At 72.7% G+C, this 57,671-nt stretch carries 46 protein-coding genes, 1 pseudogene and 1 riboswitch (1 of these 48 cut by a window edge); of the genes and pseudogenes, 33 read left to right on the top strand and 14 right to left on the bottom strand.

The genetic code is table 11. The annotated features are described in order from the left end of the window. Positions 1-77 precede the first annotated feature (77 nt). Positions 78-908, top strand: coding sequence for a MerR family transcriptional regulator (locus LCH29_RS26295; RefSeq protein ID WP_446464188.1), 831 nt, complete (start codon positions 78-80; stop codon positions 906-908). Positions 909-962: 54 nt separating this feature from the next. On the opposite strand, the gene LCH29_RS26290 is transcribed toward LCH29_RS26295, so the two are convergent. Both LCH29_RS26290 and LCH29_RS26285 read right to left on the bottom strand, forming a co-directional pair. Continuing rightward, positions 963-2,084, bottom strand: coding sequence for an ABC transporter substrate-binding protein (locus LCH29_RS26290; protein ID WP_446464187.1), 1,122 nt, complete (start codon positions 2,082-2,084; stop codon positions 963-965). Between the two features lie 31 nt (positions 2,085-2,115). Then, on the bottom strand, positions 2,116-2,733 hold the full coding sequence (locus tag LCH29_RS26285) for a CGNR zinc finger domain-containing protein (RefSeq protein WP_446464186.1): 618 nt from the start codon (positions 2,731-2,733) through the stop codon (positions 2,116-2,118). A 78-nt stretch (positions 2,734-2,811) separates the two neighbouring features. On the opposite strand from LCH29_RS26285, the gene LCH29_RS26280 reads away from it, so the two are divergent. Continuing rightward, the gene (locus tag LCH29_RS26280) at positions 2,812-4,110 is read left to right on the top strand and encodes an MFS transporter (RefSeq protein ID WP_446464185.1); all 1,299 of its coding nucleotides are present in this window, start codon (positions 2,812-2,814) and stop codon (positions 4,108-4,110) included. A gap of 26 nt (positions 4,111-4,136) precedes the next feature. Continuing rightward, complete coding sequence (locus LCH29_RS26275) at positions 4,137-5,060, top strand: alpha/beta fold hydrolase (RefSeq protein WP_446464184.1); 924 nt, start codon at positions 4,137-4,139, stop codon at positions 5,058-5,060. On the opposite strand, the gene LCH29_RS26270 is transcribed toward LCH29_RS26275, so the two are convergent. Beyond that, positions 4,997-5,362, bottom strand: coding sequence for a hypothetical protein (locus tag LCH29_RS26270; protein ID WP_446464183.1), 366 nt, complete (start codon positions 5,360-5,362; stop codon positions 4,997-4,999). The two genes, LCH29_RS26275 and LCH29_RS26270, sit on opposite strands and share 64 nt — an antisense overlap. A 65-nt stretch (positions 5,363-5,427) precedes the next feature. Between LCH29_RS26270 and LCH29_RS26265 the strand changes: the two genes are divergently transcribed. After that, positions 5,428-5,673, top strand: a complete 246-nt coding sequence (locus LCH29_RS26265) for a hypothetical protein (RefSeq protein ID WP_446464182.1) — start codon at positions 5,428-5,430, stop codon at positions 5,671-5,673. 51 nt (positions 5,674-5,724) lie between these two features. Here LCH29_RS26265 and LCH29_RS26260 read toward each other — a convergent pair whose 3' ends face one another. After that, complete coding sequence (locus LCH29_RS26260) at positions 5,725-6,792, bottom strand: NlpC/P60 family protein (protein WP_446464181.1); 1,068 nt, start codon at positions 6,790-6,792, stop codon at positions 5,725-5,727. Positions 6,793-7,023: 231 nt separating this feature from the next. Between LCH29_RS26260 and LCH29_RS26255 the strand changes: the two genes are divergently transcribed. Together LCH29_RS26255 and LCH29_RS26250 are read left to right on the top strand one after the other, a co-directional pair. Beyond that, positions 7,024-7,377 (top strand): hypothetical protein, encoded by a 354-nt coding sequence (locus LCH29_RS26255; protein ID WP_446464180.1) that lies wholly within the window; start codon positions 7,024-7,026, stop codon positions 7,375-7,377. A gap of 143 nt (positions 7,378-7,520) precedes the next feature. Continuing rightward, on the top strand, positions 7,521-8,246 hold the full coding sequence (locus tag LCH29_RS26250) for a L,D-transpeptidase family protein (protein ID WP_446464179.1): 726 nt from the start codon (positions 7,521-7,523) through the stop codon (positions 8,244-8,246). A 64-nt stretch (positions 8,247-8,310) separates the two neighbouring features. Here the strand turns inward: LCH29_RS26250 and LCH29_RS26245 are convergent, their stop codons facing one another. Then, a complete protein-coding gene (locus tag LCH29_RS26245; RefSeq protein ID WP_446464178.1) occupies positions 8,311-9,492 on the bottom strand; it encodes an NlpC/P60 family protein in 1,182 nt (393 codons plus the stop codon). Positions 9,493-9,500: 8 nt separating this feature from the next. Then, positions 9,501-9,723, bottom strand: a riboswitch (cyclic di-AMP (ydaO/yuaA leader). Positions 9,724-9,891: 168 nt separating this feature from the next. Here LCH29_RS26245 and pcrA point away from each other — a divergent pair. After that, complete coding sequence (gene pcrA, locus LCH29_RS26240) at positions 9,892-12,390, top strand: DNA helicase PcrA (RefSeq protein WP_446464177.1); 2,499 nt, start codon at positions 9,892-9,894, stop codon at positions 12,388-12,390. A gap of 33 nt (positions 12,391-12,423) precedes the next feature. Here the strand turns inward: pcrA and LCH29_RS26235 are convergent, their stop codons facing one another. Further along, on the bottom strand, positions 12,424-14,154 hold the full coding sequence (locus LCH29_RS26235) for a M23 family metallopeptidase (protein ID WP_446464176.1): 1,731 nt from the start codon (positions 14,152-14,154) through the stop codon (positions 12,424-12,426). A 188-nt stretch (positions 14,155-14,342) separates the two neighbouring features. Beyond that, positions 14,343-15,137, bottom strand: coding sequence for a lipase family alpha/beta hydrolase (locus tag LCH29_RS26230; protein WP_446464175.1), 795 nt, complete (start codon positions 15,135-15,137; stop codon positions 14,343-14,345). A 297-nt stretch (positions 15,138-15,434) separates the two neighbouring features. On the opposite strand from LCH29_RS26230, the gene LCH29_RS26225 reads away from it, so the two are divergent. Next, a complete protein-coding gene (locus tag LCH29_RS26225) occupies positions 15,435-15,845 on the top strand; it encodes a cobalamin B12-binding domain-containing protein (protein ID WP_063734934.1) in 411 nt (136 codons plus the stop codon). A 61-nt stretch (positions 15,846-15,906) separates the two neighbouring features. Here the strand turns inward: LCH29_RS26225 and LCH29_RS26220 are convergent, their stop codons facing one another. Both LCH29_RS26220 and LCH29_RS26215 read right to left on the bottom strand, forming a co-directional pair. Beyond that, positions 15,907-17,553 (bottom strand): DUF5691 domain-containing protein, encoded by a 1,647-nt coding sequence (locus LCH29_RS26220; RefSeq protein ID WP_446464174.1) that lies wholly within the window; start codon positions 17,551-17,553, stop codon positions 15,907-15,909. Beyond that, positions 17,550-19,031 carry an SWIM zinc finger family protein gene (locus LCH29_RS26215; RefSeq protein ID WP_446464173.1) on the bottom strand — a complete coding sequence of 494 codons (1,482 nt, stop codon included), beginning with the start codon at positions 19,029-19,031 and terminating at the stop codon, positions 17,550-17,552. Before LCH29_RS26215 ends, LCH29_RS26220 begins: the two co-directional genes overlap by 4 nt. 159 nt (positions 19,032-19,190) lie before the next feature. On the opposite strand from LCH29_RS26215, the gene LCH29_RS26210 reads away from it, so the two are divergent. The 7 genes from LCH29_RS26210 to LCH29_RS26180 all read left to right on the top strand — a co-directional run bounded on the left by LCH29_RS26210 (position 19,191) and on the right by LCH29_RS26180 (position 31,198). Then, positions 19,191-20,324 carry an ATP-binding protein gene (locus LCH29_RS26210; RefSeq protein ID WP_446464253.1) on the top strand — a complete coding sequence of 378 codons (1,134 nt, stop codon included), beginning with the start codon at positions 19,191-19,193 and terminating at the stop codon, positions 20,322-20,324. Positions 20,325-20,338: 14 nt separating this feature from the next. After that, entirely contained in the window at positions 20,339-22,852 is a 2,514-nt protein-coding gene (locus LCH29_RS26205) for a DUF5682 family protein (RefSeq protein ID WP_446464252.1), read from the top strand. Then, positions 22,849-24,081 carry a VWA domain-containing protein gene (locus LCH29_RS26200; protein WP_446464172.1) on the top strand — a complete coding sequence of 411 codons (1,233 nt, stop codon included), beginning with the start codon at positions 22,849-22,851 and terminating at the stop codon, positions 24,079-24,081. Before LCH29_RS26205 ends, LCH29_RS26200 begins: the two co-directional genes overlap by 4 nt. A 162-nt stretch (positions 24,082-24,243) precedes the next feature. Beyond that, on the top strand, positions 24,244-25,185 hold the full coding sequence (locus LCH29_RS26195; RefSeq protein WP_446464171.1) for a hypothetical protein: 942 nt from the start codon (positions 24,244-24,246) through the stop codon (positions 25,183-25,185). 1,941 nt (positions 25,186-27,126) lie between these two features. Then, positions 27,127-28,299 carry an ADP-forming succinate--CoA ligase subunit beta gene (gene sucC / locus LCH29_RS26190; RefSeq protein ID WP_446464170.1) on the top strand — a complete coding sequence of 391 codons (1,173 nt, stop codon included), beginning with the start codon at positions 27,127-27,129 and terminating at the stop codon, positions 28,297-28,299. 21 nt (positions 28,300-28,320) lie between these two features. Then, positions 28,321-29,205: a succinate--CoA ligase subunit alpha gene (gene sucD / locus LCH29_RS26185; RefSeq protein WP_123100670.1), complete on the top strand. Its 885-nt coding sequence runs from the start codon at positions 28,321-28,323 to the stop codon at positions 29,203-29,205. Positions 29,206-29,407: 202 nt separating this feature from the next. Beyond that, positions 29,408-31,198 carry a cell division protein PerM gene (locus LCH29_RS26180; RefSeq protein WP_446464169.1) on the top strand — a complete coding sequence of 597 codons (1,791 nt, stop codon included), beginning with the start codon at positions 29,408-29,410 and terminating at the stop codon, positions 31,196-31,198. A 59-nt stretch (positions 31,199-31,257) separates the two neighbouring features. On the opposite strand, the gene LCH29_RS26175 is transcribed toward LCH29_RS26180, so the two are convergent. Then, positions 31,258-32,202, bottom strand: coding sequence for a hypothetical protein (locus LCH29_RS26175; protein ID WP_446464168.1), 945 nt, complete (start codon positions 32,200-32,202; stop codon positions 31,258-31,260). A 352-nt stretch (positions 32,203-32,554) separates the two neighbouring features. Between LCH29_RS26175 and purN the strand changes: the two genes are divergently transcribed. The 15 genes from purN (at position 32,555) to LCH29_RS26100 (ending at position 51,142) form a co-directional block, all read left to right on the top strand. Beyond that, the gene (purN, locus tag LCH29_RS26170; protein ID WP_446464167.1) at positions 32,555-33,202 is read left to right on the top strand and encodes a phosphoribosylglycinamide formyltransferase; all 648 of its coding nucleotides are present in this window, start codon (positions 32,555-32,557) and stop codon (positions 33,200-33,202) included. Beyond that, a complete protein-coding gene (gene purH / locus LCH29_RS26165; protein WP_446464166.1) occupies positions 33,199-34,761 on the top strand; it encodes a bifunctional phosphoribosylaminoimidazolecarboxamide formyltransferase/IMP cyclohydrolase in 1,563 nt (520 codons plus the stop codon). Before purN ends, purH begins: the two co-directional genes overlap by 4 nt. A gap of 134 nt (positions 34,762-34,895) precedes the next feature. Beyond that, complete coding sequence (locus LCH29_RS26160; RefSeq protein WP_446464165.1) at positions 34,896-35,783, top strand: bifunctional methylenetetrahydrofolate dehydrogenase/methenyltetrahydrofolate cyclohydrolase; 888 nt, start codon at positions 34,896-34,898, stop codon at positions 35,781-35,783. Beyond that, on the top strand, positions 35,773-36,354 hold the full coding sequence (locus LCH29_RS26155) for a DUF3017 domain-containing protein (RefSeq protein ID WP_446464164.1): 582 nt from the start codon (positions 35,773-35,775) through the stop codon (positions 36,352-36,354). Before LCH29_RS26160 ends, LCH29_RS26155 begins: the two co-directional genes overlap by 11 nt. Before the next feature lie 424 nt (positions 36,355-36,778). Further along, positions 36,779-38,083 (top strand): helix-turn-helix domain-containing protein, encoded by a 1,305-nt coding sequence (locus tag LCH29_RS26150; RefSeq protein ID WP_446464163.1) that lies wholly within the window; start codon positions 36,779-36,781, stop codon positions 38,081-38,083. A 275-nt stretch (positions 38,084-38,358) separates the two neighbouring features. Beyond that, positions 38,359-39,348, top strand: coding sequence for a malate dehydrogenase (locus LCH29_RS26145; protein ID WP_009717128.1), 990 nt, complete (start codon positions 38,359-38,361; stop codon positions 39,346-39,348). 160 nt (positions 39,349-39,508) lie between these two features. Beyond that, positions 39,509-41,236: a hypothetical protein gene (locus LCH29_RS26140; RefSeq protein WP_446464162.1), complete on the top strand. Its 1,728-nt coding sequence runs from the start codon at positions 39,509-39,511 to the stop codon at positions 41,234-41,236. Beyond that, positions 41,223-41,642 carry a hypothetical protein gene (locus LCH29_RS26135; protein WP_446464161.1) on the top strand — a complete coding sequence of 140 codons (420 nt, stop codon included), beginning with the start codon at positions 41,223-41,225 and terminating at the stop codon, positions 41,640-41,642. The genes LCH29_RS26140 and LCH29_RS26135 overlap by 14 nt, the downstream gene beginning before the upstream one ends. A gap of 1 nt (position 41,643) precedes the next feature. Then, positions 41,644-42,435 carry a hypothetical protein gene (locus tag LCH29_RS26130; protein ID WP_446464160.1) on the top strand — a complete coding sequence of 264 codons (792 nt, stop codon included), beginning with the start codon at positions 41,644-41,646 and terminating at the stop codon, positions 42,433-42,435. 144 nt (positions 42,436-42,579) lie between these two features. Then, entirely contained in the window at positions 42,580-43,386 is an 807-nt protein-coding gene (locus tag LCH29_RS26125) for a serine/arginine repetitive matrix protein 2 (protein ID WP_446464159.1), read from the top strand. A 306-nt stretch (positions 43,387-43,692) separates the two neighbouring features. Next, a complete protein-coding gene (locus LCH29_RS26120; RefSeq protein WP_446464158.1) occupies positions 43,693-45,195 on the top strand; it encodes an aldehyde dehydrogenase family protein in 1,503 nt (500 codons plus the stop codon). A gap of 201 nt (positions 45,196-45,396) precedes the next feature. Continuing rightward, the gene (locus LCH29_RS26115) at positions 45,397-46,983 is read left to right on the top strand and encodes a GMC family oxidoreductase (protein ID WP_446464157.1); all 1,587 of its coding nucleotides are present in this window, start codon (positions 45,397-45,399) and stop codon (positions 46,981-46,983) included. Beyond that, entirely contained in the window at positions 46,983-48,083 is a 1,101-nt protein-coding gene (locus LCH29_RS26110; protein ID WP_446464156.1) for a quaternary amine ABC transporter ATP-binding protein, read from the top strand. Before LCH29_RS26115 ends, LCH29_RS26110 begins: the two co-directional genes overlap by 1 nt. Positions 48,084-48,129: 46 nt before the next feature. Then, entirely contained in the window at positions 48,130-50,151 is a 2,022-nt protein-coding gene (locus tag LCH29_RS26105) for an ABC transporter permease (RefSeq protein WP_446464155.1), read from the top strand. 1 nt (position 50,152) lies between these two features. Continuing rightward, positions 50,153-51,142: an ABC transporter substrate-binding protein gene (locus LCH29_RS26100; RefSeq protein ID WP_446464154.1), complete on the top strand. Its 990-nt coding sequence runs from the start codon at positions 50,153-50,155 to the stop codon at positions 51,140-51,142. Positions 51,143-51,217: 75 nt separating this feature from the next. Here LCH29_RS26100 and LCH29_RS26095 read toward each other — a convergent pair whose 3' ends face one another. Further along, a complete protein-coding gene (locus tag LCH29_RS26095) occupies positions 51,218-52,003 on the bottom strand; it encodes an isocitrate lyase/PEP mutase family protein (protein ID WP_446464153.1) in 786 nt (261 codons plus the stop codon). A 15-nt stretch (positions 52,004-52,018) separates the two neighbouring features. Continuing rightward, a complete protein-coding gene (locus LCH29_RS26090; protein WP_123100332.1) occupies positions 52,019-52,501 on the bottom strand; it encodes a carboxymuconolactone decarboxylase family protein in 483 nt (160 codons plus the stop codon). A gap of 47 nt (positions 52,502-52,548) precedes the next feature. Between LCH29_RS26090 and pdxR the strand changes: the two genes are divergently transcribed. The 3 genes from pdxR (at position 52,549) to LCH29_RS26075 (ending at position 55,743) form a co-directional block, all read left to right on the top strand. Then, on the top strand, positions 52,549-54,102 hold the full coding sequence (gene pdxR / locus LCH29_RS26085) for a MocR-like pyridoxine biosynthesis transcription factor PdxR (RefSeq protein WP_446464152.1): 1,554 nt from the start codon (positions 52,549-52,551) through the stop codon (positions 54,100-54,102). A gap of 84 nt (positions 54,103-54,186) precedes the next feature. Then, positions 54,187-54,540, top strand: a complete 354-nt coding sequence (locus LCH29_RS26080) for a hypothetical protein (protein WP_446464151.1) — start codon at positions 54,187-54,189, stop codon at positions 54,538-54,540. Positions 54,541-54,555: 15 nt separating this feature from the next. Next, positions 54,556-55,743 (top strand): glutathionylspermidine synthase family protein, encoded by a 1,188-nt coding sequence (locus LCH29_RS26075; RefSeq protein WP_446464150.1) that lies wholly within the window; start codon positions 54,556-54,558, stop codon positions 55,741-55,743. 68 nt (positions 55,744-55,811) lie between these two features. On the opposite strand, the gene rocD is transcribed toward LCH29_RS26075, so the two are convergent. Beyond that, on the bottom strand, positions 55,812-57,038 hold the full coding sequence (gene rocD / locus LCH29_RS26070) for an ornithine--oxo-acid transaminase (RefSeq protein WP_446464149.1): 1,227 nt from the start codon (positions 57,036-57,038) through the stop codon (positions 55,812-55,814). 562 nt (positions 57,039-57,600) lie between these two features. After that, positions 57,601-57,671: pseudogene (locus tag LCH29_RS26065) on the bottom strand (RNA polymerase sigma factor); its annotated part runs 481 nt beyond the window's last position; the annotation flags it as partial.

Genomic DNA, 57,671 nt, shown 5'->3' with positions numbered 1-57,671 from the left:
ACCTTGCCCCTGAGGGTAAGGTCAAGCTCCACGGCGGTTGACCGTGACACCGTGTGAGGCTGTGGACTGAAGACATCATGTTCACCATCGGAGAATTCGCCCGGCACGGGCGGGTGTCGGTCCGGATGCTGCGCCACTACGACGCGACCGGACTGCTGCACCCCGCCCGGGTCGATCCCGCCACCGGCTACCGGTACTACACCGCCGCCCAGCTGGCCCGGCTCAACCGCATCATCGCCCTCAAAGACCTCGGCTTCACCCTTCAGCAGGTCCGGGAGATCCTGGAGGAGAAGGTCACCACCGAGGAACTGCGGACCATGCTGCGGGTGCGACGGGCCGACCTGGAGGCCGCGATGACGGCCGCGGCGGCCCGGCTGGTGCGGGTCGAGGCGAGGCTCCGGTCCATCGAGAGCGAGGGACAGATGTCCTCCAACGACGTAGCGGTGAAGAGCCTGCCGAGCGTGCGCATCGCCGAGCTGACCGGTGTGGCGTCGGGATTCGACGCCATCGGACCGGTCATCCAGCCGCTGTACGGGGAACTGCTGCCGCGCCTGGCGGCGGCGGGCATCGCGCCGACCGGGCCCGGTGTCGCGTACTACGAGGACGCGCCGGACGGCGGTGTCCTCGTCCACGCCGGGATCGAGGTCGCGGCCCCGGTGCAGGAGGTCGACGGGCTGCGGATCGTGGACCTGCCGCCGGTCGACCAGGCGGCGACGATCGTCCACCGGGGTTCGATGGAGACGGTCCTGCCGACCATCCAGACCCTGGGCCGCTGGATCGAGGGCAACGGCTACCGCTCGGCCGGATACCCGCGGGAGCTCTACCTGGAGTGCCCGGACAACCGGGACGAGTGGGTGACGGAACTCCAGGAGCCGATCACGGCTGCCGTGGTCTCTCAGCCGGTGTGACGTCTCGGTCGGTGTGACGTCTCGGTCGGTGTGAAGGTCTCGGGCCCCGGTGTCTCAGCCGGTGTGAAGGACCCGGAAGCGACGGGGTTCGGCCGGATCCCGGTCGACGACCTGGACGGGCGGCCCGGCCCACTGCCACACGCTGATGCCCGGCGTACGGGAGAACCGGATCCGCCCGCGGGTGCCGTCGACCGCGACGCTCGGCCATGACGCGGCGACGCGCGCCCGGTCCGCGTCGCCGTGGGCACGCAGCACCTCGGCGAGGACGGTGACCGTGTCGTAGCCCTCGTACGCGACGAAGGAGGGCGGCGCTTCGGCCGGCCGCGCGCGCAGGGCCTTCTCGACGCGTTCGCCGAGTGGGGTGAGGCGCTCGGGCAGATAGCGCAGGAACGGGACCGCGGCGCCGTCGTCGCCCAGCAGCGCCGTCCATTCGGCGAACTCCGGCTGCCCGGCCGGAGCGCCGATCAAGACCTCGGCGAGGCGCTGGTCGCGGCGGACGGCCGTGACGATCGGCACGGCCGGCTCCGGGTGGCCGACCAGGAGAAGGAGGGCCGTCGCGCGCTGGGCGGCGAGCGCGTCGCACACGTCCGCGGGGGTGAGCGCGCTCATGTCGAGTTCGATGACGGTGCTGCCGCGCGGCGCGAGGTAGTCCCGCAGAATGCGGGTCCCGGCTGCCCAGTAGACGCTCGGCTGGGCAGCCACGGCGATGCGGCGGTGGCCCGCGCCGAGGAGGAAGTCGGCGTAGGTCTGCCAGCCGCGGGACTGCGGCGGGGAGAGACGCGCGACCCAGTCCGTGGGCTGTTCGGTGAGCGCGTCGAGGACCGACGACGAGCAGAGGTACGGCAGGCCGAGGGCGTCTGCCCTGGTGGCAGCGGCGCGCGCGACGACGCTGTGATACTCGCCCGCCAGGGCGGCCACGCCCAGGTCGGCCAACTCATCCACGGCCGCGGCGGCCTTCTGCGGATCGGCCGCGGTGTCCCTGACCACCAGCTCCAGCGGCCGTCCGCCGATCCCACCGGCGCCGTTGACGTCGGATACGGCCAACTCCAGTCCGGCGAGCAGATGGTGGCCCGCCTCGATCCAGCCGGGCCGGGTGAGCGGAACGAGAGCGCCGATCTGGACGGATGAGCCGTCTTCGCGCCGTGGTGGGCGTACCTGGGTGACCATGCCGGTCATTGCATCCACGGCCATCGCCGACGGCAAGCGATTATCCGTTCGCCCTGGGGGTCTTGAGGTGGCTCTTGAGGTTGGCCTTCTTCACCTTGTTTCCGCAGGTCGCCATGGAGCACCAGCGCCGTCGCCGTCCGCGGCTGGTGTCCAGGAAGAGCCCTCCGCAGGTGTGCTGCTCACAGCGCTTGATCACGCCGTCGCCCTCGCCGTCCTTGTGGTGCGCGCCGAGCGTCGCCACGGCGTCGACGGCGACGACGGCCAGCGCCGCACGGGCGGGGTCGCTGTCCGGGAGCCGCCACCGGGCCCGCCCGCCGGTGAGGACGAGGCGCGCCCGGTGACGTGCGGTCCAGCGGTTGAGCAGGTCCTCGTCCGCCGGGTCCGGTACGTCGTCGGCGGCGACGGCGGTACCGGCCCGGTGGATGGCCTCGCGCAGTGCGTGGGCGTCGCGCAGGAGGGCGTCGGAGATCGGCATCTCCGCGCTGCCCAGCTCATTGGCGCCCAGCTCATTGGCGACGAGCCAGGCCCGGAGCCGGTCCGGGGTGGGGATCCGCTCCACCGTCGCGTCGCCGCGCCGTTCGCTGAGGGTTGCGACGAAGCGGAACGCCAGGATCTCGTTGCCGAGCCGGAAGCCTCCGGCGGTAGGTGAACCGGTCATGGTGGTTCATGGTAGGCGCTCCGCGGCCCGGAGGCCAATGTTTGACATCATCGAGGCGAACCATTTAAACAGGTTCGCATGAACCAGTTGAAACGGATCTCCGAGAGCGTCGTGGATCCCCCGGACCGAAGGTCTCAGGTTTCCTGCGGCAACCCGCCCGGCTCCGGGCGGCACCGGATGGGGTTCTGGGTCGTGGCGGTGGTGTTCGCCGTCACCACCGCGTTCTCGACCGTGCCGACGCCGCTGTATCCGCTCTACGAGGAGCGTGACGGCTTCGGTTCGTTCACCGTGACGGTGGTGTTCGCGGTGTACGCGGTAGGCGTGGCGGTCGGCCTGGTGGCCGCCGGTCACCTCTCTGATCGCACCGGTCGCCGCCCGGTCCTCGTCGGGGCGCTCCTGTGCCAGCTGGCCGCGGCGGCCCTCTTCCCCGTGTGGCCCGCTCTCCCCGGCCTTCTCCTCGGCCGGTTCGTCACCGGACTGGGCGTGGGCATGGCAACCCCGACGGCCACCGCGTACCTCCAGGACCTCCACATACGCTCACGGCCCACGGCCGGGCGGGCGGGCCGCTTCGCGGCGGTGTCGACGGCGGCGAACGTCGGCGGCCTCGGCGTGGGCCCGCTGGTCGCCGGGGTGCTCGCGGCGTACGCCCCGGCCCCGATCCATACGCCCTACGCCGTTTTCGCGGTGCTGCTCGTCGCCGGGGCCGTCGCCGTCACCGCCCTGCCGGAGACCGTGGACCGCCCCGCCCGCCCGGTGCCGTACCGCATGCAGCGGGTGCGTCCCCACGGTGGTGCCGGACCCTTCTGCCTGGCGGTGGCATGTGGGAACGCGGCCCTGGCGATCTTCGGGCTCTTCACGTCCCTGGCACCGGGGTTCGTCGCGACCACCTTGCACCAGACGTCGCCGGCCGTCGCGGGCACCGCCGTCTTCGCCGTCTTCGCCGCCGCGGTACTGGGCCAGAGCCTCACCGGCTCCCTACGGCCCGCGGCGCGCCGAGCCCTCGGCGTCGCCGCGGAAGCCGCCGGATGCGCCGCCGTCGCCGTAGGCATGGTGCGGGCGGACCCCGCCCTCTTCATCGCGGGAGGCGTCATCGCGGGGATCGGCGCGGGCACGCTCTTCAAGAGCGCGGTCGCGCTGATCACGGAGGCTGCGCCCGCCGACGTGCGCGCGGAGGCCCTGGCGACCTTCTTCCTCGCCGCCTACACGGGCCTCGTCCTCACCTCCCTCGGACTGGGCCTCGCCGCACAACTGACCAACCCGACGACAGCGACTCTGTGGTTCTCCGGCTTCCTCGCCGCACTCCTCACCGCGATCGCCCTCCTCGGCCGGACGGTCGGCTGGGCCGGTCGTCGGCCTTCACCGTCCCCGTCACCCTGATCCGACACATGCGCAAGGAGAACAACATGACCACCACAACCACCCGGCCGATCACCGGCTTCGGCACCGTGAGCGGTGTCCCCTGGCTCCCCGACAACTTCCCGGACGTCTTCGACAGCACCCTCGTCCGCGTCGGCGACGTCGCCCTGCACACCGTGCAGGGCGGCGCCGGGCGGCCGCTGCTCCTCGTCGGCGGCTGGCCGCAGAACTGGTACGTGTGGCGTCACGTCATGCCCCGCCTCGCGGAGCACTTCCGCGTCGTCGCTGTCGACCCGCGCGGCGTCGGACCGTCGGACAAGCCCCGCGACGGATACGACACCGGCACCGTGGCCGCCGAACTCGTCGCCCTGATGCGGACGCTCGGCCACGAGCGCTTCGCGATGGCCGGACACGACGTCGGTATGTGGATCGGCTACGCCCTCGCCGCCGACCACGCTGACGCGGTCGAACGCCTCGCCCTGCTCGACGCCACGATCCCCGGCCTCGCCCCCGACATCCCCGTCTTCGGCCCCGAGGCGCAGAACGACATGCTGTGGCACTTCGCCTTCAACCGGAAGCGCGGCCTCAACGAACAGCTCGTCCGCGGCCGCGAGCACCTCTACTACGGCGACCAGTTCCGTATGAAGGCCGCGCGGCCGCTGCCGGAGTCAGCCGTCGGCTTCTACGTCGAAACGCTGGCCCGCGACCCCGAGGCGCTGCGCGCCAGCTTCGAGTTCTACCGGGCGACGGACGACAACATCGCCCAGAACGAGCGGCGCAAGCAGCACCCGCTCCCCATGCCCGTCCTCAGCATCGCCGGAGCCCGTGGCCAGGGCGAACGCCTCGCCGCCCTGCTCGGTCCGGTGACCGAACGGCTTGAGAGCGTCGTGCTTCCGGAGTGCGGGCACTACGTCCCCGAGGAGAGCCCGGACGCGCTGCTCGATCGCCTGCTTCCCTTCTTCCGCGCCTGAGCCTGCTGGACCGCGCCCAGGGCCGGGAGCACGGCGATGGCCACAGCTTCCAGCAGGACGACCCCGCTCGCCACCAGGTAGGCGACGTGGTAGCCCACGAGCAGCCGCGCCGCTTCCCCGCCCTGGTCGGCGGCGGAGGTGACGGCGGAGGCCACGGCGACCAGGATGGCGGTGCCCAGACCGGCCCCGGCCTGCTGCGCCGTCACGTTCGACGCACCCGCGACGCCGTGCCGCCGCTGGGGAACGCCGTCGAGGGCCGCCGTGGTGAAGGCGGTGAAGGAGAACGCCTGCCCCACACTCATGATCACGAGTCCAGGGAAGAGACTCGTCCAGTAGCCCGGCGCCCGCGGCGAAGGTGAAGGCGAAGATGGAGCGCCAGCCGAGCAGTTCGGTCAACACGGCCCCGGCGACCAGACCGGCGCCGAAACTCACCGCGCCGACGGAGGCGTACACGCCCAGCGCCCGGCTCCGGGCCGGTCCGGGTCTGGACTACGAGGCGATGGCGCTGCCCGGACCGGGTGCCCTGTACCTGGTGACGTACACCGCCCCGGAGGGCAGCCCCGGCCAGGGCGCCCGCAACCTGCTGGAGGCGCTCGACCAGGGCGTGGGCTAGGGGGGTGTCCCAGATCCCCGGACCGCGGAGCCGGACGGCTACGCGGGGCGGCTACGCGGGGCGGGCCGCGCCCGCGAAGGGCATCTGGTCGATCGGGGCCACCCGGACCGGGGCCCCGGGGCGCGGGGCGTGGATCATCAGGCCATTGCCGATGTAGAGCCCGACATGGCTGACGCCGGAGTAGAAGAAGACCAGGTCACCGGGGGCCAGTTCGCCGCGCCCGATGCGGCGGCCCGCGTTGATCTGGGTGTAGGTGGTACGCGGCAGGGACACCCCGGCGGCGCGCCACGCGGCCTGGGTCAGGCCCGAACAGTCGTAGCCGTACGGCCCGGTCGCGCCCCAGACGTACGGCTTGCCGATCGCCTCGTACGCGAAGGAGATGGCCCGGGCCGCCCGGCCGCCCGTCCGGGCGGGGGCGCCGTGCCGGGGCGTCGACGCGGTACGGGCGTCAGCGGCGCCACGGGCGTCCTGGGCGGCGCGGAGGCGGTCGCGCTGGGCACGGGTCAGCTTGGCCAGCAGCGCGTCGGCCGCGGCCAGCTTGTCCTGGACCGCGTGTTTGTGGCGGGAGGCGGCGGCCTGCGCGGCGCGCAGCGTACGGAGGCGGTCGTCCGCCTTGCCCCGGACGCGGCGCAGCGACCGCTCCTCGCGGGTGATGCGCGCGATCGTCACCGCCTGGCGGTCGCCCGCGCGGTCGGCAAGCGAGGCGCGCTGGAGGTACTGGCCGGGGGAGGAGGACAGGGCCAGCTGAAGGGCGGGGGCGACCGTGCCGGAGCGGTACTGGGCGGTGGCGAAGGCGCCGAGGGCGTTGCGCGCCGTGTTGAGGCGGGCGGTGCGGCGGCTGGCCTCGTCGCGTAACCGGTGGAGGGACCGCTGCGCCTTCTCGGCCGCGGCCCGGGCGCCGTCGTACTTCTCGGTGGCCTCCTCCGCCTCCCGCTCGTACGCCGCGACCTTCGCCTTCACCTGGTCGGGCGTCAGACGGGGCTCGGCGTGCCCGATGCCCGGGAGGGCGGTCGCGGAGGCGACGCCCGCGAGGGCGAGGGTCGCGGCGGTGCGGAGGGTGGTGCCGGTGAGCGACGAGCGGTGCCGCTGCTTCGGCTTCGTGGGGGGCTGCGGCGCCACTGTGGCGGTTCACCTTTCGTGGGGGGTGTGCTTCTTGGAGGGGAAGCTAGGCCGGTCGGCGGCGCGGCGCGCTGAGATGACCGGAGGTGGACGGATTCGTCCCCCCGGTGGCGCCTGCTGATCACGGGGGCGGTGCGGGGTGGGCGGGATCGGGGCGGCTGTGACCGATGTGCCGATCGGGGTGTACCCGGGTGACTGGCGGTGATATGAGCGGCGCTAGTCTCCGGTGCCATGGACGTACTCATCAATGTGTTCGTCGGCCTGCACATCGTCGGCATCGCCGCCCTGCTGGGAGGCTTCCTCTCCCAGCTCACGGCGATACGCGGGGACGGCGCGCGGATGACGCCGGGGATGCTGCACGGCGCGCTGACCATGCTGGTCACGGGGGCGGCTCTGGTCGGGCTGAACCAGGCGGACGATCAGACGGTCAACAACATCAAGATCGGCGTCAAGCTGGCGCTGCTGATCGTGATCCTGGGCCTGGTGTACGTGAAGCGGGACGAGGAGAAGGTGGAGCCCGCGGTCTTCAGCGCGGTCGGCGCGCTGACGACGGTGAACATCTTCATCGCCGTGCTCTGGACCTGATCCGCTGACGCCCCATCCGTGCTCCGGCTGGGCCAACTCGGGGGCGGGAAGGGGCGGAATGGGGGAAATCGCACCTGTAAGCGCAACCCGACGCACTCTTCGACTGTCTTACCCGTCAAGGGCAAGCCCGGAGGGAGCGCGCAATGGGGGTAAAGGCAGGGTTCGGGGCGTGGCGGGCATGGCGCCGCCGTACGGCGGTCGCCTTGGGCATGGCGGGCATGGTGGTGCCGCTGTCCGTCGCGCTCGGTACGGCACCGGCGCAGGCGGCGACGGCGTGCACGGCGAGCACCGGTCCGTATCAGAGGCAGGTCGAGAAGTTCCTCGGCCGTCCCGTCGACGGTCGGCAGTCCTCGGGGGACTGCCGCGCGACGCAGAGATTCCAGATCAACCACGGCATCAGCCCGACCATCGGCTACGCGGGCCCCGTCACCTGGGGCGTCATGAAGCTGATCAACGCGCAGTACGCGGCGGGCCGTAACCCCAACGCGGCGCGCAAGTGCCCCACCAACAAGGGCCGTATCGCCTGCGTCGACCTCACCCGGCAGCTCAGCTGGGTGCAGGACGGTTCGCGGCTGGTGTTCGGGCCGGTGCCGGTGCGCACCGGGCGGGACAGGTACGAGACCCGCACCGGGCTGAAGCAGATCTACTGGCGGCACAAGAACCACTGGTCGACGATCTACCACGTGGCCATGCCGTACAGCCAGTTCTTCGACGGCGGCCAGGCGTTCCACTCCATCGCGGGAAGCGTATGGTCGCCGCCCGGCTCCCACGGCTGCGTCAACATGCGCTCCGGTGACGCGCAGAAGTACTGGAGCCTGTTGCGGAACGGCGACGACGTGTACGTGTACGGGCGCAAGCCGGGCACGTGATCCGGCCGGTGTTCACGGTGTGAGCGGCGGCTGCCCGATCGGGCATCGGGCAGCCGCACTGCGGCTACGCGGGCCGCACGCTCCCGTAGATCGGCATCTCGGTGATCGGCGCCTTCTTCACCACGTCCCCCGGCTTCGGCGCGTGGATCATCATCCCGTCGCCGATGTAGAGCCCGACGTGGCTGATGTCGTCGTAGAAGAAGACGAGATCACCGGGCTCGAGGTCGGAGGTCGAGACGCGCGTACCGGCCTTCACCTGGTCCCATGTGGTGCGCGGCAGGGAGACACCGGCGGCCTTCCACGCGGCTTGGGTGAGCCCCGAGCAGTCGTAGGAGTTGGGCCCGGTCGCGCCCCAGACGTACGGCTTGCCGAGCTGGGACTCCGCGAAGTCGATCGCCTTGGCCGCCTTGGTGCCGTTCGTGGCGGTGGACGAGCCGGATGAGCTGCTTCCGGAACCGGAAGAGGAACCGCCGCTCGACTGCTGATCCTGTTCCTGCTGCTTCTGCTGGGCCGCGGCCTCCCGCTGCTTCTCGGCCAGCTCGGCCGCCTTGCGCCGCGCCTCCTCGGCCTTCTTCTTCTCGATCGCCGCCAGCCGCGCCTTCTCCTTGGCGGTCAGGTTCGCCAGCAGCCGCCGGGCCTGCGCGAGCTTGTCCTGGACGGCCTTCTTCTTGGTCTTCAGCTCTCGCTGGGTCTCGGTCAGCGACTCCAGACTCTTGGCGGCCTCGCGGCGCTCCTTGGCGGCCTTCGCCGCCTGCGTCTGGAAGTCGTCGACGGCCCGCTTCTGCGAACCGGCCATCCGGTTCATCAGATGCGACTGGTCGAAGAGGTCCTGCGGGTCGTTGGAGAACAGCAGGCTCGCGGCGCTCGAGGTCATGCCGCCGTTGCGGTACTGGGCCGCGGCGTAGGTGCCGAGCGTGCGGCGGGCCTCGTTGAGCTTCTCCGTGTTCTCGGCGACGTCGTCCATCATCCGGTTGACCTTGGTGCGCTGCTGCTCGGAGCGCTCCTTGGCGGCGTTGTAGTGCTGGGTGGCGGTTTCCGCCTGGTGGTAGAGGGTGTCCACCTTCTCCTTGACCGCCTCGATCGACTGCGTGGTGCCGGGCTTGGGGTCGCCCGGCGCGGCGTTCGCGGTCTGGGAGAGGAGGGTGACGGAGGCGAGGGCGGCGGTGGTGAACCCGACGGCCGTACGGCGCCCGGTGGAGGAGGCGGCGGTGGGTATTCGGGTCCGCGGCTTGCGGTGCGACGCCAAGGGAGGCGACTCCTTCCGTGGACCGCCTACCGGGTTAGCTGTCGGGTTCGGGCGATACGGAAGGTTGCCCTACGGCCTCTGCGGACGGACGACATGTCGTACGCGTCGTACCGCCGCTCGGGCCGATTCACCCCGGTGTTGTCGGGCCCCTCCTCCCCGAAGGGGGGCGAGGAGGGCGGGTCCCCGGCTCCGGGCGCCTTGCGACACGGACGGACTCGGCGGAGGCTGCCCGGGCCGGCGCGGTTCGCCGACGGGTCTACGGGCCGCCTGAGGGAGGACGGTAGCCAACTCGTGGGGCTCCTGTGAAGGCTGGTGGTCGATATGCCCGAAACCGTTTCGTGACATCCATACGCAGTCCATGCGTAGGCTGTCAGTGCGGCGCCCTAAACTCGGTGAGCGATGAGCAGCCTCTTTGATGACAGCTTCCTGGCGAATCTCGGGCCTCCGGAGGAGGAGCCCCCGCCGCCCGAGGATTCCGCACACCCGGGTCACGCCGGCGGTTCGGACGGTTCAGGTGGCGAGGAGGTGCCGCACCACCTCTTCACGGGCGCATTCGACGCGCCGGTGCCCAGCGGGACCAGAGACGCGCATTACCGGAACGGCGCGGCCCGCCCCGCCGTCGACCCCGCTGCGCTGCTGGAGGGGCTGAATGAGCAGCAGCGGGCCGCCGTGGAGCACACCGGCTCGCCGCTGCTGATCGTCGCGGGGGCCGGGTCCGGCAAGACCCGGGTGCTCACCCACCGCATCGCGTATCTGCTCGGCACCCGCCATGTGCACCCCGGCCAGATCCTCGCCATCACCTTCACCAACAAGGCGGCGGGCGAGATGAAGGAGCGGGTCGAGGAGCTGGTCGGCCCGCGGGCGAACGCGATGTGGGTGATGACGTTCCACAGCGCGTGCGTGCGCATCCTGCGCCGCGAGTCGAAGAAGCTGGGCTTCACCTCATCGTTCTCGATCTACGACGCGGCCGACTCGAAGCGGCTGATGGCGCTGGTGTGCCGGGATCTCGATCTCGACCCGAAGAAGTTCCCGCCGAAGTCGTTCAGCGCCAAGATCTCCAACCTGAAGAACGAGCTGATCGACGAGGAGACCTTCGCCGGTCAGGCGGCGGACGGCTTCGAGAAGACGCTCGCCGAGGCGTACGCGATGTACCAGTCGCGGCTGCGCGAGGCCAACGCCCTCGACTTCGACGACATCATCATGACCACGGTCAACCTGCTCCAGGCGTTCCCGGACGTCGCGGAGCACTACCGCCGCCGCTTCCGGCACGTCCTGGTCGACGAGTACCAGGACACCAACCACGCTCAGTACACGCTGGTGCGCGAACTGGTGGGCACGGACACGGACGAGGTGGCGGCCGGTGAGCTGTGCGTCGTGGGCGACGCCGACCAGTCGATCTACGCGTTCCGGGGCGCCACGATCCGTAACATCCTCCAGTTCGAGGAGGACTACCCGGACGCGCGGACGATCCTGCTGGAGCAGAACTACCGCTCCACGCAGACGATCCTGAGCGCGGCCAACGCCGTCATCGAGCGGAACGAGAACCGCCGCCCGAAGAACCTGTGGACCGAGGCGGGCACCGGCGCCACCATCACCGGCTACGTCGCCGACACCGAGCACGACGAGGCCCAGTTCGTCGCCGACGAGATCGACCGGCTGACGGACGCGGGGGACGCCCGGGCCGGGGACGTCGCGGTGTTCTACCGCACCAACGCCCAGTCCCGTGTCTTCGAAGAGATCTTCATCCGGGTCGGGCTGCCGTACAAGGTCGTCGGCGGGGTCCGCTTCTACGAGCGCAAGGAGGTCCGCGACGTCCTCGCGTACCTGCGCGTGCTGGCCAACCCCGAGGACGCCGTCCCGCTGCGCCGCATCATGAACGTGCCCAAGCGCGGCATCGGCGACCGCGCCGAAGCGATGATCGACGCGCTCGCGTCGCGCGAGAAGATCACCTTCCCGCAGGCGCTGCGCCGCGTCGACGAGGCGTACGGCATGGCGGCCCGCTCGGCGAACGCGGTCAAGCGGTTCAACGCGCTCATGGAGGAGTTGCGGACCATCGTGGAGTCGGGCGCGGGCCCGGCGACCGTCCTGGAAGCCGTGCTGGAGCGCACCGGCTATCTGGCCGAGCTCCAGGCGTCCACCGATCCGCAGGACGAGACCCGCATCGAAAACCTCCAGGAGCTGGCCTCCGTGGCCCTGGAGTTCGAGCAGGACCGGGGCGAGGAGAACCCCGGCACGCTCGCGGAGTTCCTGGAGCAGGTCGCGCTCGTCGCCGACTCCGACCAGATCCCCGACGAGGACGAGGAGGGCACCGGCGTCATCACGCTGATGACGCTGCACACGGCCAAGGGGCTGGAGTTCCCGGTCGTGTTCCTCAGCGGCATGGAGGACGGGGTCTTCCCGCACATGCGCGCGCTCGGCCAGACGAAGGAGCTGGAGGAGGAGCGGCGGCTGGCGTACGTCGGGATCACGCGCGCCCGCGAGCGGCTGTATCTGTCCCGGTCGACGATGCGCAGCGCCTGGGGCACGCCCGCGTACAACCCGCCGTCCCGCTTCCTGGAGGAGATCCCCGACCAGTACGTGCAGTGGCGGCGCACCGGACCCGCGACCCCGTCGGCGTCGATGGGCGCCATGACGTCGGGCGCCGGGGCGGGGCTGTCCTCGTCGCGTTCGCGTGGCGGGTCCTCCGCGTCCGGTGCGTCCGGTTTCGCGACGCGGCGGGCCAAGGACCGCCCGGTGGTCTCCCTGACCATCGGGGACCGGGTGACGCACGACTCGTTCGGGCTCGGCACCGTGGTGGCGGTGAAGGGCACCGGGGACAACGCGGAGGCGACGATCGACTTCGGCGGCGAGAAGCCGAAGCGGCTGCTGCTGCGGTACGCGCCGGTCGAAAAGCTCTGACGCGGAGGTCGGTGAGGGGCCGGTAGGGGCCGGTCAGTTGGGGTTGAGGCCGTGGCTTTGCAGCCACGGCAGCGGGTCCACCGCGTCCCCGCCGCCCGGGTGCACCTCGAAGTGCAGGTGCGGGCCGGTGGAGTTGCCGGAGTTGCCCGAGTAAGCGATGGTGTCGCCCGCCTTGACCGACCCGGAACGGATCTTGGCGCTGCTGAGGTGGCAGTACCAGGTCTCCGTACCATCGGGAGCGGTCAATATGACCATGTTGCCGAAGGCGTCGTTCCACTGCGTTCGCACGGTGCCGTCGGTCGCCGCCATGACGGGCGTGCCCTCGCTGACCGGGAAGTCGATCCCGCTGTGCAGCGACATCCAGTTGAGGCCCGCCTGGCCGAAGGTGGCGCTCAGCCCGTGCTGCTTCACCGGCAGCATGAACTTCGGGCGCATCGCCTCCTTGCGCGCGGCCTCCGCGGCCTTGCGCTTCTTCTCGGCTTCCTGGCGCTCCTTGAGGTCGATCCGCTCCTGGGTGCGGCTGGCGCGCTCCCGGAAGTCGTTGACGCCGTCGTCGACCCCGGCGAGCCGGGTGTCCATCTCGCTGTTGGCGACGGACGCCTTGACGGGCTGGGCGTCGGGGGCCGCCTGCGTGGTCGTGTCGTCCTTCGTGTCGTCGGCCATGTTGCCGCTCACGGAGGCGGCGGCCACGGCGGTGACGCCGAGCGCGCAGACGGAGGGGACGGCGACGGTGAGGAGTGCGGAGCGCTTGGGGCGGGAAGGCGCGGTGCGGCGGCGGGCGCGGCCACCGGAGCGGGAGGCGGTGGCGGCGCCGGCGGTTGTGGACGGCGGCGTGATGTCGGCGACGGGCTCGGGATCCGGGTCGGGGTGGGGTTCCGGCTCGGCCACGGCTTCGAAGACGGCGGTCTGCGCGGCGTGCTCTGCCTGCTCGCCCTGCTCGAAGGGCGCCGTCCCGTCGTCGTACAGTGCTTCGTCGTACAGCGGCTCGTTGTACTGCGGCTCGTTGTACTGCGACTCGTCGACGGTGGCGTAGGCCGAGGTATCCCAGAACTGGGTCTGCCCGGTGTCGACGCCGGAGGTGTCGTACGCGGCGTTCTGGCTGATGACCTCGTACTGCCCCGAGACGTCGTATGCGCCCGTGTCGTACGCGCCGGTGTCGAACTGCCCGGTGGTGTCGTACTGCCCCGTGTCGAAGTGGCCTGTGTCGAAGTGGCCCGTATCGACCTGGCCCGTATCGACCTGTCCGGTATCGAACTGCCCCGTATCGAACTGTCCCGTGCCGGCGTCGTACTGCCCGTAGGTGTCGTACCCGCCCGTCTCCCACTGCTGCTGAGGGGAGTGGGTGTCCCAGGCGCCGGTGTCGTCCCAGCCACCGGCGTCCCAGTGGCCGCCGGTGTCATCCTGCCGTTGAGTGGGTACGTCGGTGGGAAGCTGATAGCCGGAGGCGGCCCACATCGCGGTGGTGTCGTAGGCGCCGGTCTCGTACGCGGAACCGTCGCCCCACTGGGCGGCGTCGTACTGACCGCTGTGCCCGCCGTGCGGGTCGCCCTGGCCGTCCCCGTAACTGCCAGGGAAGGAGCCGAAGAGAGGATCGGCCTCACCGTACGCCGCCCCGAGGTTGTCGAAGTTGCCGGTGGAGTAGCCGTCGTACCCGGCGTAACCGTGCGCTGTGCCCTGCTGCTGGCCGTAGGCCTCGTCATAGGAATACGAGGCGTCGGGAGCGGGGACGGTCGGGGTTGCCCCCGACGGGTGACGGTCGTTCACCACCAACCAACTTCTCTTTCGCCTCGGCTGCAGGAGAATTAGCGGCGACTGTACCCGGCGGTACGCGGGAGCGACAATCTTCAGCAAGTTTTGGGCAGCGCGGGAAAGGGCATTTGGACCTCTTTCGGTTGACTGTGCGCCCACTCTTGGCCCGGCGTTCGATGGCTGTTCGGCAATTTTCGGCCGTATCAGGCGACCGAGAACGCGCCCGAAGTGTCCGCCCGCGCGGCATTGGAGGCGTCCAGTGCCTCCCGGATCCCGGCGGCGACGGCCGAGTGAACCGGTAGAGCGAGATGTCCCACACCGCTGACCCGGATGTTGCGAAAGATCAGATCTGGATGGTCTATGCGGGCGACTTCCGCGGGGATCATCAACTGATCCACATCACTCCAGAAAGAAACGAAACGCGTACGGCATTCGGGGGCAGGCTGCCTCAACTCCGTTATCACCTCGGAGTCCGGGCACATCTGACGCACGAGCGGATGTGCGGACAACAAGGGCGCGACGCGGGTGCCGGAGTGCGGAGTGCCCAGCGTGACCAGGGAGTGCACCCGCACATCGCCGCCCAGCCGCTGGACGTAGTAGCGCGCGATCAGCCCGCCGAGGCTGTGGCCCACGATGTCCACCTGGCTGTGGCCGGTACGGGCGCAGGCGTCCTCGACATGGCGGGCCAGCAGCGCGGCGGCGGTGCGGAGGTCGCAGGTCAGGGGGGAGTAGTTGAGGGCCTCGACATGCTGTCGGCCGTGGCGCAGGAGGGAGCGGCGCAGCAGCACGAAGACGGAGCGGTTGTCGATGAAGCCGTGGAGGAGCAGTACGGGGCGTTGCCCCTGGAGGTCGGGTGGGGGAGTGGCGGGCGGGCGCTCCTGCCGGAGGCCGGTGGGGTAGAGGAGGAGGTGCCCGGCGAGAATCACCAGGTCGAGCGCCACCGCCCGGATCCGACTGCCTTGATTGCTTTGCCTGTCCTGACTGCGTACGAGGCCCACGGCGACCGCCCCCTTGTGCCCTTGCGCTGTGGGCAGCCGTGGCTGTGGCGGACCGCGCCGCCGCACCGCGGCGCCATGCCCATGCCATGCCGCCGTCCATGCGGCTGCCGGGCGGCGCGGCGCGGTGCGACGGTCCCCGCTGCGGCTCCCCTTGGTGGTCGACCCGAGGTCGAACGTGTCCCGCGTGTGATTTCCCCCTCGCCGCGCATCGCGAAACTGCCGGGTAGGGGATGCTTGCGAGAAGCTGGACATAACGTTCGTTCACGCGGATGCGCGCGCTAGGGCTTGGAGGCTGCGATGGGTGTGACCGGTCCGATCCGTGTGGTGGTGGCCAAGCCGGGCCTCGACGGTCATGATCGCGGCGCGAAGGTCATCGCCCGGGCGCTGCGCGACGCGGGCATGGAGGTCATCTACACCGGCCTCCACCAGACCCCCGAGCAGATCGTCGACACCGCGATCCAGGAGGACGCCGACGCGATCGGCCTCTCCATCCTCTCCGGCGCCCATATGACGCTCTTCGCCAAGGTGCTGGAGCTGCTGCGGGAGCGCGAGGCGGAGGACATCAAGGTCTTCGGCGGCGGCATCATCCCCGAGGCGGACATCCCCCCGCTGAAGGAACAGGGCGTAGCGGAGATCTTCACCCCCGGCGCGACGACGACGTCGATCGTCGACTGGGTCCGCCAGAACGTCCGCCCAGTAGCCGCCTGACCCGCCCCTGGTCAGGGTCCGGGGCGGAGCCCCGGTTTCGGGAAGGGGCGGAGTGGGGGAATCAGGTGCCGGTCAGCTCGGCGCGCATCGCCGCCCGCAGCCTCAGCGTCCCCACCAACCGCTGGAACGCCTCCGACCAGTACCCACCGGCGCCCGGCGCCGCGCCCTCCGGCTCGTCCGGGAGGGCGGTCAGGACCTCCAGGCGGTCCGCCTGGGCCGGGTCGAGGCAGCGCTCGGCCAAGCCCATGATCCCGCTGAAACTCCAGGGGTAGCTGCCCGCGTCCCGCGCGATGTCCAGCGCGTCCACGACCGCCCCGCCCAGCGGCTCGGCCCACGGCACCGCGCACACCCCCAGCAGCCGGAACGCGTCGGACAGCCCGTGGGAGGCGATGAAGTCGGCGACCCACTGCGCCCGTTCCGCCGGGGGCAGGGCGGACAGCAGCTTCGCCGGGTCCCGCCAGACCGCCGGGGCGGACTCGCCCGCGCCGACGGGGGGCGCTCCCGGCGTGCCGAGGAGCGCGCGCGACCACGGCGCGCTCCGTTGCCGCACGGCCGCCCGGCACCAGGCGGCGTGCAGGTCGCCCTTCCAGCCGTCGGCGACCGGCAGGGCCACGATCCGGTCCGCGTCCAGCCCCCCGAACCACTCGGACCAGCAGCCCAGCGGCGTGGCCTCCACCAGCTGGCTCAGCCACCAGGACCGTTCCCCCCGACCGGACGGCGGCTTGGGCACGACGCCGTCGCGCTGCATCGCGCTGTCGCACCGCGCCGGTGCGTCGACGGTGATCTGCGCGCCGTCCGGGGACAGGGAGACGCAGGCCGCGGACCGCTCCGCCATCCGCGCGGCGAACGCGGAGCCGGGGAGCGCGGCCAGCAGCTCGGCGGCGGTCGCCCGCACGTTCCGGCTGCGGTCGGACAGCGCCTGCTCCAGGAAGGGTTCGTCGGAGGGCACGAGGTCGTCGCGGAGCGAGTCCAGGAACATCAGCCGGTCTTCCGACCGCTCCGCGGACCAGGTGCCGCCGAGCAGGGCCAGCCCGGCCGCCGGGTCGCGGTGGCGGGTCCTGGCCAGCAGCGACACCCGCTCGGCGAACAGCCCCTCCTCCCACTGCCGCCGCACGTCGGCGTCGTCGGCGTCGTCGTCGGCTCCGCCGCCCGACGCGGACGCGGGCGCCGTGCCCCGCCCGGGCGGCCCGCCCCGCAGGGCGAACTTCCAGTCCGGGTTGAGCCGGGCGAGCCACAGCGCCCGGGGCCCGCCGAGGATGAGCGCATCGGGCCGCAGGTCGGTACGGGCCCGGGCCGCGTCGAGCAGGGCCGGGAGCAGCGCGTCGGGCGCGCGGTAGCCGTGCTGGTTGGCGAGGGCGAGCCACTGGGGCAGCAGCTCGGCCAGGTCGGGGGCGGAACGCGGCCCGCTGCGCCCGGGGGCCGAGCGGTCCGCCAGCAGCATCGCCAACCGGCTGCGGGCCGCGGGCGGAAGCGGCGGGCGCGGGTCCTCGGGCGCCGGGGCCGGGCCCGGCCGGGCGGGGGCGGGGCGCAGCCCGGCCCGCCGCCGTACGGTGCTGAGCGCCGCGGCGTCCAGCAGGGCGGACGGCGTGTCCTGCCCGGGGCGCACGGCGACGGGCGGGGTGCGGCGCTCGGTGCCGAGCAGGGCGGCGCCGACGAGCTCGTCCCACGACACCTGCGCGGATGCGGCTGCGGTGCTGGTCCTGGTCAACGCGTGCCTCCGTACGAGGTCGGGCCGGTACCGATGCCGAGCGGGACGGGTTCCGGATCCCAGGTGGTGAGGGGCGTGATGCCGCGGTGCCCGCACTCGCCGAAGACGGTGACGGGGCGGCCGCCCGCTATCGCCGCGAGCTGCCACAGGTTCGTACGGCCGAGGCACCTCGGATCGATGGGGAGCGCGGTCCCGGCCGCCTCGTCCGCCAGCTGCCATCCGTCGTCGCCGGGGACGGGCGTGACGCCGGAGAGCACGACGGGCCAGCCCTCCAGCCAGGGGTCGTCGCTCAGCGCCTCGCCGTAGGCGGTGAGCGCCGCGTCGATGCCGCCGCCGTCGGGCACCCCGGCGGGCGCCGGGACGTCCGAGGCCGCCGCCTCGTCCGCGTCGTCCGATGCCGCCGCCGGGGTCCATCCGGGCGGCAGCGGCGGCGCGGCGGGCGAGTAGCGGGTGCCCAGCGCGGCCCGGAGCGGACGCGCGCCCGGGTAGTAGGTGAGGTCCGCGTCGAGCACCAGACCGAGGGGCAGCGACTGCTCCGGGGCCCGGCCCGCCGCGCCGAAGGACAGCAGCATCGCCATCCGGCCCGTGCCACGGCCGCGCAGCCAGATCCGCCGGGTGGTGAGCTTGCCGTCGCTGCTGTCCTCGCGGCCCAGGACGAGCCACTGGTCCCGGACCGGCTGCCCGTGCGCGAGCAGCTCGGCCACCGGCACCGTGACGCCGACCCGGGAGCGCGTGGTGGCGGCCAGCTCCTCCGGCAGGCTGTCGAGGTGGAGGAAGCCCTGGTTGAGGAGGTGCGCCAAGGCGCATTCCTCCAGCAGCCGGGCGGGCCAGCCGGGGCCGGAGGAGGGGATCGCGCCCAGCTCCCGCACCCGCGCCTCCAGGCCGGGGGCCTGGGCGTCGACCATGCGGGCGGCCGTCTCGTCCCACGCCCCGTATCCGGCGCGGTCGGCCGTGGCCAGGCCGTCCCGCAGCAGGTCCGACAGCCGCTGCTCCAGCTCCGTGGCGCCCGCCGCGATGCGCTGCGCGCGCCGCTCGGCGCGGCGGCGGGCGGCGGCCGGGTCGGCTGCGCCGCCGCCCCCCGCGGCTTCCGAGCCCGCGCCCCCGCTCGCGGCCGCCGCCGCGCTCCGCGCGCGCTCGCGCCGCTCGCCGAGCCACTGCTCGGCCCACTCGGGCGGCTCCCCGCCCCCCGGCACCCCCGCCCCGCCTGACCCCCACAGGAGCAGCAGCCCGAGCGCGTGCTTGCACGGGAACTTCCGGCTCGGGCAACTGCACCGATACGCGGGGCCGTGCAGGTCGATCACCGTCCGGTACGGCTCGCTGCCGCTGCCCGCGCACAGCCCCCAGACCGCTTGGCCCCGCGCGCCCGTGCCGGACCACGAGGCGGCCCCCGCGAGCTCGCCGCCCGCCTTGTGCGACGCGGCGTCAGGAGCCAGGGCCAGCACCTGTTCCGCCGTCCAGCGTTCCCCCTGCGGATTCATGTCTGCGACGGTACGCCCACCCACTGACAACCGCCCTGACCTGCGAGGCCGTTGACGTTGGCAGGTTGCCGGGCCGGTTGTCAGTGGGGTGGTGCACAGTGAATTGCGCGTCTGGGAGCGGAACGAGCAACGAGTCGTGGGGGAGCTGTGACCGTCACTGTGTCCGGAACCAATTCACCTGAAATCACCGAGGGCGGCGGGCCGTGCGCGGCCGTCGAGGTCCTCCGGCCACACGCCGAGGACGCCTTCGCCGACGAGCTGAGCGCCCTGGCCGCCGCCGACGACCGCCCACGCCCGGCCCGCTGGCGGCTCTCGCCGTGGGCCGTCGCCACCTATCTGCTCGGCGGGACGCTGCCGGACGGCACCGTGATCACGCCCAAGTACGTGGGCCCGCGCCGGATCGTCGAGGTCGCCGTCACCACGCTCGCCACCGACCGCGCCCTGCTGCTGCTCGGCGTCCCCGGTACCGCCAAGACCTGGGTCTCGGAGCATCTGGCGGCGGCGGTCAGCGGGGATTCGACGCTGCTGGTCCAGGGCACGGCCGGGACGCCCGAGGAAGCCATCCGCTACGGCTGGGACTACGCCCGGCTCCTCGCCCAGGGCCCGAGCCGTGACGCGCTCGTCCCGAGCCCCGTGATGCGGGCGATGGCGGACGGCATGACCGCGCGCGTGGAGGAGCTCACGCGCATCCCGGCCGATGTGCAGGACACCCTGATCACCGTCCTGTCCGAGAAGACCCTGCCGATCCCCGAGCTGGGGGAGGAGGTCCAGGCGGTCCGCGGCTTCAACCTCATCGCCACCGCCAACGACCGCGACCGCGGCGTCAACGAGCTGTCCAGCGCGCTGCGCCGCCGCTTCAACACGGTGGTGCTGCCGCTGCCCGCGACCCCGGAGGACGAGGTCGACATCGTCGCCCGCCGCGTCGCCCAGATCGGCCGCTCGCTGGACCTCCCCGAGGCCCCGGAGGGCGTGGACGAGATCCGCCGCGTCGTCACGGTCTTCCGCGAGCTGCGCGAAGGCGTGACCGGCGACGGCCGTACGAAGCTCAAGTCGCCCTCCGGCACCCTGTCGACGGCGGAGGCCATTTCCGTGGTGACGAACGGGCTGGCGCTCGCCGCCCACTTCGGCGACGGCGTGCTGAGGGCCGATGACGTGGCCGCGGGCATCCTGGGCGCGGTCGTCCGCGACCCGGCCGCCGACCGCGTCATCTGGCAGGAGTACCTGGAGGCGGTCGTCCGCGAGCGCGACGGCTGGAAGGACTTCTACCGCGCGTGCCGAGAGGTGAGCGCGTGAGGACAGCGGAGCCGATGCCGGTGGGCGGGCCCGCGGAAGCGCCCGGGGCCGCTGGGGTCCTCGTGCCCGGGTGGCCGGTGTTGTTGGGGGTGCGGCATCACGGGCCCGGGTCGGCGCGGGCCGTGCGGGCGGCGCTCGACGAGTGCGAGCCCGGCGTCGTGCTCATCGAGGGACCGCCGGAGGCGGACGCGCTGGTGCACCTCGCCGCCGACGAGGACATGCGCCCGCCCGTCGCGCTGCTCGCGCACGTGGCGAACGACCCGGGGCGCGCCGGGTTCTGGCCGCTGGCCGGGTTCTCGCCGGAGTGGGCGGCCATCCAGTGGGCGCTGGCCCGCGAGGTGCCCGTCCGGTTCATCGACCTCCCCGCCGCGAACTCCCTGGCCATGACCGCGAAGGGCGACGCGGACGCCCCGGAGCCCGGGGAGCCGGGGGATGCCGAGCGGGCGCGCGTCGATCCGCTCGGCGTCCTCGCCGAGGCGGCCGGGTACGAGGACCCGGAGCGCTGGTGGGAGGACGTCGTCGAGCACCGCAGCGTCGGCGGGACCGCGGCGTTCGCCGCCGTCGGCGAGGCCATGGGGGAGCTGCGGGCCGCGTACGGGCACGGCGGGCACGAGGACGACGCCGTCCGGGAGGCCCATATGCGGCTGCGGATGCACGCGGCGCGGCGGGAGTTCGGGGAGCGGGTCGCGGTCGTGTGCGGGGCCTGGCACGTACCGGCGCTGGCCGCCCGTTCCACGGTGACCGCCGACCGGAAGCTGCTCAAGGGGCTGCCGAAGGTCAAGGCCGAGATCAGCTGGGTGCCCTGGACGCACCGGCGGCTGGCCCGGCACAGCGGTTACGGGGCGGGGATCGCCTCGCCCGGCTGGTACAGCCATCTCTTCCACGCGCCGGACCGGCCCCTGGAGCGCTGGCTGACCAAGGTCGCCGGGCTGCTCCGGGACGAGGACTTCGTGGTGTCGTCCGCGCACGTCATCGAGGCCGTGCGGCTCGCCGAAACCCTCGCCGCCCTGCGCGGCCGCCCGCTCGCCGGGCTCGCCGAGACGACGGATGCCGTGCGGGCCGTCATGTGCGAGGGCTCGGACGTGCCGATCGCGCTGGTGCGGGACCGGCTCGTGGTCGGGGACGTGCTGGGCGAGGTCCCCGCGTCGGCGCCCGCCGTACCGCTCCAACAGGATCTGCGGCGCGCCCAGCGCTCGCTGCGGCTGGCGCCCGAGGCCGCGGAGCGGGAGCTGGAGCTGGACCTGCGCAAGGACATGGACGCGGCGCGCAGCCGCCTGCTGCACCGGCTGCGGCTGCTGGGGGTCGGCTGGGGCACCCCGGCGGCCTCGCGCGGCAGCACCGGCACGTTCCGCGAGACGTGGCGGCTGCGCTGGGAGCCGGAGCTGGCGGTGCGGGTCGCGGAGGCGGGGGTGTGGGGCACCACCGTGGTGTCGGCGGCCACCGTCAAGGCGGAGTCCGAGGCGCTGGGCGCCACGGCCCTCGCCGAGGTCACCGAGCTGGCCGAGCGCTGTCTGCTGGCCGCGCTCCCCGACGCCCTCCCCGTGGTGATGCGCGCGCTCGCCGACCGCGCCGCGCTCACTGCCGACGTGGGTCACCTCGCGCAGGCGCTGCCCGCCCTGGTGCGCTCGGTGCGGTACGGGGACGTGCGCGGCACCGACACCGCGGCGCTCGGCGAGGTCGCCGCGGGCCTGGCCGAGCGGATCCTGGTCGGGCTGCCGCCCGCCTGCGTGGGGCTCGACGCGGACGGCGCCGCCGACATGCTCCGCCACCTGGAGGCGGTGCACCGGGCGATCGGCCTCCTGCCGGAGCCCAAGCCGTCCGCGCCACCCGGGCCCTCCGCGCCGTCCGGGCCGTCCGGGCCGTCCGGGCCGTCCGGGCCGTCCGGGCCGTCCGGGCCGTCCGCGCCGTCCGCGCCACCCGGGCCCTCCGCGCCGTCGGCCGACGACTCGCTGCGGGCGCGTTGGGCGGCCGTGCTGCGCGCCATCGCCGGGCGGGACGGCACCCCCGCCACACCGGGGCTGCTCCGCGGCCGGGCCGCGCGCCTGCTGCTGGACGACGGGAGGCTCGCCGAGGACGAGGCGGCCCGGCTGATGCGGCTCGCGCTCTCGCCCGGCACCGCACCACCCGAGGCGGCCTCCTGGATCGAGGGGTTCATCGGCGGCGACGCGGGCGGCGGCATGCTGCTCGTCCACGACGAACGGCTGCTCGGCCTCGTCGACGGCTGGCTCACCTCCGTACCCGCCGAGGCGTTCACGGACGTCCTGCCGCTGCTGCGGCGCACCTTCTCCGCCTACGACACCGGCGTCCGCCGCACCCTGGGCGAGCTGGCCCGCCGCGGTCCCGGGCCCGCGGCCGGTGAGCCGGGCGCCGGGGGCGGCGAGGGCGCGGCCCCCGCGGCGCCCGCCGCACCCGGCTTCGGCCCCGGGCTCGACGCGGACCGTGCGGCCGCCGTCGTACCGACCGTGCGGCTGCTGCTCGGCCTGGACCCTGCCCCTGACCACGACGACACCGCGGAGGCGGCCCGATGACGGACACCAGCACGGAAACCGGTGCGGACGCGGGTGACGAACGGCTGCGGCGCTGGCGGCTGGTGCTCGGCGGCGAGGGCGGCGACGGCACCGGCCACTCCCTCAGCGGCACCGACGCCGCCATGGACCAGACTCTCGAAGCGCTCTACGGATCCGGGGGCGGGGACGGCCCCGGGGGCGCGGGCGTCGCCGCCGGAAGCGGCGGCGGCCCGGCGGGCGGCGGTGCCTCGCGGTCGGCAGGGCTCGGCGGCTCCGTGCCTCAAGTGGCGCGCTGGCTCGGTGACATCCGTACGTACTTCCCCACCTCCGTCGTCCAGGTCATGCAGCGCGATGCCATCGACCGGCTCGGCCTGTCGGCGCTGTTGCTGGAGCCCGAGATGCTGGAGGCCGTGGAGGCGGACGTGCATCTGGTGGGCACCCTGCTCTCGCTCAACAAGGCGATGCCGGAGACGACCAGGACCACGGCGCGTGCCGTCGTCCGCAAGGTCGTCGAGGAGCTGGAGAAGCGGCTCGCGACCCGCACCCGCGCGACCCTCACCGGCGCGCTCGACCGCTCCGCCCGGGTCAGCCGCCCCCGCCACCGGGACATCGACTGGAACCGCACCATCCGTGCCAACCTCAAGAACTACGTCCTCGAGCACCGCACGGTGGTCCCCGAGCGGCTGGTCGGTTACGGGCGGGCGGCGCGCGGGGTGAAGAAGGACGTCATCCTGTGCATCGACCAGTCGGGGTCGATGGCCGCGTCCGTGGTGTACGCCTCCGTCTTCGGCGCCGTCCTCGCCTCGATGCGGGCGATCGCCACCCGGCTCGTGGTCTTCGACACCGCCGTGGTGGACCTGACCGACGAGCTGGACGATCCGGTGGACGTCCTGTTCGGCACCCGGCTCGGCGGCGGCACCGACATCAACCGCGCGCTGGCGTACTGCCAGTCGCAGATCACCCGGCCCGCGGACACCGTCGTCGTGCTGATCAGCGACCTCTACGAGGGCGGCATACGCGACGAGATGCTGGGGCGGGTCGCCGCGATGAAGGCGTCCGGGGTGCAGTTCGTGGCGCTGCTGGCGCTGTCGGACGAGGGGGCGCCGAGCTACGACCGGGAGCACGCGGCGGCGCTCGCCGCGCTCGGCGCACCTGCCTTCGCCTGCACTCCCGATCTCTTCCCGGAGGTGATGGCGGCGGCCATCGAGCGGCGCCAACTGCCGATACCGGACATGGCGATGCATCAGTGAGCATCCCTGGCCAGGGGCTTGCGCGGCCCCCTGTGGGTCGTGCAAGGATCACTCTCGTCGCCAGGACGTGAATGTACCCGTCCGGTTTGGCGCTTCACCTGCTGTCCGTACCAGGGAAGGCCCCTTTTGTCTGTCGCGTTCGCTGTGCCTGCCACTGTGCGCTTGCCGCGCACCGTGGCCGCGCGGCGCGCGCTGCTGGCGGCGCTGTTCCTCGGGGGCTTCCTGGCACTCGCGTTCCTCTTCGGCGGCAGTGCCCAGGCGGCCGAGCGGGGCGAGCTGACGAGCGGATCGGTGACGGGCCACCAGGCCCAGGCATCGGACCTGGTCGACTCCACGCGAGCCGCCGCGAAGTCGGCCGCGAAGGCCATTCCGGCCAAGGCGGCACCGGCCAAGGCAACACCGGCCAGGTCGGCACCGGCCAAGGCGGCACCGGCCAAGGCGGCAGTCAAGAAGGCCCCGGCCAAGGCGGTCGAGACCGCCGACACCGTGGCGCGCCAGACGGCACACACCGCCACCGACACGGTCCGCAAGACCGTGGAGCCGGTGCGCGAGCCGGTCGAGCGGCAGGCCCGAGAGGTCACCGATCCGGTCGATGACCTGGTCAGGGACGCCACGGGCGCCCACCTCCCGGTGCGGCTGTCCGAGGTCGGCGACGCCGGTGTCGGCGCCCTGGGCGACGTCCCCGGTGCGCACGACGCCGCCTCGGGCCACGGCCCGGCGGCGGACGACGCCGACGCGAACCACGCCCTGCCGCACTCGGCGCGGCCCGCCGCGGCCCCGCTGGGGCCGGACGCGGCGGACTCGGACGCCGCCGCACCCCGTACCGCCGACTCCCCCGATCACGGTCATGGCACCGTCGTCCGGGTTGCCGACGGCACGGACCAGGGCGATGGCTCCCCGGCGCCGCTGCCCCTCCCGCGGTCCCCCCTCGGGACCGTCACCCAGTGCACCGGCGACAGCGGCGCTCCCCGTGGCGGGAACACCCACGCCGCTCTGCCGCCGTCCGGCGCCGCGCACTTCGGGCTCGCGCCCGGCGCGGTCCGTGCGGACAGCTCCGCGCCGACGCGCGAGCGGTACAACGAAGTCCTCGAATTCCCCGGCTAGGGCAGACCTCCCCCGTCTGTAAGACCTGCCGCGCGGGGGCGGGTCAGGTCTGCCCGTTCCACTAACCCCCTTGAATTCGAAGGACTTCCTCCACCATGCGCAACAACATTCGCCGTTCCATCCTCGTCGCCGCCACCGCCACCGGGATCTGGGCCCTCGGCTCCGCCGCCGCCAGTGCCACCGAGGCCCCGAGCATCCCCTCCACCGACAGCGTCTCCAGCACGGTGGACGGCGTCACCGACAAGGTCACCGACACGACCGACAAGGTCACGGACACCACCGGCAAGGTGACCGACACGGTTGACGGTGCGACCGGTGACGCGGCCGACACGTCCAAGCTGAACGACACGGCGAAGAAGACCGTGGACGGCGTGACCGGCACCGCCGAGGACACCGTCGACGGCGCCGCCAAGGGCCAGCTGCCGGACGTTTCCAAGACCACCCGCGACGTGACCGGTGGTGCGCTCGACGGTGTGAACGGTGACGCCGCCAAGCCGGGCAAGGTCGTCAAGAAGGCGCACCACGCCGTGAAGTCCGTCCAGAAGGCCGCCGACGTCGACCTGCCCACCGGCGAGGTCCCCGGCGTCGTTCCGCACCTGCCGGGCCTGGGCTCGCTGCCCGTCAACGGCTCCTCGCTGCCGAACGCCGCCCCGGTGCCGTCCGTCAAGGGCGCCCCGGCCGAGCTGCCCGCCCAGCTCCCGGCCACCCCGAAGCTGCCCGCCGCCCCCGGCGCCGCCGACAACCTGCTCGCCTCGCTCTCCGGCGCGGGCGTCCGTCCGGAGGAGCTGACGGGCAAGGCCAAGGGCACCGTGGGCATCGCCAAGCCGGTCGTGAACCGCATCGCCGACGACGTGCTGCCGCCCGTCGCGCACCGCATCGTGGTCAAGGTCGTCCCGGTCGCGCAGGGCACCGTGAACGACGCCGGTGTGCTGGCCGGTGACGCCGCGAACAAGACCGTTCCGTACGTCGCCTACGTGGCGGGCAGCGCGCAGGGCTACACCCTGGGCACCGCCAGCAACGTGCTTCCGTTCGCGCAGGACACCGTCGTCAACGCCGTGCCGTTCGTGCAGGGCACCGTGGCCAACGCCGTGCCGGTCGCCCAGAACACCGTCAACAACACGGTTCCGTTCGCCGCCGACCTGGCCACCAACACCGTTCCGTTCGCGCTGGACCTGACCGGCTCCGTGGCCACGAACGTGGAGGGCACCGCGGTGAACACCGTGGGCCGTGTGCAGAGCCTGCTCCCGGTGGCCCCGGTCGACCTGACCGACGCCGCCAACATCCCGGCGCTCCCGGCCCTGCCCGCGGTCCCGGCCCAGCTGCCGACGGTTCCGGCGGACCTGCCGCAGGTNCCGGCCCAGCTGCCNACCGACCTGCCGAACGTCCCGGCCGACCTNCCGCAGGTCCCCGCCCAGCTGCCGACCGACCTGCCGCAGGTNCCGGCCCAGCTGCCCACCGACCTGCCGAACGTCCCGGCCGACCTGCCGCAGGTCCCCGCCCAGCTGCCGACGGTTCCGGCGGACCTGCCGCAGGTNCCGGCCCAGCTGCCCACCGACCTGCCGACGGTTCCGGCCACCCTCCCGGCCGTCTGATGGCCGAGGCCGTATGACCGCCGCGTACGGCGGCCGCGCCGACGCCGCCGTACGCAGCAGCAACACCGCGCACTAGCCGAGAGCGGGCAGTCCTCGTTGGGGAGGGGACTGCCCGCTTTCGGTTGCGAGATAGGTGCGTACGGTCGCGATCTGTGACCGTAATCACCGCTCCAGTGTGATCTGCGATTTAGGGCGGCACGTCTCGTGGTTATAGCCTGCGAGACGGACATGCCGCGTACCCGGCGCACGTGTGCCGCCCTCGTTATAGATCGCGTCCTCACGCTGGCCATCGCGCGGCACGCCCGCGCAGATAACGACCGCGATATCCATGGAAAAGGGACGGACGCGCGTGGACCTGTTCGAGTACCAGGCGAGGGACCTCTTCGCCAAGCACGGTGTACCGGTGCTGGCCGGTGAAGTCATCAACACGCCTGAGGCGGCGCGCGAGGTGGCCGAGCGACTGGGCGGCCGTGCGGTCGTCAAGGCGCAGGTCAAGGTCGGTGGCCGCGGCAAGGCGGGCGGCGTGAAGCTGGCCTCCGACCCGGCCGACGCCGTGGAGAAGGCCAACCAGATCCTGGGCATGGACATCAAGGGCCACACGGTCCACAAGGTGATGCTGGCCCAGACCGCGGACATCAAGGAGGAGTACTACGTCTCCTTCCTGCTGGACCGCACCAACCGCACCTTCCTCGCCATGGCCTCCGTCGAGGGTGGCGTGGAGATCGAGGTCGTCGCGGAGCAGAACCCCGACGCGCTCGCCAAGATCCCGGTGGACGCCATCGAGGGTGTGACCCCCGAGAAGGCCGCCGAGATCGTCGCCGCGGCGAAGTTCCCGGCCGAGATCGCCGACCAGGTGGCGGACGTCCTCCAGCAGCTGTGGACCGTCTTCATCAAGGAAGACGCCCTGCTCGTCGAGGTCAACCCGCTGGTCAAGACCGGCGACGGCAAGATCATCGCGCTCGACGGCAAGGTGACGCTGGACGCCAACGCCGAGTTCCGCCAGCCGGAGCACGCGGCGCTCGAGGACAAGGCCGCGGCCAACCCCCTCGAGGCGGCCGCCAAGGCCAAGGGCCTCAACTACGTCAAGCTCGACGGCGAGGTCGGCATCATCGGCAACGGCGCGGGTCTGGTCATGTCGACCCTCGACGTCGTCGCGTACGCCGGTGAGAACCACGGCAACGTGAAGCCCGCCAACTTCCTCGACATCGGTGGCGGCGCCTCCGCCGAGGTGATGGCCAACGGTCTCGAGATCATCCTCGGCGACCCGGACGTCAAGTCCGTCTTCGTCAACGTCTTCGGCGGGATCACCGCCTGCGACGCCGTCGCCAACGGCATCGTGCAGGCCCTGGAGCTGCTGAAGTCCAAGGGCGAGGACGTCAGCAAGCCGCTCGTCGTGCGTCTCGACGGCAACAACGCGGAGCTGGGTCGCAAGATCCTCACCGACGCCAACCACCCGCTCGTATCGCAGGTGGACACCATGGACGGCGCGGCCGAGCGTGCCGCCGAGCTGGCTGCGAAGTAAGGGACGAGGTCACCAGAAACCATGGCTATCTTCCTCACCAAGGAAAGCAAGGTCATCGTCCAGGGGATGACCGGGTCCGAGGGTCAGAAGCACACCCGTCGGATGCTCGCCTCGGGCACCAACATCGTCGGTGGCGTGAACCCGCGCAAGGCCGGCACCACCGTTGACTTCGACGGCAACGAGGTTCCGGTCTTCGGCTCCGTCAAGGAGGCCATCGAGGCCACCGGCGCCGACGTCACGGTCATCTTCGTCCCGGAGAAGTTCACCAAGGACGCGGTCATCGAGGCGATCGACGCCGAGATCCCGCTCGCCGTGGTGATCACCGAGGGCATCGCCGTTCACGACTCGGCCAACTTCTGGGCCTACGCCGGTCAGAAGGGCAACAAGACCCGCATCATCGGCCCGAACTGCCCGGGTCTGATCACGCCGGGTCAGTCGAACGCGGGCATCATCCCGGCCGACATCACCAAGCCCGGCCGGATCGGTCTGGTGTCGAAGTCCGGCACCCTGACCTACCAGATGATGTACGAGCTGCGTGACATCGGCTTCTCGTCCTGCGTCGGCATCGGCGGTGACCCGGTCATCGGCACCACCCACATCGACGCGCTGGCCGCCTTCGAGGCCGACCCCGACACCGACCTGATCGTGATGATCGGCGAGATCGGCGGCGACGCCGAGGAGCGGGCCGCGGACTTCATCAAGGCCAACGTCACCAAGCCGGTCGTCGGCTACGTGGCGGGCTTCACCGCGCCCGAGGGCAAGACCATGGGCCACGCCGGTGCGATCGTGTCGGGTTCCTCCGGCACCGCCCAGGCGAAGAAGGAGGCCCTGGAGGCCGCGGGCGTGAAGGTCGGCAAGACCCCGACCGAGACCGCGGGCCTGGCGCGCGCCGCGCTCGCCGGCTGACGCCCCAGCGCCTCGCCGTCACAGGCGGACGCGGGCCCGTACCCCCGGATGGGTGGTACGGGCCCGCGCCTTTTGCGTTCCCGGAGCCGTTTCCGCGGCCGCACGGCACCGCTCCACAAAAGGTACATAAGCCCATTACGTGCGACACGCGACCAATCGCTTGATGTACGGATGAAACGACTGTTATTGGCAGCATGGGCCCGTGACCCAAACAACCGATCGCAGTCCATCGGTGTCCTCACGCGGCAGTGCCGCGCTCCAGCGCTCCTCCGTCGCCAGGGAAGCGTTCCTCGGCGGCGTGGTGGCCGCGGGGCTCGGGCTGGGCACGCTCGCCGTCGTCGTCCTGCTGCTGTGGATCACCTCCTCGTCCCCCGACAGCAGCCCTGACGGGGCGCTGCACGTCGCCGCCGACCTGTGGCTCCTCGGGCACGGCGCCGATCTCGTACGGACCGAGACGCTGACCGGGCATCCGGCGCCCGTCGGGCTGACCCCGCTGCTCATCAGCGCGGTGCCCTGCTGGCTGCTCTACCGCGCCGCCCAGCACGCGGTCTACCAGGGCCAGGCGGAGGAGGCCGAGGGGCAGTGGGTGCCCGAGGACTCCGTCGTCGACCCCCGCATCGCCTTCGGCTGGGTGAGCGGCGGCTATCTGCTCGTCGGCATGGCGGCCGTGCTGTACGCCACGGCCGGGCCGCTGCACGTCGACCCGCTCAGCGCCGTGATCCATCTGCCGCTCGTCGCCGTGGCCGTCGCGGCCCTCGGTGTGTGGGTGGCCGACGGCCGGTTCCCGGTGCGGCTGCCCGCGCGGGCGAAGGCCGCGCTGGGCCGGATCCCCGGCGCCGCGCGGGTGGCGGCGGGCGTCGTCACCTGCGCGTCATGGCTGCGCGGCAGCTGGTGCCGACGGCGCCGGCTGCTCGCCGCGTGCCGCGCCGGAGCCGGTGGGCTCCTGGTGCTGCTCGGCAGCGGCGCCCTGCTCACCGGGGTCTCGATGCTCAGCCACACCGGATCCGTACAGCTGGCGTTCCTCCAGCTCAGCAACGTATGGCAGGGCCGCTTCGCGGTGCTGCTGGTGAGCCTGGCGCTGCTGCCGAACGCCATCGTGTGGGGCGCGGCGTACGGCATCGGCGCCGGTTTCGCGGCCGGGGGCGGCAGCCTGGTCGCCCCGCTCGGCGTCACGTCGTACCCCCAGCTGCCGCACTTCCCCCTGGTCGCGGCGCTGCCCGCGGAGGGCCCGCACTGGCCGCTGAACTGGCTGGCCGGGTCCCTGGCGGGCGCGTCGGTGGCCTGGCTGACGGCGGTCGCGGCGGCCCGGCGGCCCGGCACGGGCGTGCCCCGCCCGGCCTGGGGCTGGGGCGAGACCGCGGTGCTGGCGGCGCTCGCAGCGATCGGCTGCTCGGTCGCGATGGCGCTGCTGGCCGCCGTGTCGGGCGGGCCGCTGGGCGTGGGGATCCTCGCCGACCTCGGCCCCGACGGCTGGCGCACCGGCGTGGCCACGCTCGCCTGGACCGGGCCGATCGCGGTGCCCGGCGCGCTGGTGGTGCGCTGGGTGCGGCTGTACGTCCCCAGCCGGGCGACCTGGGCGGAGTGGAAGGCGGCCCGCGCGGCGAAGGCCCGGGCGCGGGCGGAGGCGCGGGCGAAGGAGCGGGCGGCCCACGAGGAGGCGCTGGCCCGGGTGGCGCTGGAGCCGAGGCCGGAACCGGTGGAGGAGCCGATCGACCTGCGGAAGGCGATGGCCGAGCCCTGGTGGCAGTGGCTGAAGCCGAGCCCGCGGAAGCGCGGCAAGCGGCACGGCGGCAAGCGGAAGCGCGCGCCGGAGCGCGCCCTGGACCCGGCGACGAGCCCGGACCTCGGGTCCGGGGTCGGCACCGGCATGGGCGCGGGCACCATGGCCGACTTCATGGGCGGCATGGTGGGCGCGACCGGCCCGATGGGTGTGGTGGACCCGCTGGCCCCGCCCCCGCACCGCAAGCCCGACGCCCCGGAGGAGACCCGGTAGACCGCGTGAACGACCCCGCAGCCGCCCCCCGTGTGGGGCGGCTGCGGCGCGCGTGGGGGCTATTCGCCGGGGCTGAGGAGGGGCCGCAGCTCCTTGGGGAGCTGGTTCTCGCAGGCGTGCCGGGAGGTCTGGGTGAGGGCGTCGTCCACGCAGCTGTAGTAGTCCTTGTAGACGATCTGGAAGCTGAACGTCGCCGCCACGATGGCGAGCGCGAGCCCGCCCGTCACCAGACCGCTGATCGCCGCCGTCGACTGCGGCTTCGACGAGCCGGAGCCGGGCGCGGGCAGCCGGGCCGGAGTGGCGCCGGGCGGCGGGGGCGGGGCGTTGAGCGGTGCGTTCCCGGTGCCGCTCACCGCGGCGGACGTGGCCGTGGCGGTACGGCGCGGCTTGGCCCGCAGCGCGCTGATGCCCCAGTACAGGGCGAGCGCGCCGAGCAGCAGCGCGATCTGCGCCAGGCTGAACAGGGCGAAGAAGAACGCCCACATGCCCGCCAGCAGGGCGTACCGCGCGCGCCGCTGGGCCGGGTCGGTGGGGTCCCAGCCGCGCGGGCCGCCCGGGCCGCCGCCCTGGCCGCCGGGCCCGGACGGGCGGGTGCCGCCGGGGCCGGTGCCGAAGCCGCCGCTCTGGCGGCCGGGCTGGCGGCTGCTCCACTGGCTGCCCCAGGCCGGGGGCTGCTGCGGCTGATCGTCCCGGCCGTCGCCCTGCGCGTCCTGGCCGCCCTGTCCGGCACCCTGCCCGCCGCCGTTACCGCCGTCGTGCGAGCCGTCGTGTGAGCCGCCGTCCCCGCTGCCGCCGCCGTCCTCGGGCCGGTGCCGGGGCTGCCACGGCTGGTCGGGCCTGCCCTCGGGCGGCGGGGCGAACGGATTGTCCTCGTGCCGGTCCTCGCCGTGGTGATCCCCGGACGAGGCGGACGGAGGGGAGGAGGGCGAGGGGGACGAGGAGGACGACGGTGACTGCTGCTCGCGCAGCAGCGGCGTCGTACGCGACGTGCGGGCGCGCCTCATCGCCGCCCCCCGGTGCGGGTGGGGGTCGGAGTGAGGCGATGAGCCGCGCGGCGGCGTCGGTCCGGCATCTGGAATGTGTCTTCCCCTTGTGTCGTCGTCCTGCACACCCGGTCCGGGTACGGCTCCTGCCGCACGGTTCGGCGGGGCGGGCGCGACGGTCGTTCCCACGGCATCAGTTGGATTCCCAGTCCAGACGCTACCTCCCGTGCCCGCCCCCGTCCCCCGGGGGCCGCTTCGTGTGCCGGTATCGTTGCTGACGGTCGGCGGCTTCGTAGAGTTCCCCGAATTCAACAGGCCATGACCTTGTACGACCACACAAACGGCAGCACCGCCCGCGAGAAAGATCCCCGCCGTGGCCTCCCCGCCCTTCCCCGCCCGTCCCGGGTCCCCTGCCCGCCTCGTCGTCCTCGTCTCCGGCTCCGGTACGAACCTCCAGGCGCTCCTCGACGCCATCGCCGACGACGGCGCCGCGGCGTACGGCGCCGAGGTCGTGGCCGTCGGCGCCGACCGCGGCGACATCGCCGGACTGGAGCGCGCCGAGCGCGCCGGCATCCCCACCTTCGTGTGCCGCGTGAAGGACTACGCGAGCCGCGCCGAGTGGGACGCGGCGCTGGCGGACCGTACGGCCGCGTACGAGCCGGACCTGGTGGTCTCGGCGGGGTTCATGAAGATCCTGGGCAAGGAGTTCCTGGCCCGCTTCGGCGGCCGGTGTGTCAACACCCACCCGGCCCTGCTGCCCAGCTTTCCCGGCGCCCACGGGGTGCGCGACGCGCTCGCGTACGGCGTGAAGGCGACCGGGTGCACCGTCCACTTCGTCGACGACGGGGTCGACACCGGCCCGATCATCGCCCAGGGCGTGGTCGAGGTCCGGGACGAGGACGACGAGTCCGCTCTGCACGAGCGGATCAAGGAAGTCGAGCGCTCGCTGCTCGTCGAGGTCGTGGGGCGTCTGGCGCGTCACGGCTATCGCATTGAGGGACGAAAGGTAAGGATCCCGTGACCGCCGAAGGTACCAAGCGGCCCATCCGCCGCGCGCTGGTCAGCGTGTACGACAAGACGGGGCTGGAGGAGCTGGCCCAAGGGCTGCACGCGGCGGGTGTCCAGCTCGTCTCCACCGGCTCGACGGCCGCGAAGATCGCTGCGGCGGGCGTTCCGGTGACCAAGGTCGAGGAGCTGACCGGCTTCCCCGAGTGTCTGGACGGCCGCGTCAAGACCCTGCACCCGCGCGTCCACGCGGGCATCCTCGCCGACCAGCGCCTCGACGCGCACCGCGACCAGCTCGCCGAGCTGGGCGTCGAGCCGTTCGAGCTGGTCGTCGTCAACCTCTACCCGTTCCGCGAGACGGTCGCCTCGGGCGCCTCGCCCGACGAGTGCGTCGAGCAGATCGACATCGGCGGTCCGTCGATGGTCCGCGCCGCCGCCAAGAACCATCCGTCCGTGGCGGTCGTCGTCAACCCGGCCGCGTACGGCGACGTGCTCAAGGCCGCCGCCGACGGCGGCTTCGACCTGGAGCGGCGCAAGCGCCTGGCGGCCGAGGCGTTCCAGCACACCGCTGCGTACGACGTGGCGGTGGCCAACTGGTTCGCCGACAACTACGCGGCCGACGAGGGCGACTGGCCGGACTTCACCGGCGCGACCTTCACCCGGCAGCAGGTCCTGCGCTACGGCGAGAACCCGCACCAGCCCGCCGCGCTCTACAGCGACGGCAGCGGTACGGGCCTCGCGCACGCGGAGCAGCTGCACGGCAAGGAGATGTCGTACAACAACTACGTCGACACCGAGGCCGCCCGCCGCGCCGCGTACGACCACGCCGACCCGTGCGTCGCGATCATCAAGCACGCCAACCCCTGCGGGATCGCCACCGGCGCGGATGTGGCCGAGGCGCACCGCAAGGCGCACGCCTGCGACTCGCTGTCGGCCTTCGGCGGTGTGATCGCCGTCAACCGCCCGGTGTCGGTCGCCATGGCGGAGCAGGTCGCCGAGATCTTCACCGAGGTCATCGTCGCCCCCGCGTACGAGGACGGCGCGGTCGAGGTGCTGGCCCGCAAGAAGAACATCCGCGTGCTGCGCTGCGCCGACGCCCCCGCCGTGGCCACCGAGCGGCGCCCCATCGAGGGCGGCACGCTGATGCAGGCCAAGGACCGGTTCCAGGCCGAGGGCGACGACCCGGCCCACTGGACCCTGGCGAGCGGCGAGGCACTGGACGCCGACGGCCTCGCCGAGCTGGCCTTCGCCTGGCGCGCCTGCCGGGCGGTCAAGTCCAACGCGATCCTGCTCGCCAAGGACAGCGCCACGGTCGGCGTCGGCATGGGCCAGGTCAACCGCGTCGACTCGGCGAAGCTGGCCGTGGCCCGGGCGGGCGAGGAGCGGGCGGCCGGTGCGTACGCCGCGTCCGACGCCTTCTTCCCGTTCCCGGACGGCTTCGAGGTGCTGGCCGAGGCGGGCGTCAAGGCCGTGGTGCAGCCGGGCGGCTCGGTCCGTGACGAGCAGGTGGTCGAGGCGGCCCGCAAGGCGGGCGTCACCATGTACTTCACCGGTACGCGGCACTTCTTCCACTGAGCGGTCCCGCGACGTGACGACCCGGAGGCCGCACCCCGAGATCAGGGGTGCGGCCTCCGCCGCCCACCCCCACTCCAACCCCTCGCACGGGACCTGAGTGGAATCGATGTCCCCGCATCCGGGAGGATGAAGCCATGACCGCCCAGATTCTCGATGGCAAGGCAACCGCCGCCGCGATCAAGTCCGATCTCGTCAGCCGCGTGGAGGCGCTGAAGGCCAAGGGCGTCCATCCCGGCCTCGGAACCCTGCTCGTCGGCGACGACCCGGGCAGCAAGTGGTACGTCGCGGGCAAGCACCGCGACTGCGCCCAGGTCGGCATCGCGTCCATCCGCCGCGACCTGCCCGACACCGCCACCCAGGAGGAGATCGAGGCGGCGGTCCGCGAGCTGAACGAGGACCCGGCCTGCACGGGCTACATCGTCCAGCTGCCGCTGCCCAAGGGCATCGACACCAACCGGGTGCTGGAGCTGATCGACCCGGCCAAGGACGCCGACGGGCTGCACCCGATGAGCCTCGGCAAGCTGGTGCTGAACGAGACCGCGCCGCTGCCGTGCACGCCGCAGGGCATCATCCAGCTGCTGCGCCACCACGGCGTGGAGATCAACGGGGCGCACGTGGTGGTCGTCGGTCGCGGCATCACCGTCGGCCGGTCGATCGGGCTGCTGCTCACCCGCCGCTCCGAGAACGCGACGGTCACCCTGTGCCACACCGGCACCCGTGACCTGGCCGCGCAGCTGCGCCAGGCCGACATCATCGTGGCGGCCGCCGGGGTGCGGCACCTGGTCAGGGCCGAGGACGTCAAGCCGGGCGCCGCGGTGCTCGACGTGGGCGTCAGCCGGGACGAGCACGGCAAGATCGCCGGCGATGTGCACCCCGATGTCGCCGAGGTCGCGGCCTGGATCTCGCCGAACCCGGGCGGCGTCGGCCCCATGACGCGCGCTCAGCTGCTGGTCAACGTCGTGGAGGCGGCCGAGCGGGACGCGAAGGCGGCCGCCGACGGCGGTGCCGGTCATGACGGCTGAGGCGAGCGAAGACCCCGCGAGCGGTCAGGCGGGGCAGACGGGCCAGGCGGCTCGGACCGCTCGGGCGGCGGCCGAAGACTCCGCAGACTCGGCGGCCACGGGCCCGGCGGGCGCTCAGGCCCCGGCGGGTGCTGCGGCCCCGGGAGGCAAGCCGATCGTCGCGGAACTGCCCGGGCTGCTGCTCCGCAAGTCCCGCCGCTTCCCGTTGATCACCCGGGACACCGCGCGCCCGCAGGGCGGCGGCCGGGCCGCGCCCGGCAGCGCCCCGTCGGCCGCCCGGCAGTGGCCGTTCCTGGCGGTGGTGGGCGGCGTCGCGCTGGGGCTGCTGATCGTCGCGCTGGACGGATACCGGTTGGGCACGGCGCTGATCGGGCTGTCCCTGCTGGCGGGCGCGGCGCTGCGGTGGGCGCTGCCGGAGGTGGGGATGCTGGCCGTACGGTCGCGCTTCACCGACCTGCTGACGTACGGCGGGCTCGGCGCGGTGATCCTGCTGCTGTCGCTGATGGTCCAGCCGAACCCCTGGATCAAGCTTCCGTTCCTTCAGGACGTGGTGCACTTCACGGTCCGCTAGTCCGCGCCCTCCGCGCGGCCCGTCAGCCGAACGGCGGCCCGTCCTCACCCCCCGCGGGAGGACGGGCCGCCGTTGGCTTGTTCGCATCCCCCGCGGTCCGGTCGGCGGTCCGCCCTCTCCCCCGAAGAAGGACGGACCGCCTGGTGAACAGGGTTGTGTGTCAGCTGTGCGGGATCAATGGACGTCGAACCCCTGTGGCTCGGAAGTGACCGTTCCGCAACGAGGTATCGGCTGCGCAACGATGAGCCGGCGCCGGGGGAGTACGCCCCCGGGCCCGAAATGCTCCGATGCGCCCCTGCGGGGAGAACTGACATCCTGGGGCAAGGCATCTCTTTGGGTAGTCAGATCGACGCCCCGGGAAGCCGGCACGGGGACCAGACCAAGGGGAACCACCAGGTACGTACGGGGGGACAGGGGGAGGCACATGCCTCGTTGGAGGGACTTGCCGGAGGAACTCGACCCGCAGGTGCGGGAGTTCACCGGGCAGTTACGCGGACTCGTCGACCGCAGCGGTCTGAGCGTCGTGGCCATCGCCGACCGCACGGGCTACAGCAAGACCTCCTGGGAGCGCTACCTCGGCGGCAGACTCCTGCCGCCGCAGGGCGCGGTGGAGGCGCTGGCCGAGGCGACGGGGGCGGACGCGGGTCACCTCGGCATCCTGTGGGAGCTGGCGGAGCGGGCCTGGAGCCGCGCCGAGATGCGGCACGACGTCACGATGGAGGCGATCCGGGTCGACCGGGCGCGGGCGGCGCTGGAGGAGTTCGCGCCGCCGCCGGCGGAGAAGGGGGCGGAGAAGAAGAACGGACGCAAGTCGGCGAAGTCCCGCCCGGCCGCCGACGTGTCCACCGGCGACCGGAACGCTCGGAGCGGCCAGAACGCTCAGCCTGGTCAGGGCGCTCAGAGTGCTCCGGCCGACCAGGGCGCCCGGACCGTGCAGGGCGTCCAGGGTGTTGACGTTCCCGAACCCGAACAGCCCCTGGTGGAGCCCGTTCCGGCGGCGTCCTCGCGCGCGTGGCCCACGTTGCCCGTACCCGACGCGCCGCCCGCACCACCCGTATCGAGCGCGCCGCCCGCGTCGCCCACACCGCCCGTACCGCCCGGGGTCGACGAGCCGGGGCCGCCGCGCCCCGCGGAGCGGCCCCGGCGCCGTATCGCGCTGTTCGCCGGGGGCGTCGTCGGCACGCTGCTGATCGTGGCCGGAGCGGTCCTCCTGGTCGGTCAGGGCGACGACGAGAAGCGGGACCGGAAGCCGGTCACGTCCCCCGCCACCACCGCCTCCCGGCTCCCGGCCGGGGTGAAGTGCTCCGGGAACGGCTGTGCGGGCAAGGACCCCGAGGCCATGGGCTGCGGCGGCAAGTACGCCAGGACGACAGCGAACGCGATGGTCGGGACGGCGTACATCGAGGTCCGCTACAGCAAGGTCTGCGGCGCCGCGTGGGCCCGCATCGCCCAGGCGGCCCCCGGCGATCTGGTCGAGGTCGGCGCCCCCGCCAAGGGCGGCGGGCAGGACCGTACCGAGCGCGGCAAGGTGGACGCGGACGGCGACGCGTACACCCGGATGGTCACGGCGGACGCCAACCCGCGGGCCACCGCGTGCGCGACCCTCGCCGGCGGACAGCGCGGCTGCACGCCGCGGGAAGGCACCCCGCAGGGCGCTGCCCAGGGCACCCCGCAGGGCGCTGCCCAGGGCACCCCGCAGGGCACCGCCCAAGGGGCTCCTCAGGGGTGACAGAGCGGTGCGCCGAGCCCGCCGCGGACCCGTCCGGGGGAATTTTCCGGCGGGAGGGAATGGCGCCGGGGAATCGGGGCAGACGCAGGCCGACCCCCCACGGGTGCGGCACCGGGCGGCCGTCTGTACTCCCCCTCCTGGCAGACGGCCGCCGGGGCGTGACCGGTGAGAAGCGACACAGAGGCCCGGGGATGCGCGCGCTCCGCCGTCGGATAGCCTGACGCAGGTATCTCGACACCAAGAGATCTCGGACAAACACAGCGCAGGAGACCGCCATGACCCGCACTCCCGTCAATGTCACCGTCACCGGCGCGGCAGGCCAGATCGGCTACGCGCTGCTCTTCCGCATCGCCTCCGGTCAGCTCCTCGGCGCCGACGTGCCGGTGAAACTGCGGCTTCTGGAGATTCCCCAGGGGCTGAAGGCGGCCGAGGGCACCGCGATGGAGCTGGACGACTGCGCGTTCCCGCTGCTGCGCGGCGTGGACATCTCCGACGACCCGAACGTCGCCTTCGACGGCGCCAACGTCGCGCTGCTGGTCGGCGCCCGCCCGCGCACCAAGGGCATGGAGCGCGGCGACCTGCTGGAGGCCAACGGCGGCATCTTCAAGCCGCAGGGCAAGGCCATCAACGACCACGCGGCGGACGACATCAAGGTCCTGGTCGTGGGCAACCCGGCCAACACCAACGCGCTGATCGCCCAGGCCGCCGCCCCGGACGTACCGGGCGACCGCTTCACCGCGATGACGCGCCTGGACCACAACCGCGCGCTGTCGCAGCTCGCCCAGAAGACCGGGGTGCCGGTCGGCGAGATCAAGAAGCTCACGATCTGGGGCAACCACTCCGCCACCCAGTACCCGGACGTCTTCCACGCCGAGGTCGCGGGCAAGAACGCCGCCGAGGTCGTCAACGACGAGCAGTGGCTGGCCGACACCTTCATCCCGACCGTCGCCAAGCGCGGCGCCGCGATCATCGAGGCCCGGGGCGCGTCCTCGGCCGCCTCCGCCGCCAACGCCGCCATCGACCACGTCCACACGTGGGTCAACGGCACCGACGCCGGTGACTGGACCTCGGCCGGTGTGGTCTCCGACGGCTCGTACGGCGTGCCGGAGGGCCTGATCTCGTCCTTCCCGGTCACCGCCAAGGACGGGCAGTTCGAGATCGTCCAGGGCCTGGACGTCAACGAGTTCTCCCGCACTCGCATCGACGCGTCGGTGAAGGAGCTGGAGGAGGAGCGCGAGGCCGTGCGCGGTCTGGGCCTCATCTGACGCACCCCGCCGCGGACTTCTGAGCCCCACCCCGTTGCGGACTTCTGAAGGGTCACCCTCCGTTATTCACTCCGGAGAGTGACCCTTCGGCTATTCCCTGTCCTTGCGCCCCACCGTCTCCTACCGTAAGAGGGGTTGACGCCGGCCTCGGGGGGAGAGCATGGGCTCAGGCAGTCGTAGTGATCACGCGTCCAGACACGCGGCCAGTGAGGCCACGCGTCTGCTGTGCGCGGGGGCGTATCTGGACGATGACTTCCGGGACACCGTCGTGGACGAGTTATTGGTCCACGAGGAGCGCGTCGTGGCGCCGTCGCTGGGCATCGACGCCTCCCGGGTGCTCGCCCACGCGCTGCGCGCCCGCCGTCTGGAGGCGGGCTGGACCCTGCTGCTGATCGCCCTCTGGGCGCTGCACCTCCTGCTGGCCAAGGGCTTCTTCGTCATCTTCCTGCTGTCCTGCGGGCTGTTGCTGCTGGCGACGTGGGCCAGGGGCGGTGCCTCGGGCCCCTTCCGCGCCGACTATCCGGGCTCCGACGGGATCGCGCCCGCCCGGCGGCGGCTGGCCGCGGTGCTGCGGGTGTTCGGGGTGCTGCTGCTCATCGCCTACGTGTCCTCCGCGCTGGAGCTGGTCCTGACGGACGACCCGGAGCCCAGCGCCCTGGAGGAGAGCACCTCGCTGTCGGGACTGACGGCCGGGGCGGGCGCCGGGGCCGCCTGGGCGGCGCTGCTGATCCCCACCGCGATGGCCGCGGCGGTCGCCCTGCACCGCGAGCACGTGGCCCGGGTGCTGTCCGCCGACCTCGATCCGCGGACCTTCGCCGCTCCGGCCGAGGACCCCGCCGAGCGCTCCGGCAGCGCCCGCTTCCGGCGGGTGCGGGAACTGATCCGGCGCGAGCAGCACGCGCCCGTGATCCTCTACCACGATCAGCACCCCTTCCTCGGGGCGGGCACCGCGCACGCCACGTGGACGCTCGCGGTCGAGCTGCGCCCGCGCGAGGGCCGTACGACGGTGCCGCTCGACAACCGGGAGATCCTGGAGCGGATCCGGCCGCTGGTGGAAAACCTGCGCACCCCGTCCGCCAGGACCCCCGCCCGGAACGGCGCCCGCACCGCCACGGTGCCGCGGCAGCCGGTCGAGGTCCGCGACCGGCTGCGCGGTCTGGAGCTGGACGAGTGCGTGTTCGTGAAGGCCACCGGGCTGCGCAGCCGCTCCCTCGCGCCGCACGGCGAGGCGCACTTCGAGCGGGAGCGGGCGGAGGCGGTCGAGGAGGGCGGCGAGGTCCGGCGGCACTTCCTGCGCATCCGGGTCGGAGCCTGGCAGGAGGAGGTCGTCACCACCGTTTTCGTCCGGGTGCACACCCAGGGCGGCATGCTGATGGTGGAGTTCGCGCCGCATGTGCTGCGCCCGATCCGCCCGGACTTCCGCGCGATCGACCGGCTCACCGACTCCCACCGCCGCGGCGGGCTGCCGGGCAAGGTGCTGTGGGCGGTGGCCCGGACGCCCACGGCCGCGGGCCGCGTGCTGATCCACGGCTTCCGGATGATCGCCTTCTTGGTGCGGACGTACACGGGCGCCTATGCCGCGGCCATCCCCGACGGGCCCTGGAAGTCCGTGCGCGAGCTGGGCAGCGACGAGGGCGCCTCGCTCTTCCAGGAGATGGACGTCAGCCGCTATCTGAAGAGCGTCGAGGACCGGGTGGCCAACGGGGTGCGGCAGGCGCTGGACGAAGCCGGATGGGAGACCGGCGAGTTCGAGCAGAAGATCATCAACGTGAGCGGTGGCGGCATCTTCATCGAGTCCGCGCAGGACAGCGCCATCACCGTCGGCGACAACAACACGGTGAGCAACACCAGGGGCAACGGAGGGGGAGGCGGCCATGGGGACGGCTGAGAGGGACGAGGACAGCGGCGCGGGCACGGCCGGAGGCCAGGGCGGGCCGCGGTTCGGGAACATCCGCATCGGCAATGTGCGCGGCGGTGTCGTCGGCATCGGCGACCACAACCACATCGTGAACGGGCCGCAGGAGCGCGCCGCCTGCGACCCCGCGTACGAGGAGCTGCTGCGCGCCGTCCAGCAGCTCTCCGCCGACCTGGAGCGGCTGGTCGCCACCCCCGAGCTCGGTGCGCTGTCGGACGAACTGGCCGGTGCCCAGGACGAGATCCGGCGCACCGGCCGCGCCGGGGCGGGCCGCCTCGCCCGGCTCCGGGTGCTGTTGCAGGACGCCGGGGCCGGGATCGGCATGCTGGCGTCGGGCGTCGCGGTCGGCCAGGCGGTCGGCGCGCTGCTGGGCGGCTGAGATGAGCACGCCGAGTGACGAGCGCGGCCCCCGCTGGGACGAGGCCGCGCAGCGCTGGGTGGGGGAGGGTGCCGAGCCGCCCGCCCCGGGCAGACGGCCGCCCAGCCCGCACCGGGGGCCGGTGCTGCTCGTGGTGCTGGCCGTCGTGCTGCTCAGCGGCATCGGCGTCGGCACCTGGCACCTGCTGGCGGACGGCGGCGATGACACGGCGAACGAGAGCAGCGGCCCGAGCGCGACCGCGTCCGGCTGGGACAGCGGCTCGCCCTCGCCGTCCGATGCCGTGCCGTCGTCGGGGCCGCCGTCCGCGTCGCCGTCGGGGTCGGCCGTCGCGGGCAGCGGGCCACCGGAGGGGTATCAGCGCACCGCGGACCCGGAAGGGTTCACGCTGGACGTCCCGGTGGGCTGGCAGCGCGTCAAGCGCGATACGGGGGTCTTCTACGAGTCGTCCGACGCGAGCCGTCTGCTCCAGGTCTTCGCCCTGACCAGTCCGCAGGTCACCCCGTACGAGGCGCTGAAGCAGGCCGAGACCAGCCTCAAGAAGAACCCGGGCTACAAGCGGTACGGGCTGAAGCGGCTCGGCCCGGGCGACGATGCCGACGCGGAGCTGCAATACGGCTACCGCAGCGAGAAATACGGGCAGCGCCGCGTCGTCGACCGTGCCTTCACCGGGCCGGATGGCGTGCAGTACGCGGTGCTGGTGGCGGGCCCGTCCGATGAGTGGCCGCGTCAAGTGGAGCGGCAGCGGGTCGCGTTGGGCGCGTTCTGCCCCACCGCATACTGCCCGGCGGGCTGACGCGCGTACATCTCCGGTGGCGAACTATCCGGCATCGGCGCGGTAGCGGACGTGGCCGAAGCGCGCATACTGGGTAAACCGTATGTCGGCTTACTCGGTTAACTCGGCTTATGGGTAGAAAAATGCGATGTAGGGGGAGCAGGCATGTCTGACGGGGGTTCGGAGCCGGGCGCGGAGACGCGGCGGGTGGTGCAGGCGGTCGCGGTCACGGTGTTCCTGACCGCGGGGATCGCGTTCTCCGGCTGGGTGGCGTTCGGCGGTGACGGAACGACTCGGAACCAGGCGGCCCCGCTGCCCTGGGACCGCGCGACCCCCACGCCCTCGGCGTCCGCGGACGCCACCGCGCCGGGCGATGTCTATCCCGCGCCCGAGACCGGCGCGCCCACCGAGCTGCCGTCGGGGCTGCCGAGCGCCTCGCCGTCCGGCCTGCCCTCGGCGTATCCGTCCGGGTCGCCGGATGCGTCCGCCTCGGCGGTGCCGTCCCTGACGGGCTCCGCGCCGCCCGCGGGCTTCAGCACCGAGCGCGACCCGGAGGGCTTCGACATCGCCGTCCCCGAGGGATGGCGGCGGACGGTAGAGGGGCCGAGCGTCTTCTACACCTCGCCCGACGACTCCACCATGATCCAGGTCTTCGAGCTGCACGGCCCCGAGTCCACCCCGTACGAGTCGGCGCAGGAGGCCGAGCGGCTGGCGGCCCGCAGCCGCGGCTACGAGCAGATCACCCTCGCCCAGCTGGGCGCGGCCGCGATGGCCCCCGCCCAGCTGGAGTACACGTACCAGAGCAAGGAGTCCGGCGCCCGCCGGATACTCGACCGCCGCTTCGCCGCGCAGAACGGCACCATGTACGCGGTGCTGATCATCGGCCCCGCCGACGACCGGGCGGAGGAGCAGTCGCTCCATGACACCGTGCTGAAGACCTTCTGCCCCACCGCCTACTGCACCGCTTCGTAGGGGGTGCCTTGCCGATCATGCCGGGCTCGCGACGCCGCTGTGACATCAGCCGCTGCCGCGGCGGGCGGCACCTCGCGGCCCCGCGCTCGTCGCTCCCCCAGCTACCGCTGGGAGGGGCCCCCTGACGCCGCTCGCTGATCCGGCCTGATCGACAAGGCACCCCCTGGACCGCCTCTACCTCCGCCTCGCGTGAGCCGTGCCACTTTCAAGAAAAATTTGCGCATACGTTTCGCGCAACCGGTAAGGGGTCCCTGTTGCTGGCGTGGCCAGCAGAAACGCTCGCAACACCAGAAGGCTGAGGTAGACGTGTCGGCAGTCGAGACCATTCATGTGGACGGGGTGTGGCGGGCGGCCGCATCCGGCGCGCAGCGGGAGGTTCTCGACCCCGCGGACGCCACCACGCTCGCGGTCGTGGCCGAGGGCGGCGCCGAGGACACCGACGCGGCCATCGCCGCCGCGCGCCGCGCCTTCGACAGCGGCCCCTGGCCGCACACCCCCGTCGCCGAGCGGGCGGCCCTGCTGCGGCGGGTCGCCGATCTGCTCCAGCGCGACCGGGAGGTGATCGCGCTCCTGGAGAGCCGCGACACCGGCAAGACCCTGGAGGAGGGCCGGGTCGACGTCGACGACGTGACCAACGCCTTCCGCTACTTCGCCGACCTGGCCGCGGGCGAGTCGCCCGGCCGCGTGGTCGACGCGGGTAGCCCCGATGTGCACAGCGTCGTGGTGCACGAGCCGGTCGGCGTGTGCGCGATGATCACGCCCTGGAACTATCCGCTGCTCCAGGCCAGCTGGAAGGTGGCCCCGGCGCTCGTGGCGGGCAACACCTTCGTCATCAAGCCCAGCGAAGTGACCCCGCTGTCCACCGTCCACATGGTGCAGCTGCTGGTCGAGGCGGGCCTGCCGAACGGTGTGGCCAACCTGGTGACCGGCGCGGGCGACCCGGTCGGCGCCCGGCTGTCCGAGCACCCGGATGTGGACCTGGTGTCCTTCACCGGCGGTCTGGTCAGCGGCACCAAGGTGGCCCAGGCCGCCGCGCCCAGCGTGAAGAAGGTCGCCCTGGAACTGGGCGGCAAGAACCCGAACGTCGTCTTCGCCGACGCCTGCGCCACCGACGAGGGCTTCGACACCGCCGTCGACCAGGCGCTGAACGCCGCCTTCATCCACAGCGGCCAGGTCTGCTCGGCCGGTGCCCGGCTGATCATCGAGGAGTCGGTGCGCGAGCGGTTCGTCGCCGAGCTGGTCCGCCGTGCCGAGAAGATCAAGCTGGGCCGCGGCACCGAAGAGGGTGTCGAGTGCGGTCCGCTCGTCTCGGCCCAGCAGCTCGCCAAGACCCAGGCGTACGTGGCGTCCGCCCTGGAGGAGGGCGCGGTGCTGCGGACCGGCGGCAAGCAGCCCGAGCCGTCCGACGTCCGCCCCGCGAGCGGTTACTTCTACCTGCCGACCGTGCTCGACCAGTGCCACCGTGAGATGCGGGTCGTCCGCGAAGAAACGTTTGGCCCGATCCTTTCGGTGGAGTCCTTCAGCACCGAAGATGAGGCTGTGACGCTCGCCAACGACACCGAATACGGCCTGGCCGGCGCGGTCTGGTCGTCCGACACCGCGCGCGCCCGCCGGGTCGCCGCGCGGCTGCGTCACGGCACCGTGTGGATCAACGACTTCCACCCCTACCTCCCGCAGGCCGAATGGGGCGGCTTCGGCAAGTCCGGCGTCGGGCGCGAGCTGGGCCCGGCGGGCCTGGACGAGTACCGCGAGACCAAGCATGTCTACGAGAACCTGCGGCCCAGCCCGGTGCGCTGGTTCGGCGGCTGACGCCCCGCCACCGGCCCCCGCCCGGGGCGGCACGGCCGGGCCCGGACCTCCCGCCGGGCCCGGGCCCCGTCGTGTCCGGTGACGGCGTCCGGCGACTCCCCCTTCGTCCGCAACCCCCATCTCCCTCCGGGGACGGCCCACGGTCCGCACCCGTGCGGGCCGTCCCGGAAGACCGGAAGACCGCGAGGAGTAACTCCCACCATGCCCGTACCTGACGCATACGATTACGTCGTCATCGGCGGCGGTACCGCCGGATCGGTGATCGCCTCCCGGCTCACGGAGGACCCGGACGTCCGCGTCGCCGTGATCGAGGGTGGCCCCTCCGACATCGACCGCCCCGATGTCCTCACCCTGCGCCGCTGGTTGGGTCTGCTCGGCGGCGACCTGGATTACGACTACCCCACCGTCGAGCAGCCGCGCGGCAACTCGCACATCCGGCACAGCCGCGCCCGGGTGCTGGGCGGATGCTCCTCGCACAACACGCTGATCTCCTTCAAACCGCTGCCGGGCGACTGGGACGAGTGGGCCGAGGCGGGTGCCGAGGGCTGGGACGCCACCGCCATGGACCCGTACTTCCAGAAGCTGCGCAACAACATCGTTCCGGTGGACGAGAAGGACCGGAACGCGATCGCCCGGGACTTCGTGGAGGCCGCCCAGGCCGCCGCCGACGTGCCGCGCATCGAGGGCTTCAACAAGAAGCCGTTCCACGAGGGCGTCGGCTTCTTCGACCTCTCGTACCACCCGGAGAACAACAAGCGCTCCTCGGCGTCGGTCGCCTATCTGCACCCCTTCCTCGACCGGCCGAACCTCCACATCATGCTGGAGACCTGGGCGTACCAGCTGGAGCTGGACGACAGCGGCCGGGCCACCGGCGTCCACGTCCGCACCAAGGACGGCGAGGAGATCCTCGTCGAGGCGCGGACCGAGGTGCTGGTCTGCGCGGGCGCGGTGGACACCCCGCGGCTGCTGATGCACTCCGGCATCGGCCCCAAGGCCGACCTGGAGGCGCTGGGCATACCCGTCAAGGTCGATCTGCCGGGAGTCGGTGAGAACCTGCTCGACCACCCCGAGTCGGTGATCGTGTGGGAGACGGACGGCCCGATCCCGGACAACTCCGCGATGGACTCGGACGCCGGCCTGTTCGTACGCCGCGACCCGGAGTCCAAGGGTCCGGATCTGATGTTCCACTTCTACCAGATCCCGTTCACCGACAACCCCGAGCGACTGGGCTACGAGAAGCCCGAGCACGGCGTGTCGATGACCCCCAACATCCCCAAGCCGCGCAGCCGCGGCCGCCTCTACCTGACGAGCGCGGACCCCGAGGTCAAGCCCGCCCTCGACTTCCGCTACTTCACGGACGAGGAGGACTACGACGGCCGCACCCTGGTCGACGGCATTCGGCTCGCCCGCGAGATCGCCAAGACCGAACCGCTGGCCGGCTGGCTCAAGCGCGAGGTGTGCCCGGGCCCGGAGATCACTTCGGACGAGGAGATCAGCGAGTACGCCCGCAAGGTCGCCCACACCGTCTACCACCCCGCGGGCACCTGCAAGATGGGCGCCACCGACGACGACCTCGCCGTGGTCGGCCCCGATCTGCGGATCCGTGGCCTGTCCGGCATCCGGATCGCGGACGCGTCCGTCTTCCCGACGATGCCCGCTGTCAACCCCATGATCGGAGTACTGATGGTCGGTGAGAAGTGTGCGGACCTTCTGGTCGGTGAGCGTGATCAGGTCAGGTACCGATCGCGAGACCGAGCCGCTCAGCTTGCTCCGGGAGGTGAGGCGTGATGGCTACGACCCTGGCCTCCGAGACGCCCGACAGCCCCAAGACCTCTGAGACCGGCGACCGCACCCCGGTGTTCTCGGTGCGCGGCATGTGGAAGGTGTTCGGCCCGAAGGCCGACCGCGTTCCCGGCTCGCCCGACGCCGAGCTGTCCGCCGCGGATCTGCGCGCCCGTACCGGCTGCACGGCCGCCGTCCGGGACGTCTCCTTCGACGTCGAACCAGGCGAAGTGTTCGTGGTGATGGGACTGTCCGGCTCCGGCAAGTCCACCCTGGTGCGCTGCCTCACCCGTCTGATCGAGCCGACCTCCGGGACGCTGAAGATCGACGGCGAGGACGTCATGGCCATGGACAAGGCCCGGCTGCGCGATCTGCGCCGCCACCGCGCCGCCATGGTCTTCCAGCACTTCGGGCTGCTGCCGCACCGCTCCGTCCTCGACAACATCGCCTACGGCCTGGAGATCCAGGGCGTCGGCAAGGCCGAGCGCCGCGCCAAGGCCGCCGAGATGGTGGAGAAGGTCGGCCTCAGCGGCCTGGAGAACCGTCGCCCCGGCCAGCTCTCCGGCGGTCAGCAGCAGCGTGTGGGCCTGGCCCGGGCGCTCGCCGTCGACCCCGAGGTGCTGCTGTTCGACGAGCCGTTCAGCGCGCTCGACCCGCTGATCCGCCGCGACATGCAGGAGGAGGTCATCCGGCTGCACCACGAAGAGCGCCGGACGATGGTGTTCATCACCCATGACCTCAGCGAGGCGCTGCGGCTCGGCGACCGCATCATGCTGATGCGCGACGGCGGCATCGTGCAGCTCGGCACCCCGGAGGAGATCGTCGGCTCCCCGGCCGACGACTACGTACGGGACTTCGTTCGCGATGTGCCGCGCGAGCAGGTGCTGACCGTGCGCCGCGCGATGCGCCCCGCGACGTCCGACGAGAAGGACGACGGGCCCGCGCTGACCCCGGGCACCACCGTCGCCGACGCGATCGAGGCCGTGGCCCGTTCCGGCGGCCCCGCGCGCGTCGTCGACGGCGGCCGCTGCCTGGGCGTCGTCGACCACGCCTGCCTGCTCAGCGTCGTCGCGGGCCTGGACGGGAAGGAGGCGACCGCCGCATGAGTACGCCCCTGACCCCCTTCCCGCCCGGCGGCACCGGGAGGCGCGTGTGAGCGCGACGACCACCCGCCCCCGTACCGACCCCGGCACCGGGCCGCCCGCGGGCAAGACCGCCGCGGACGAAGCGCGCCCGTCGCTGCTGCGCACGGTCGTCAGCAGCCGGACCGTCCGCAAGCTCGCGGTGCTCGCCGTGATCGCCGCCGTGCTCGTACCGCTCGCCCACGCCAAGTGGGCCGGTGCCAGTTGGCCCGGCGCGCTGACCGTCGATGTGTCCGGTCCGCTGGAAAAGGCCAGCGACTGGATCCTCGACAACCGCGACAGCCACTGGATCTTCCTCTACTTCTTCGGCCACATCAGCCAGGCCATCATCACCGGCGTCCGCGTCGTCTACGTCGCCCTGCTCACCCTCGGCTGGGCCGGTGTCACCGCCGGTCTGACCCTGCTCGCCTGGCGGCTCGCGGGGGTGCGGGTCGCGGTGACGACCTTCGTGTCCCTCGCCGTCTGCGGAGTGCTGGGCATGTGGGTGCCGACGATGCAGACGCTCGCGCTGATGACCGTGGCCGTTGCCGCCTCCGTCGTCATCGGCGGACTGCTGGGGCTGGCCGGCGGGCTCTCCGAGTGGGCGTTCCGGGCGCTGCGTCCGGTGCTGGACACCATGCAGGTGCTGCCCGCGTTCGCCTATCTGCTGCCCGTTGTGATGATCTTCGGCAACGGCGTGCCCGGCGCGGTGCTGGCCACCGTGATCTACGCGGCTCCGCCCATGGCCCGGCTCACCGCCCTCGGCCTGCGCGGCGCGGACGCCGGGGTGCTGGAGGCCGTGGCCTCGCTCGGCGCGACCTGGCGGCAGCGGCTGCTGTCCGCCCGGTTCCCGCTGGCCCGCAAGGAACTGATGCTGGGCATCAACCAGACGATCATGATGGCGCTGTCCATGGCCGTGATCACGTCCGTGATCGGCGGCGGCGGTCTCGGTGACCGCGTCTACCAGGCGCTGTCCAGCGTCGACGTCGGCAAGGCGCTCGCCGCGGGGCTCCCGATCGTGCTCCTCGCCGTCGTGATGGACCGCACCATCGGGGCGGCGGGCGAGCGGCTCGGCACGCCCCCGGCCGAGGGCGGCTCCCGGCTGCTGCGCGGCTGGCCCGCGTGGGCGGGTGTCGCGGTGATCACCGCGGTCATCACCGTCGCCGGACGGCTGAGCGGCTCCCAGACCTGGCCGGGCGGCTGGACCGTCGCCATCGAGGGACCCGTCAACCAGTTCAAGGAATGGATGGTCGACCACCTCTACACCGGTGTGCCGGTCATCGGCGGCACCGCCGAATGGGCCGCGGACTACCTCAAGTGGGTCCTCGACCCGCTGCGTGAGGGGCTCCAGGGCATCCCGTGGTACGGGGTCCTGCTGATCGTCGCGGCGCTGGCCTGGCTGATCGGCACCTGGGCCACCGCGCTGACCGCCACCGCCGCCATGGCCGCGATCGGCGTGCTCGGCGTGTGGAAGTCGTCCATGGACACCCTGTCCCAGGTGCTGGCGGCCGTGGTCGTCACGCTGGTCCTCGGTTTCGCGATCGGCATCTGGGCCGCGCGCAGCGCCCGGCTGGAGCGCATACTGCGTCCGGTGCTGGACGTGTGCCAGACCATGCCGCAGTTCGTTTACCTGATCCCCGTGGTCGCGCTGTTCGGCGTCGGCCGCGCCCCGGCGGCGGCCGCGGCCATCGTCTACGCGCTGCCCGCCGTCATCCGCATCACCACCCAGGGGATCCGGAACGTCGACCCGTCCGCGCTGGAATCGGCGCGCTCGCTCGGCGCCACGCAGGGGCAGCAGTTGCGCCAGGTCCAGTTGCCGCTGGCCCGTCCGGCGCTGCTGCTCGCCGTCAACCAGGGTGTGGTGCTGGTGCTGGCCGTGGTCGTCATCGGTGGTCTGGTCGGCTCGGGTGCGCTCGGCTACGACGTGCTGTTCGGCCTGGCGCAGGGCGACCTGGCGACCGGTCTGGTGGCGGGCGCGGCGATCGTCTGCCTGGGGCTGATGCTCGACCGGGTGACCCAGCCGACCGCGCGCCGCGAGAAGAAGGGGGCCTGAGATGGCTACGGCCCATAACCCGCGCCGTCGGCAGCTGCTGATGGCCGCCACCGGGGTCACGGCCCTGCTCACCGCGACCGGCTGCGGCGCGGCGGACATGTCCAAGCAGTCCTCGCCGTACGCCAATGTGGGCGGCGCGAAGAGTGTGACGCTCTCCGTCCAGTCCTGGGTCGGCGCACAGGCCAACGTGGCCGTCGCCCAGTACCTGCTGGAGCATGAGCTGGGCTACCACGTCGACACCGTCCAGGTGGACGAGATTCCGGCGTGGGACGCGCTCAGCCAGGGCCGGGTGGACGCGATCCTGGAGGACTGGGGTCACCCGGAGCAGGAACAGCGCTACGTCAAGGACAAGAAGACGATCGCGTCGGGCGGCGGCCTCGGCGTCACCGGCCACATCGGCTGGTGGGTGCCGAAGTACTTCGCCGACAAGCATCCGGACGTCCTCAACTGGAAGAACCTCAACAAGTACGCCAAGACCTTCAAGACCGCGGAGAGCGGTGGGAAGGGCCAGCTGCTGGACGGCTCCCCGTCCTATGTCACCAATGACAAGGCGCTGGTGAAGAACCTGAAGCTGAACTACGAGATCGTCTTCGCCGGTTCGGAGTCAGCCCAGATCACCCAGCTCAAGCAGTTCGCCAAGCAGAAGAAGCCCTTCCTGTCGTACTGGTACGAGCCGCAGTGGCTGTTCAACCAGGTGCCGATGGAAGAGGTGAAGCTGCCGAAGTACACGGACAAGTGTGCTGCGGAGGGCGCCAAGGACCCCGACTCCTTCGACTGCGCCTACCCGACCACCCCGCTCCAGAAGTACCTCAACGCGGACTTCGCGAAGGAGGGCGGCAAGGCCGCCGCCTTCCTGAAGAAGTTCAAATGGACCAAGAAGGACCAGAACGAGGTATCCGAGCTGATCGCCTCGGACGGGATGTCGGCACAGGACGCGGCCGAGAAGTGGGTCAAGGCGCACCCGGACGTCTGGAAGCAGTGGCTGCGCTAGGCGGCTGTTGAAAGAGGCGCGTCTTCGTAAGAGCCCCCCGAAGGCGTCACCCGGCCGGGCCCCGCATCGTCCCCCTCATGGGGTGGACGGCGCGGGGCCCAGCTGCTGTGCCAGGTCGCGCGCGGCGGCCATCGTCGCGCGGAAGAGCCGGGGGCCGAAGGTGACGCGGGTGGCGCCGAGCCGCCCCAGCTCGGCGGGCGAGGGGCCGTCCGGTGCGAAGGCCGCCGCGTTGACCGGTACGCCGACGGCGGCCGCGAACCGGGGCAGCAGCTCCGGCGGCGCGAAGATCGGGTAGACACAGTCCGCGCCCGCCGCCGCATAGGTCCGCCCGCGCTCGATCGCCGCCTCGGCCGCGCGCTCGGCGTCCTCGGGCCCGCCCTGGGCGAACTCGCCGCGGGCGAAGACATCGATCCGGGCGTTGATCACCAGGCTGTCGCCCGCCTCGGCCCGCACCGCCGCCAGCCGGTCCGCCTGCTCCCGCGGGTCGGTCAGCTGCTTGGTCAGCGCGTCGGAGTCCTCCAGGTTGCAGCCCACCGCCCCGGTCTCCAGCAGCCGTTCGACCAGCTCCTTGGCGTCGAGGCCGTAGCCGCTCTCCAGGTCCGCCGATACCGGCACCTCCACGGCCCGGACGATCCGGGCCACCGCGGCGAACATCTCCTCGGCCGGTGTCCGGCCGTCCTGGAAGCCCAGCGACGCCGCGATCCCGGCGCTCGGCGTCGCCAGTGCCGGGAAGCCCGCGTCCACGAAGGCGCGGGCCGAACCGGCGTCCCAGGGACCGGGCAGCACGAGCGGCGACTCCGCGTCCCGGCCGTGGTGCATCGCCCGGAACGCCCTGGCCTCGGCCGTGGCGCTGGTCGTCATGGATCCCCCTCGTTCTCAGCCCGCGGTCGGCTTGTAGGAACCCGGGACCTTGCGGGTGGTCACCCCGATCCGGTTCCAGGCGTTGATGGTGAAGATGAGCGCGATGAGCTGGGCCAGCTCCTGCTCCTCGAAGTGCTTGGCGGCCCGGTCGTACACCTCGTCCGACACGCCGTCGGGCAGGACGGTGACCGCCTCGGTCAGGGCGAGCGCGGCCTGCTCCTTCTCGGTGTAGACCCCGGCCGCCTCCTCCCACGCGTTGAGCAGATAGATCCGCTCCTCGGACTCGCCCGCCGCCCGGGCGTCCTTGATGTGCATGTCGATGCAGAACGCACAGTGGTTGATCTGCGAGGCGCGGATCTTGACCAGCTCCGTCAGCGACGGCTCCAGACCCTGACGGGCCGCTGCGTCCAGCTGGATCATGGCCTTGTAGACCGCGGGGGCGGCGTGCGCGAAGCTCATCCGGGGACCGTGCGGGGAGGTGCTCTCCGATGTCGTCATGCGGTCCACGCTAGAACCTCACCAGCCCAGGGGTATGGTCCACTTTCATGGAGGATTCGTGGGCCACTTCCGGGCCCGGAAAGGCCACGTCCGGGTCCGCACGGGCGAGTTCCGGGACTGGGGCCGGGACTGAGGCCGGGGCCGGGGCCGGGACTGAGGCCGGGGCCGGGGACGCGCAGCCGGGCGGGCTGGGCGCCGATCTGCATCTGGACCTGCCGCGGGGCGGGACCACCGGGGTGCGGGCCGCGCTCATCCGCTCCCTGCGCGACGCCGTACGCAGCGGCCGCCTCGCCCCCGGCACCCGGCTGCCCTCCTCCCGCACCCTCGCCGCCGACCTCGGCATCGCCCGCAACACGGTGGCCGACGCCTACGGCGAACTCGTCGCCGAGGGCTGGCTCACCGCCCGGCAGGGCTCCGGCACCCGGGTCGCCCGGCGCGTCGTCCCGCCCGAGCCCGCGCCGCCGCGCACCCCACCGGCCGCCGCCGTGGCCGCCACCCGCCCGGCGTACGACCTGCGGGCCGGGTCGCCCGACGTCTCCGCCTTCCCCCGCTCCGCCTGGCTGTCCGCCGCCCGGCGCGCCCTGACCGCGGCACCCAGCGACGCCTTCAACTACGGCGACCCCAGCGGGCGGCCGGAACTGCGCCGGGTCCTGTCCGACTATCTCGCGCGCGCCCGCGGGGTGCGGGCCGCGCCCGAACGGATCGTGGTCTGCTCCGGGTTCATCCAGGGACTCGCCCTGCTCAGCCGGGCGCTGCACAGGGACGGCCACCGCGCGATCGCCGTCGAGTCCTACGGACTCGACCTCCACTGGAGCGTGCTGCGCCGCAGTGGACTGCGCACCGTGCCGCTGCCGGTCGACGGGCGGGGTGCCCGCACCGGCGAACTGGACAGCCTCACCGACGTACGGGCCGCGCTGCTCACCCCCGCGCACCAGTTCCCCACCGGCGTCGCCCTGGATCCCGACCGGCGGTCCGCCGTGGTCGACTGGGCGTCCCGGACCGATGGGCTGGTGCTGGAGGACGACTACGACGGCGAATTCCGCTACGACCGCCAGCCGGTGGGCGCGCTCCAGGGGCTGGACCCGGAACGGGTGGTCTACCTGGGCACGGCGAGCAAGAGCCTGGCGCCCGCGCTGCGGCTGGCCTGGATGGTGGTGCCGGACCATCTGCTGGACCGGCTGCTGGCGGTCAAGCAGACGGGGGAGTGGCAGTCGGGGGCGCTGGACCAGCTGACGCTCGCGGAGTTCATCGCCTCGGGCGCGTACGACCGCCATGTGCGCGGGATGCGGCTGCGCTACCAGCGGCGCCGCGACCAGCTGGTGGCGGCGCTGGCCGAACGCGCTCCGCGGGTGCGCGTCACGGGCATCGCGGCCGGACTGCACGCGGTGCTCGAACTGCCGCCGGGCACCGTGCGCTCCGTCCTCCAGGGCGCGGCCTGGCAGGGCCTGGCCATGGAGGGTCTGAACCGCTACCGGTACCGCGAGGCGGGCGCGCCGGGAGCGGGCGGACCCGAGCCGGACGAACTGGTCTTCGCCTATGGGGCGCCGCCCGAGCACGCCTTCGCGGGCGCCCTGGACGCGCTGTGCCGGGTGCTGCCCTGAACGGGCGACTCCCCACCCCCGGCGTTCACTTGTGCGATAAGCCCCTCTAGGGTGGGCGGACCAACGAACGGGGGAGCAGGACCAATGGAACGGAAAGGCCCACGACGGCTGCGGTCGAGCACGGTGATCCTGGGCGGGATGGGCGCCCTCGCGGCGGCCCTCACCTCCTGCGGGTCGGAGCCCGACAAGCGCTGTGTCGACCGGGACAGCTACGACTTCGCCAGGGGCTACCGCGTCGTCGACTCCAGTGCCTGCAACGGCTCTTCGGGCTCCACGGGCGGCAAGAAGAAGAGCGGCCGCGGCACCACCCAGCGGGTCGACGGCGACTGGTACTACGACGCCGACGTCGACGGCCGCTGGGCGGACTACGGCACCTTCAGCAAGAGCCAGGCCGCCGACCGCGGCGGCTTCGGCTGCTCGGGATCCGGCGGCGGCTGACCGGACGACCACCCGATGAAGCGTCACATCATGGACCTCCGTGCCGACTGGCAGGCCACGGTCGAGGAGCAGGGGGTCATCTACCCGCTGACCCGCTACCCGGACGGCTCGCTGCGCCCGTACTGGGACGAGAGCGCCTACTACGCCTTCACGCTGCCCGAGGTCGAGGCCCTGGAGGAGGTGGTCGAGGAGCTGCACCGGATGTGTCTGGCGGCGGCCGCCCACATCGTCGACCACGACCGCTTCGCCGACCTCGGCATCGACGATCCGCGGGTGGCCGGGCTGGTCGCCGAGTCCTGGCACCGGCGGGCCGAACAGCCCAGTGTCTACGGCCGGTTCGACCTGCGGTACGACGGAGGCCCGGGCCCGGCGAAGCTGCTGGAGTACAACGCGGACACGCCCACCTCGCTGGTGGAGGCGGCGAGCGCCCAGTGGTTCTGGATGGAGGACCGCTTCCCCGGCGCCGACCAGTGGAACTCGCTGCACGAGCGGCTGGTCGACGCCTGGCGGAAGCAGGCCGCCCTGCTGCCGCCGGGCGTGCCCCTGTACTTCGCCCACTCGGCCGGGGACGAGCTGGGCGAGGACCTGATGACCGTCGCCTACCTGCGGGAGACGGCCGAACAGGCGGGGCTGCGGACCGAGGCGATCTCCATGGAGGACATCGGCTGGGAACGGCTCTCCGGCCGCTTCGTGGACATGCGGCACCGCTTCATCCGCGCCTGCTTCAAGCTCTACCCCTGGGAGTGGCTGGTCACCGACCGGTTCGGCGCCCATGTGCTGGACACGATCGACAACGGCGGCGGCACCGGCTCCACCCTGTGGATCGAGCCCGCCTGGAAGATGCTGCTGTCCAACAAGGCGCTGCTGGCCATCCTGTGGGAGCTGTACCCCGGCCACCCCCATCTGCTGCCCGCCTACCTCGACGGTCCCCGCGAACTGGCCCGCACCACCGGCTACGTGGCCAAGCCGCTGCTCGGACGGGAGGGTGCGGGCGTCACCGTGCACCAGCCGGGCGCGGAGCCCGTCATCCGTGACGAGCCCTGCTGCTACCAGGAGTTGGCCCCGCTGCCCGACGTGGACGGCAACCGGGTGGTGCTCGGTGCGTGGGTGGTGGAGGACGAACCGGCGGGGCTCGGCATCCGGGAGTCGGCCGGGCTGATCACGGACGAGTACGCGCGCTTCATCCCGCACGTGATCCTCTGAGCGGCGCCGCGGCGACAGGAGTAACCACGCGAGCAAGGTGAGCAACGTGAGCACCACGACGCTTGCGGTCATTCCGCCAGCACCGCCCTGAGCTGGTCCAGGCCCCAGTCGAGGTCCTCCTCGCCGATCACCAGGGGCGGTGCGATCCGGATGGTGGACCCATGGGTGTCCTTGACCAGCACCCCGCGGTCCATCAGCCGCTCGGAGATCTGCCGCCCGGTGCCGCGGGACGGCTCGATGTCCACCCCGGCCCACAGCCCGCGCCCCCGCACCGCCTCCACCGCCCCGCCGTGGGCCATGTGCGCCAGTTCCCGGTGCAGATGCTCGCCCAGCTCCGCCGCCCGCCCCTGGAACTCCCCGGTCCGCAGCATGGCGATCACCTCCAGCGCGACCGCGCAGGCGAGCGGATTGCCGCCGAAGGTCGAGCCGTGCTCCCCGGGTCGGTGGACGCCCAGCACCTCGGCGGACGACACGACCGCCGACACCGGGACCACCCCGCCGCCCAGCGCCTTGCCCAGCACATAGACGTCCGGAACGACGCCCTCGTGCTCACAGGCGAAGGTCTTCCCCGTGCGGCCCAGGCCCGACTGGATCTCATCGGCGATGAACAGCACGCCCCGCGCCCGGGTCAGCGCGCGCACCCCGGCCAGATATCCGGGCGGCGGCACCAGCACCCCCGCCTCGCCCTGGATGGGCTCCAGCAGCACGGCGACCGTCTCCTCGGGCCCGGCGTCGAGCGCCGTCTCCATGGCCGCCAGATCGCCGTACGGCACGATGTCGAACCCCGGCGTGTACGGGCCGTGGTCCGCGCGGGCCTCCGGGTCGGTGGAGAAGCTGATGATCGTGGTCGTGCGGCCGTGGAAGTTGTTGTCCGCGACGATGATCCTGGCCCGCCCGTCCGGCACGCCCTTGACCCGGTAGCCCCATTTGCGGGCGGTCTTGATCGCCGTCTCGATCGCCTCCGCGCCGGTGTTCATGGGCAGCACCGTCTCCATCCCGCACAGCTCGGCCAGCTCCGCGCAGAAGGCGGCGAACCGGTCGTGGTGGAACGCGCGCGAGGTGAGCGTGACCCGCTCCAGCTGCGCCTTGGCGGCGTCGATCAGCCGCCGGTTGTGGTGCCCGAAGTTGAGCGCGGAATACCCGGCGAGCAGATCAAGATACCGGCGGCCTTCGACATCGGTCATCCACGCCCCCTCGGCGGAGGCCACGACGACCGGAAGCGGATGGTAGTTGTGCGCACTGTGGGCCTCGGCGGCCGCGATGGCGCGCTCCGAGGGGCGTTCGGTCGAGGTCAAGACGTCCTCCGTTCCGTGTGACCACGTAGGGGCTGTGACACCACCGAGGGGCTGCGGCACCACCGAGGGGCTGCGGCACCACCCATGGGGACACCACCCAGGGTGGGGGTGTGCACCGTGGCTGGCGAGCCGAGCGGGCCACCGTCACGGCCGGGGCCCGGGCCGCCGGGCCGAGGGCGGCCCGTCGCGCCGCCGGTCCGCCGACCGGCCGGGGGCGCCGGTCGGCCCCTGCCCGGCCTCAAGCCCGGGCAGCTCCCGCCACCACTGCTCCTCCCGGATCCGGCCGCCGGGCGCCGTGCGATCCGGCGCCCCCGCGATCACCCCGACGATCTGGGCCAGCACCCGCTCGGCCATCGTCTCGCCGTCGGCCGCCGATGACCTGTGTGCCGACGACACGCCCTCCCTTCGGGGGCCGTCCCCCGGGTCGGCGGGCGGTGGCCCCTCCAGTGCGCGCCCGAGCGCCCGCAGCTCGCCGGGCAGCCCTTCCCCGTCCATCCCCTATGCCTCCCCGCACTCCCTGCCGTGTCTGCCGTGTCTGCCGTGTCTGCCGTGCCCGCCCGGGCCCCTCACCGGGCCGGACCGCCTCGTCCGCCTCCAGCAGCAGCTCCAGCCGCCGCAGCGCGCGGCTCAGCC

This window comes from Streptomyces sp. BRA346 (assembly GCF_052851135.1).
This window is presented reverse-complemented; position numbering and strand designations above follow the sequence as displayed.

What these genes read in the sequence shown, in the direction of transcription:
- LCH29_RS26295 (WP_446464188.1), top strand. Translation starts at nt 78, where the DNA reads ATGTTCACCATCGGAGAATTCGCCCGGCACGGGCGGGTGTCGGTCCGG.
- LCH29_RS26290 (WP_446464187.1), bottom strand. Translation starts at nt 2,084, where the DNA reads ATGACCGGCATGGTCACCCAGGTACGCCCACCACGGCGCGAAGACGGC.
- LCH29_RS26285 (WP_446464186.1), bottom strand. Translation starts at nt 2,733, where the DNA reads ATGACCGGTTCACCTACCGCCGGAGGCTTCCGGCTCGGCAACGAGATC.
- LCH29_RS26280 (WP_446464185.1), top strand. Translation starts at nt 2,812, where the DNA reads ATGAACCAGTTGAAACGGATCTCCGAGAGCGTCGTGGATCCCCCGGAC.
- LCH29_RS26275 (WP_446464184.1), top strand. Translation starts at nt 4,137, where the DNA reads ATGACCACCACAACCACCCGGCCGATCACCGGCTTCGGCACCGTGAGC.
- LCH29_RS26270 (WP_446464183.1), bottom strand. Translation starts at nt 5,362, where the DNA reads ATGAGTGTGGGGCAGGCGTTCTCCTTCACCGCCTTCACCACGGCGGCC.
- LCH29_RS26265 (WP_446464182.1), top strand. Translation starts at nt 5,428, where the DNA reads ATGGAGCGCCAGCCGAGCAGTTCGGTCAACACGGCCCCGGCGACCAGA.
- LCH29_RS26255 (WP_446464180.1), top strand. Translation starts at nt 7,024, where the DNA reads ATGGACGTACTCATCAATGTGTTCGTCGGCCTGCACATCGTCGGCATC.
- LCH29_RS26250 (WP_446464179.1), top strand. Translation starts at nt 7,521, where the DNA reads ATGGGGGTAAAGGCAGGGTTCGGGGCGTGGCGGGCATGGCGCCGCCGT.
- pcrA (WP_446464177.1), top strand. Translation starts at nt 9,892, where the DNA reads ATGAGCAGCCTCTTTGATGACAGCTTCCTGGCGAATCTCGGGCCTCCG.
- LCH29_RS26225 (WP_063734934.1), top strand. Translation starts at nt 15,435, where the DNA reads ATGGGTGTGACCGGTCCGATCCGTGTGGTGGTGGCCAAGCCGGGCCTC.
- LCH29_RS26215 (WP_446464173.1), bottom strand. Translation starts at nt 19,031, where the DNA reads ATGAATCCGCAGGGGGAACGCTGGACGGCGGAACAGGTGCTGGCCCTG.
- LCH29_RS26205 (WP_446464252.1), top strand. Translation starts at nt 20,339, where the DNA reads ATGCCGGTGGGCGGGCCCGCGGAAGCGCCCGGGGCCGCTGGGGTCCTC.
- LCH29_RS26200 (WP_446464172.1), top strand. Translation starts at nt 22,849, where the DNA reads ATGACGGACACCAGCACGGAAACCGGTGCGGACGCGGGTGACGAACGG.
- sucD (WP_123100670.1), top strand. Translation starts at nt 28,321, where the DNA reads ATGGCTATCTTCCTCACCAAGGAAAGCAAGGTCATCGTCCAGGGGATG.
- LCH29_RS26175 (WP_446464168.1), bottom strand. Translation starts at nt 32,202, where the DNA reads ATGAGGCGCGCCCGCACGTCGCGTACGACGCCGCTGCTGCGCGAGCAG.
- LCH29_RS26160 (WP_446464165.1), top strand. Translation starts at nt 34,896, where the DNA reads ATGACCGCCCAGATTCTCGATGGCAAGGCAACCGCCGCCGCGATCAAG.
- LCH29_RS26155 (WP_446464164.1), top strand. Translation starts at nt 35,773, where the DNA reads ATGACGGCTGAGGCGAGCGAAGACCCCGCGAGCGGTCAGGCGGGGCAG.
- LCH29_RS26150 (WP_446464163.1), top strand. Translation starts at nt 36,779, where the DNA reads ATGCCTCGTTGGAGGGACTTGCCGGAGGAACTCGACCCGCAGGTGCGG.
- LCH29_RS26145 (WP_009717128.1), top strand. Translation starts at nt 38,359, where the DNA reads ATGACCCGCACTCCCGTCAATGTCACCGTCACCGGCGCGGCAGGCCAG.
- LCH29_RS26140 (WP_446464162.1), top strand. Translation starts at nt 39,509, where the DNA reads ATGGGCTCAGGCAGTCGTAGTGATCACGCGTCCAGACACGCGGCCAGT.
- LCH29_RS26135 (WP_446464161.1), top strand. Translation starts at nt 41,223, where the DNA reads ATGGGGACGGCTGAGAGGGACGAGGACAGCGGCGCGGGCACGGCCGGA.
- LCH29_RS26130 (WP_446464160.1), top strand. Translation starts at nt 41,644, where the DNA reads ATGAGCACGCCGAGTGACGAGCGCGGCCCCCGCTGGGACGAGGCCGCG.
- LCH29_RS26125 (WP_446464159.1), top strand. Translation starts at nt 42,580, where the DNA reads ATGTCTGACGGGGGTTCGGAGCCGGGCGCGGAGACGCGGCGGGTGGTG.
- LCH29_RS26115 (WP_446464157.1), top strand. Translation starts at nt 45,397, where the DNA reads ATGCCCGTACCTGACGCATACGATTACGTCGTCATCGGCGGCGGTACC.
- LCH29_RS26110 (WP_446464156.1), top strand. Translation starts at nt 46,983, where the DNA reads ATGGCTACGACCCTGGCCTCCGAGACGCCCGACAGCCCCAAGACCTCT.
- LCH29_RS26100 (WP_446464154.1), top strand. Translation starts at nt 50,153, where the DNA reads ATGGCTACGGCCCATAACCCGCGCCGTCGGCAGCTGCTGATGGCCGCC.
- LCH29_RS26095 (WP_446464153.1), bottom strand. Translation starts at nt 52,003, where the DNA reads ATGACGACCAGCGCCACGGCCGAGGCCAGGGCGTTCCGGGCGATGCAC.
- LCH29_RS26090 (WP_123100332.1), bottom strand. Translation starts at nt 52,501, where the DNA reads ATGACGACATCGGAGAGCACCTCCCCGCACGGTCCCCGGATGAGCTTC.
- pdxR (WP_446464152.1), top strand. Translation starts at nt 52,549, where the DNA reads ATGGAGGATTCGTGGGCCACTTCCGGGCCCGGAAAGGCCACGTCCGGG.
- LCH29_RS26080 (WP_446464151.1), top strand. Translation starts at nt 54,187, where the DNA reads ATGGAACGGAAAGGCCCACGACGGCTGCGGTCGAGCACGGTGATCCTG.
- LCH29_RS26075 (WP_446464150.1), top strand. Translation starts at nt 54,556, where the DNA reads ATGAAGCGTCACATCATGGACCTCCGTGCCGACTGGCAGGCCACGGTC.